The organism is Corynebacterium macginleyi, from assembly GCF_003688935.1.
Classification (GTDB): Bacteria; Actinomycetota; Actinomycetes; order Mycobacteriales; family Mycobacteriaceae; genus Corynebacterium; species Corynebacterium macginleyi.
In genome coordinates this window covers 56,704-109,891 of the sequence record NZ_REGE01000007.1, presented here as the reverse complement: position 1 = coordinate 109,891, position 53,188 = coordinate 56,704, and the positions used below count along the sequence as shown (strand labels likewise).

At 58.3% G+C, this 53,188-nt stretch carries 52 protein-coding genes, 1 tRNA gene, 1 rRNA gene and 1 pseudogene (1 of these 55 cut by a window edge); 29 read left to right on the top strand and 26 right to left on the bottom strand.

Annotation, left to right across the window (positions count from 1 at the left end; all coding sequences use genetic code 11):
- The 4 genes from rrf to D9V82_RS12990 all read left to right on the top strand — a co-directional run bounded on the left by rrf (position 1) and on the right by D9V82_RS12990 (position 2,030).
- Positions 1–118: ribosomal RNA gene (rrf, locus tag D9V82_RS06730) — 5S ribosomal RNA — on the top strand.
- A 237-nt stretch (positions 119–355) separates the two neighbouring features.
- The gene (locus D9V82_RS06725) at positions 356–1,411 is read left to right on the top strand and encodes a hypothetical protein (protein ID WP_239088595.1); all 1,056 of its coding nucleotides are present in this window, start codon (positions 356–358) and stop codon (positions 1,409–1,411) included.
- A gap of 85 nt (positions 1,412–1,496) precedes the next feature.
- A complete protein-coding gene (gene relB / locus D9V82_RS12895; protein ID WP_121911648.1) occupies positions 1,497–1,784 on the top strand; it encodes a type II toxin-antitoxin system RelB family antitoxin in 288 nt (95 codons plus the stop codon).
- Between the two features lie 102 nt (positions 1,785–1,886).
- The gene (locus D9V82_RS12990; protein WP_325168052.1) at positions 1,887–2,030 is read left to right on the top strand and encodes a type II toxin-antitoxin system RelE family toxin; all 144 of its coding nucleotides are present in this window, start codon (positions 1,887–1,889) and stop codon (positions 2,028–2,030) included.
- Positions 2,031–2,089: 59 nt separating this feature from the next.
- Here D9V82_RS12990 and D9V82_RS06710 read toward each other — a convergent pair whose 3' ends face one another.
- From D9V82_RS06710 to D9V82_RS06700, 3 genes are read right to left on the bottom strand one after another with little or no spacing between them, the layout of a single operon-like run.
- On the bottom strand, positions 2,090–2,722 hold the full coding sequence (locus D9V82_RS06710; protein ID WP_121911647.1) for a DUF3239 domain-containing protein: 633 nt from the start codon (positions 2,720–2,722) through the stop codon (positions 2,090–2,092).
- Positions 2,719–4,344 (bottom strand): DNA repair helicase XPB, encoded by a 1,626-nt coding sequence (locus tag D9V82_RS06705; RefSeq protein ID WP_121911646.1) that lies wholly within the window; start codon positions 4,342–4,344, stop codon positions 2,719–2,721. The genes D9V82_RS06710 and D9V82_RS06705 overlap by 4 nt, the downstream gene beginning before the upstream one ends.
- Positions 4,341–6,368, bottom strand: coding sequence for a helicase-associated domain-containing protein (locus D9V82_RS06700; RefSeq protein ID WP_121911645.1), 2,028 nt, complete (start codon positions 6,366–6,368; stop codon positions 4,341–4,343). Before D9V82_RS06700 ends, D9V82_RS06705 begins: the two co-directional genes overlap by 4 nt.
- Positions 6,369–6,433: 65 nt before the next feature.
- Here D9V82_RS06700 and D9V82_RS06695 point away from each other — a divergent pair, with 65 nt between their 5' ends.
- Positions 6,434–6,619: a hypothetical protein gene (locus tag D9V82_RS06695; RefSeq protein WP_005279826.1), complete on the top strand. Its 186-nt coding sequence runs from the start codon at positions 6,434–6,436 to the stop codon at positions 6,617–6,619.
- Between the two features lie 47 nt (positions 6,620–6,666).
- Here the strand turns inward: D9V82_RS06695 and D9V82_RS06690 are convergent, their stop codons facing one another.
- Positions 6,667–7,287, bottom strand: coding sequence for a resuscitation-promoting factor Rpf1 domain-containing protein (locus tag D9V82_RS06690; protein WP_121911644.1), 621 nt, complete (start codon positions 7,285–7,287; stop codon positions 6,667–6,669).
- A gap of 292 nt (positions 7,288–7,579) precedes the next feature.
- On the opposite strand from D9V82_RS06690, the gene D9V82_RS06685 reads away from it, so the two are divergent.
- Positions 7,580–7,960 (top strand): cold-shock protein, encoded by a 381-nt coding sequence (locus D9V82_RS06685; RefSeq protein ID WP_121911643.1) that lies wholly within the window; start codon positions 7,580–7,582, stop codon positions 7,958–7,960.
- Here D9V82_RS06685 and D9V82_RS06680 read toward each other — a convergent pair.
- Both D9V82_RS06680 and D9V82_RS06675 read right to left on the bottom strand, forming a co-directional pair.
- Positions 7,957–8,490, bottom strand: coding sequence for a DUF2771 domain-containing protein (locus tag D9V82_RS06680; RefSeq protein WP_121911642.1), 534 nt, complete (start codon positions 8,488–8,490; stop codon positions 7,957–7,959). The genes D9V82_RS06685 and D9V82_RS06680 overlap by 4 nt on opposite strands.
- Before the next feature lie 6 nt (positions 8,491–8,496).
- Positions 8,497–9,312 carry a glutaminyl-peptide cyclotransferase gene (locus D9V82_RS06675; protein ID WP_121911641.1) on the bottom strand — a complete coding sequence of 272 codons (816 nt, stop codon included), beginning with the start codon at positions 9,310–9,312 and terminating at the stop codon, positions 8,497–8,499.
- A 5-nt stretch (positions 9,313–9,317) separates the two neighbouring features.
- Between D9V82_RS06675 and D9V82_RS06670 the strand changes: the two genes are divergently transcribed.
- The 3 genes from D9V82_RS06670 to D9V82_RS06660 are packed head-to-tail and all read left to right on the top strand — an operon-like array spanning position 9,318 to position 12,258.
- Positions 9,318–9,986 (top strand): DUF3027 domain-containing protein, encoded by a 669-nt coding sequence (locus D9V82_RS06670; RefSeq protein WP_121911640.1) that lies wholly within the window; start codon positions 9,318–9,320, stop codon positions 9,984–9,986.
- Between the two features lie 51 nt (positions 9,987–10,037).
- Complete coding sequence (locus D9V82_RS06665; RefSeq protein WP_121911639.1) at positions 10,038–11,441, top strand: NCS2 family permease; 1,404 nt, start codon at positions 10,038–10,040, stop codon at positions 11,439–11,441.
- Positions 11,442–11,451: 10 nt separating this feature from the next.
- Positions 11,452–12,258: a TrmH family RNA methyltransferase gene (locus D9V82_RS06660; protein ID WP_121911638.1), complete on the top strand. Its 807-nt coding sequence runs from the start codon at positions 11,452–11,454 to the stop codon at positions 12,256–12,258.
- Here the strand turns inward: D9V82_RS06660 and D9V82_RS06655 are convergent.
- From D9V82_RS06655 to serC, 3 genes are all read right to left on the bottom strand, one after another.
- The gene (locus D9V82_RS06655; protein WP_121911637.1) at positions 12,219–13,049 is read right to left on the bottom strand and encodes a DUF6928 family protein; all 831 of its coding nucleotides are present in this window, start codon (positions 13,047–13,049) and stop codon (positions 12,219–12,221) included. The two genes, D9V82_RS06660 and D9V82_RS06655, sit on opposite strands and share 40 nt — an antisense overlap.
- Before the next feature lie 3 nt (positions 13,050–13,052).
- Entirely contained in the window at positions 13,053–13,898 is an 846-nt protein-coding gene (gene sepH / locus D9V82_RS06650) for a septation protein SepH (RefSeq protein ID WP_121911636.1), read from the bottom strand.
- A 106-nt stretch (positions 13,899–14,004) separates the two neighbouring features.
- Positions 14,005–15,123, bottom strand: coding sequence for a phosphoserine transaminase (gene serC / locus D9V82_RS06645; RefSeq protein WP_121911654.1), 1,119 nt, complete (start codon positions 15,121–15,123; stop codon positions 14,005–14,007).
- A 157-nt stretch (positions 15,124–15,280) separates the two neighbouring features.
- Here serC and D9V82_RS06640 point away from each other — a divergent pair, with 157 nt between their 5' ends.
- From D9V82_RS06640 to D9V82_RS06615, 6 genes are all read left to right on the top strand, one after another.
- Positions 15,281–16,573, top strand: coding sequence for a citrate synthase (locus tag D9V82_RS06640; protein ID WP_121911635.1), 1,293 nt, complete (start codon positions 15,281–15,283; stop codon positions 16,571–16,573).
- A gap of 121 nt (positions 16,574–16,694) precedes the next feature.
- Positions 16,695–17,054 (top strand): FKBP-type peptidyl-prolyl cis-trans isomerase, encoded by a 360-nt coding sequence (locus D9V82_RS06635; RefSeq protein WP_121911634.1) that lies wholly within the window; start codon positions 16,695–16,697, stop codon positions 17,052–17,054.
- Between the two features lie 108 nt (positions 17,055–17,162).
- Positions 17,163–18,026, top strand: coding sequence for an aldo/keto reductase (locus D9V82_RS06630; protein ID WP_121911633.1), 864 nt, complete (start codon positions 17,163–17,165; stop codon positions 18,024–18,026).
- Between the two features lie 391 nt (positions 18,027–18,417).
- Positions 18,418–18,765 carry a DUF485 domain-containing protein gene (locus tag D9V82_RS06625; RefSeq protein ID WP_121911632.1) on the top strand — a complete coding sequence of 116 codons (348 nt, stop codon included), beginning with the start codon at positions 18,418–18,420 and terminating at the stop codon, positions 18,763–18,765.
- Entirely contained in the window at positions 18,766–20,409 is a 1,644-nt protein-coding gene (locus D9V82_RS06620; RefSeq protein ID WP_121911631.1) for a solute symporter family protein, read from the top strand.
- Between the two features lie 39 nt (positions 20,410–20,448).
- Positions 20,449–21,426, top strand: a complete 978-nt coding sequence (locus D9V82_RS06615) for a hypothetical protein (protein WP_239088594.1) — start codon at positions 20,449–20,451, stop codon at positions 21,424–21,426.
- A gap of 369 nt (positions 21,427–21,795) precedes the next feature.
- On the opposite strand, the pseudogene D9V82_RS06610 reads toward D9V82_RS06615, so the two are convergent.
- A pseudogene (locus tag D9V82_RS06610) lies at positions 21,796–22,143 on the bottom strand (ATP-binding protein); the annotation flags it as partial.
- A 504-nt stretch (positions 22,144–22,647) separates the two neighbouring features.
- On the opposite strand from D9V82_RS06610, the gene D9V82_RS06605 reads away from it, so the two are divergent.
- The 6 genes from D9V82_RS06605 to D9V82_RS12400 all read left to right on the top strand — a co-directional run bounded on the left by D9V82_RS06605 (position 22,648) and on the right by D9V82_RS12400 (position 27,549).
- Complete coding sequence (locus tag D9V82_RS06605; RefSeq protein ID WP_121911630.1) at positions 22,648–23,970, top strand: ammonium transporter; 1,323 nt, start codon at positions 22,648–22,650, stop codon at positions 23,968–23,970.
- A gap of 27 nt (positions 23,971–23,997) precedes the next feature.
- Complete coding sequence (locus D9V82_RS06600; protein ID WP_121911629.1) at positions 23,998–24,336, top strand: P-II family nitrogen regulator; 339 nt, start codon at positions 23,998–24,000, stop codon at positions 24,334–24,336.
- Positions 24,337–25,989: 1,653 nt separating this feature from the next.
- Complete coding sequence (locus D9V82_RS06590) at positions 25,990–26,436, top strand: DUF2871 domain-containing protein (RefSeq protein WP_121911627.1); 447 nt, start codon at positions 25,990–25,992, stop codon at positions 26,434–26,436.
- Between the two features lie 2 nt (positions 26,437–26,438).
- Complete coding sequence (locus D9V82_RS12410; RefSeq protein WP_204084043.1) at positions 26,439–26,612, top strand: hypothetical protein; 174 nt, start codon at positions 26,439–26,441, stop codon at positions 26,610–26,612.
- 18 nt (positions 26,613–26,630) lie between these two features.
- Complete coding sequence (locus tag D9V82_RS12405; RefSeq protein ID WP_121953182.1) at positions 26,631–27,158, top strand: MFS transporter; 528 nt, start codon at positions 26,631–26,633, stop codon at positions 27,156–27,158.
- 124 nt (positions 27,159–27,282) lie between these two features.
- Positions 27,283–27,549, top strand: a complete 267-nt coding sequence (locus D9V82_RS12400) for a hypothetical protein (RefSeq protein WP_200437111.1) — start codon at positions 27,283–27,285, stop codon at positions 27,547–27,549.
- Positions 27,550–27,838: 289 nt separating this feature from the next.
- On the opposite strand, the gene D9V82_RS06580 is transcribed toward D9V82_RS12400, so the two are convergent.
- The 6 genes from D9V82_RS06580 to D9V82_RS06555 all read right to left on the bottom strand — a co-directional run bounded on the left by D9V82_RS06580 (position 27,839) and on the right by D9V82_RS06555 (position 30,965).
- Entirely contained in the window at positions 27,839–28,168 is a 330-nt protein-coding gene (locus tag D9V82_RS06580; RefSeq protein WP_121911626.1) for a malonyl-CoA-ACP transacylase, read from the bottom strand.
- A gap of 274 nt (positions 28,169–28,442) precedes the next feature.
- Positions 28,443–28,515 (bottom strand) — tRNA-Arg (locus tag D9V82_RS06575).
- 72 nt (positions 28,516–28,587) lie between these two features.
- On the bottom strand, positions 28,588–28,869 hold the full coding sequence (locus D9V82_RS06570; protein WP_121911625.1) for a glutaredoxin domain-containing protein: 282 nt from the start codon (positions 28,867–28,869) through the stop codon (positions 28,588–28,590).
- Positions 28,869–29,399: a dihydrofolate reductase gene (locus D9V82_RS06565; RefSeq protein ID WP_121911624.1), complete on the bottom strand. Its 531-nt coding sequence runs from the start codon at positions 29,397–29,399 to the stop codon at positions 28,869–28,871. The genes D9V82_RS06570 and D9V82_RS06565 overlap by 1 nt, the downstream gene beginning before the upstream one ends.
- On the bottom strand, positions 29,399–30,220 hold the full coding sequence (locus D9V82_RS06560; protein ID WP_121911623.1) for a thymidylate synthase: 822 nt from the start codon (positions 30,218–30,220) through the stop codon (positions 29,399–29,401). The genes D9V82_RS06565 and D9V82_RS06560 overlap by 1 nt, the downstream gene beginning before the upstream one ends.
- Positions 30,207–30,965: a 3'(2'),5'-bisphosphate nucleotidase CysQ gene (locus tag D9V82_RS06555; protein WP_183122506.1), complete on the bottom strand. Its 759-nt coding sequence runs from the start codon at positions 30,963–30,965 to the stop codon at positions 30,207–30,209. Before D9V82_RS06555 ends, D9V82_RS06560 begins: the two co-directional genes overlap by 14 nt.
- Positions 30,966–31,000: 35 nt before the next feature.
- Here D9V82_RS06555 and D9V82_RS06550 point away from each other — a divergent pair, with 35 nt between their 5' ends.
- The gene (locus D9V82_RS06550) at positions 31,001–35,917 is read left to right on the top strand and encodes an Lhr family ATP-dependent helicase (RefSeq protein ID WP_204084042.1); all 4,917 of its coding nucleotides are present in this window, start codon (positions 31,001–31,003) and stop codon (positions 35,915–35,917) included.
- A gap of 69 nt (positions 35,918–35,986) precedes the next feature.
- The gene (locus D9V82_RS06545) at positions 35,987–36,802 is read left to right on the top strand and encodes a DNA-formamidopyrimidine glycosylase family protein (RefSeq protein WP_121911620.1); all 816 of its coding nucleotides are present in this window, start codon (positions 35,987–35,989) and stop codon (positions 36,800–36,802) included.
- A 100-nt stretch (positions 36,803–36,902) separates the two neighbouring features.
- On the opposite strand, the gene pgi is transcribed toward D9V82_RS06545, so the two are convergent.
- The 3 genes from pgi to D9V82_RS06530 form a co-directional block, all read right to left on the bottom strand.
- On the bottom strand, positions 36,903–38,540 hold the full coding sequence (gene pgi, locus D9V82_RS06540) for a glucose-6-phosphate isomerase (protein ID WP_121911619.1): 1,638 nt from the start codon (positions 38,538–38,540) through the stop codon (positions 36,903–36,905).
- A 97-nt stretch (positions 38,541–38,637) separates the two neighbouring features.
- Positions 38,638–39,984 carry a Na+/H+ antiporter family protein gene (locus D9V82_RS06535; protein ID WP_121911618.1) on the bottom strand — a complete coding sequence of 449 codons (1,347 nt, stop codon included), beginning with the start codon at positions 39,982–39,984 and terminating at the stop codon, positions 38,638–38,640.
- Between the two features lie 63 nt (positions 39,985–40,047).
- Positions 40,048–40,371: a chorismate mutase gene (locus tag D9V82_RS06530; protein WP_121911617.1), complete on the bottom strand. Its 324-nt coding sequence runs from the start codon at positions 40,369–40,371 to the stop codon at positions 40,048–40,050.
- 118 nt (positions 40,372–40,489) lie between these two features.
- On the opposite strand from D9V82_RS06530, the gene pcrA reads away from it, so the two are divergent.
- Complete coding sequence (gene pcrA / locus D9V82_RS06525; RefSeq protein WP_121911616.1) at positions 40,490–43,033, top strand: DNA helicase PcrA; 2,544 nt, start codon at positions 40,490–40,492, stop codon at positions 43,031–43,033.
- Here the strand turns inward: pcrA and D9V82_RS06520 are convergent.
- Positions 43,030–43,788: a M23 family metallopeptidase gene (locus D9V82_RS06520; RefSeq protein ID WP_121911615.1), complete on the bottom strand. Its 759-nt coding sequence runs from the start codon at positions 43,786–43,788 to the stop codon at positions 43,030–43,032. The genes pcrA and D9V82_RS06520 overlap by 4 nt on opposite strands.
- A 726-nt stretch (positions 43,789–44,514) precedes the next feature.
- Positions 44,515–45,270 (bottom strand): M23 family metallopeptidase, encoded by a 756-nt coding sequence (locus D9V82_RS06510; RefSeq protein WP_121911613.1) that lies wholly within the window; start codon positions 45,268–45,270, stop codon positions 44,515–44,517.
- 517 nt (positions 45,271–45,787) lie between these two features.
- Between D9V82_RS06510 and D9V82_RS06505 the strand changes: the two genes are divergently transcribed.
- The 5 genes from D9V82_RS06505 to D9V82_RS06490 all read left to right on the top strand — a co-directional run bounded on the left by D9V82_RS06505 (position 45,788) and on the right by D9V82_RS06490 (position 50,534).
- Entirely contained in the window at positions 45,788–47,443 is a 1,656-nt protein-coding gene (locus tag D9V82_RS06505; protein WP_147446191.1) for a cell division protein PerM, read from the top strand.
- Positions 47,444–47,465: 22 nt separating this feature from the next.
- Positions 47,466–48,074 carry a phosphoribosylglycinamide formyltransferase gene (gene purN, locus D9V82_RS06500; RefSeq protein ID WP_200442324.1) on the top strand — a complete coding sequence of 203 codons (609 nt, stop codon included), beginning with the start codon at positions 47,466–47,468 and terminating at the stop codon, positions 48,072–48,074.
- Positions 48,075–48,101: 27 nt separating this feature from the next.
- Positions 48,102–49,634, top strand: a complete 1,533-nt coding sequence (gene purH, locus D9V82_RS06495) for a bifunctional phosphoribosylaminoimidazolecarboxamide formyltransferase/IMP cyclohydrolase (RefSeq protein ID WP_121911610.1) — start codon at positions 48,102–48,104, stop codon at positions 49,632–49,634.
- Between the two features lie 96 nt (positions 49,635–49,730).
- A complete protein-coding gene (locus D9V82_RS12210) occupies positions 49,731–49,892 on the top strand; it encodes a hypothetical protein (RefSeq protein WP_167449744.1) in 162 nt (53 codons plus the stop codon).
- A 33-nt stretch (positions 49,893–49,925) separates the two neighbouring features.
- The gene (locus tag D9V82_RS06490; protein ID WP_239088593.1) at positions 49,926–50,534 is read left to right on the top strand and encodes a hypothetical protein; all 609 of its coding nucleotides are present in this window, start codon (positions 49,926–49,928) and stop codon (positions 50,532–50,534) included.
- Positions 50,535–50,616: 82 nt separating this feature from the next.
- Here the strand turns inward: D9V82_RS06490 and D9V82_RS06485 are convergent, their stop codons facing one another.
- The 5 genes from D9V82_RS06485 to rpmG all read right to left on the bottom strand — a co-directional run.
- Positions 50,617–51,336 (bottom strand): TetR/AcrR family transcriptional regulator, encoded by a 720-nt coding sequence (locus D9V82_RS06485; RefSeq protein ID WP_121911609.1) that lies wholly within the window; start codon positions 51,334–51,336, stop codon positions 50,617–50,619.
- A 112-nt stretch (positions 51,337–51,448) separates the two neighbouring features.
- The gene (locus tag D9V82_RS06480) at positions 51,449–52,231 is read right to left on the bottom strand and encodes a hypothetical protein (RefSeq protein WP_121911608.1); all 783 of its coding nucleotides are present in this window, start codon (positions 52,229–52,231) and stop codon (positions 51,449–51,451) included.
- 324 nt (positions 52,232–52,555) lie between these two features.
- A complete protein-coding gene (gene rpsR / locus D9V82_RS06475) occupies positions 52,556–52,810 on the bottom strand; it encodes a 30S ribosomal protein S18 (protein WP_121911607.1) in 255 nt (84 codons plus the stop codon).
- Positions 52,811–52,825: 15 nt separating this feature from the next.
- Positions 52,826–53,131 (bottom strand): 30S ribosomal protein S14, encoded by a 306-nt coding sequence (rpsN, locus tag D9V82_RS06470; protein ID WP_005279906.1) that lies wholly within the window; start codon positions 53,129–53,131, stop codon positions 52,826–52,828.
- Between the two features lie 3 nt (positions 53,132–53,134).
- A protein-coding gene (gene rpmG, locus D9V82_RS06465; protein ID WP_005279910.1) for a 50S ribosomal protein L33 crosses the window boundary here: on the bottom strand, positions 53,135–53,188 show its 3' portion. The gene runs 111 nt beyond the window's last position; only the last 54 of its 165 coding nucleotides appear in the window; its start codon lies beyond the right edge, outside the window; the stop codon is at positions 53,135–53,137.

Genomic DNA, 53,188 nt, shown 5'->3' with positions numbered 1-53,188 from the left:
GTCGGTGGTAGATAGCTACAGGGAAACGCCCGGTCCCATTCCGAACCCGGAAGCTAAGCCTGTACACGCTGATGGTACTGCAACCGGGAGGTTGTGGGAGAGTAAGTCACCGCCGACACCAAACAAAAACAACAACTTTATAAAACATGTATCAAGAGGGGCAAGGACACCAACGACGGGGTCCTTGCCCCTCTTGTTTGTGATCCCTATTTTTCTATACTTGAACCCCATGAGAACTTTTGCATAGGCAATAACCGGCCTTGTTCGGACCAATGACCCAGATCTGTACAAGGGCGCCCACGGAGTGCATTACAGCGACCGCATATATGAAGCCGCTGAGCTATTAGACCAAGCAATGAAGGATCCCGCACAAATTACCGGCATAGTGCCTCCGGGTCCATGCGATATTTTGGCTGTTGCACTAGATGCAGTAGAAGTGGTGCTCAAGACTATTCCTAGGGCCAATGACTATGCCCATGCCATAAGGGATGCCGCCGAAGTCTTGGCGCGGGTAGTCCCTGTCGCCGCGCAGCAAGCTAGTTATTCCGGTAGCGCCTTGGCTGGCTGGTTTATGCGAATGAACGAGATTCTCCCAGTCGAGGAAATCGACCTTGATCCAGTGTATCTGGCACCTGCTCTTGGTGAAGAGGGGGTGGCTCGCATCCGTTCGTGGAATACGTCCGAGCAAGGTAGTGGATACGTGGGGCGTCGTCTAGCCGTGCTAGAAGGCACTAGTGAGGCCATTCTTCGTACCCATGGTTTGCAGGGAAGTGTTGCAACGCGCTCTGAGGAGATCATTGCCGGTTTTTGTGAAATCGGCCGCTATGACCTTGCCTTTGATTGGGCTGAAAAGGCAATTGACGAGTGCGCCGTAGAGGAAACTCGAAATATAGCCTGGCGTTGGGCTGTGCTTGCTACTGAGCATTTCCCTGAACAATCGGAACGCGTGGCCCGCAGCGTGTTCGACGCATACCCCGAATTGGCGTCCGCTCAGCAACTCTATGCTGCGGGCACCGACAAGGCGAAATCTGCGGCGCATATACAAGCCACGTTGGCGGCTAAGCCGTGGGACTTAGCGATGTTCCAGCACCTGTGCCTTGAAGACACTGAACGTGCCTGGAGCACCGTCGTAAAGGCGGGAATGGAAGAGTCAATGGCGCAACGATTCCTCGATGAGCTCCCGGAGCAGGCTCTTCCTTTCGTTCGCGACGACGTCGCAACTTATCTAGATTCGACTCGGGTTGGTCGCGACATGGGCATCGAGCTGCTGCATACCATGAGGGAAAAGTCGGCGGAACTAGGGGAGCCCTGGGAAGCGGACTTCAACGCATTCTTGACAGACCTGCGCCGTCGCTACGCCAAGCGGCATGTCATCTTAAGGCGACTTGACGAGGTTTCACTTATCGCTTGATTTGGCTACTGCGAAAACGCTCAATTCGTGACTATGAGTGTGCAGGAAGTCAGCAATACAACCTGACCAGAGCACAGCGCGGGCAATGCTCACGGGGTGGTGTACAAATCGCTTTACTTGTTGTAAACATGTTTACGCGGGCGAGTCAGTAATTAGTTTGCGCGTTGACGCGAATCAGAAAGAGCGCCTAGATGCGCTTGCTTCGCGGACTGGGCGGACTGGATCCTTCTATCTTCGCAAGGCCCTAGATTCCTATCTAGATGAACTTGGGTATGTGTATGCGCTTGAAGCCGAAGCCGGAGCAGCCCGACGCGGAGAATTGGATACGATCTCTCTGCAAGCCTTAGAGGACGAGTGTGGCTTAGTCGATTGAGTTCACCCCGCGTGCGGCGAAGTCGTTTCGAAAGCTTGACAAACCCGTACAGAAACAAATCAGGAAGTTTCTTCGTGAGGTAGCAGTGTTAAACGGTCTCGTGTGCGCGGTAAAGGGCTCGTCGCGGACAAGTCTGGATTGTGGCGGTGGAGCGTAGGGGATTATCGGGTGATTGTTTCCATCCTCGATGAAGCTGTGGTCGTCAATGTCATCGATATAGGACACCGACGCAACATCTACTGTTAACCATTTGATTTTGATAAAAGTAAAAGCACCAGAAACTATCTGGTGCTTGAGAGTCCTGCCTAGAGGACGAGCAGGTCATAGCGGGTTGCTTTGACATCGGAAAGCCGCTTGCGGGCGCGCTCTAGGCGCTGCCATTGTTCCTGGGGGATGGATTTGCGGGCGATGGTGACGGTTTCCGCATCGGGAGTTCCCCAGGCAATGGGCATGGGGGAAATCTGCTGCCAATGCTCCTTATCGGAAGTAGAACGCTGGCCGGACACGGCGGCCACCGGAACCTTCGTGCCGACGGTGCGTTGGACGCCAGGAATGGAGGACACCGTGCGCAGGCACGCACCCCAGCGCGGGGGAAGGGAAGGATCCACATTGGTATTGACCAGGGCGAGTAACACCATGTCGCGCTCGTTGACTTCCGCGATGACGGCGGGCGCGAGCGGATAAGAATCATAGAGCGATTGGGCCGTTCCTACCTTGCTTGCGGCGGCAAGGCCGACGAAGGCAACGACAATGCCGAAGAAGATGAGCCCTAAGCCCACGGTGACTCCCCAGGAGAAGCTCCACCATACGGCGGCCCCAGCAATAATCAGGATGAGGCCGAAGAGAAGCCCGGATACGCGAAGGCGGTTGGAATCGCGTAATAATTCGTTATTGGCCTTGGCAAAAGACTCGTTAACGTCGAACTTAAAAACCTTCATTGTCCTAAGTCTACTGCGTCCATGAGCCGGTAGGCATATCCTTGCTCGGCGAGGAAGCGTTGGCGGTGCATGGCGTAATCCGCATCTAGGCTGTCGCGGGCGACCAGTGTATAAAAGAGTGCCGCGGTTTCCTTCGGCCGCAGGAGGCGGCCCAGGCGCTGCGCCTCTTCTTGCCGGGAGCCAAAGGTGCCGGAGACCTGGATGGCCAGTGAGGCTTCGGGTAGGTCGATGGAGAAATTGGCCACTTTGGATACGACGAGGATGGACAGCTCGCCATCGCGGAATTGCTGGAAGAGCTTCTCGCGCCTGGCGGTAGAGGTAGTGCCGTCGATGACGGGGGCATCGAGGTGCGCACCTAATTCGCGTAGTTGGTCCACGTAGCCGCCGATGATAAGCGCTTGTTGGTCGTGGGTGGAGAGGATTTTATCGACTGCGCGGAGCTTGGCGGAGGCTTGGGCGGCGATGCGGTAGCGGTCTCGTGGCTGCGCAGTGGCATACAGCATGCGTTCTTCCGGGTCCATATCTACACGGACCTCGATACATTCCGCGGTGGCGATGTAGCCGGCCATTTCCAGCTCTTTCCACGGCGCATCGTAGCGCTTCGGGCCGATAAGGGAGAAGACATCGCCTTCTCTGCCATCCTCGCGCACGAGGGTGGCGGTCAACCCTAGCCGACGCCGCGATTGCAGGTCCGAGGTCATACGGAACACTGGTGCGGGAAGCAGGTGGACCTCGTCGTAGATAATAAGGCCCCAGTCGCGGGAATCGAAGAGTTCGAGGGCGCGGTACTCACCTTTGGTTTTCCGCGTGACTACTTGGTAGGTGGCGATGGTAATCGGCTTGATTTCTTTCTTCTCGCCGGAGTATTCGCCAATGTCATGTGCGGAAAGCGTGGTGCGGCGCAGGAGTTCGTCGCGCCATTGGCGGCCAGCGACGGTATTGGTGACCAAGATGAGGGTGGTGGATTGCGCCTTAGCCATGGCGGCGGCACCAACGATGGTTTTTCCGGCACCGCAGGGCAACACCACGACGCCGGAACCGCCGGACCAGAAGGCAGCGGTGGCGTATTCCTGGTAATCGCGCAGGTGCCAGCCGTCCTCCTTCAGCGCGATGGGGTGGGATTCGCCGTCGATATAACCGGCGAGGTCTTCGGCGGGCCAACCGGCTTTGAGGAGTTCCTGCTTGAGGCGTCCGCGCTCAGAAGGCGCGACAGCGATGCTGTTGTCATCGATGCGCGCACCAAGCAGCTTTCCTACCCTGCCGCGGGAGAGTTCGGTAAGGATCGCGGGCTCTTCTGATTCGAGGATGAGCCCGTGGGCGGGGTGCGCTTGGAGGCGGACGCGGCCGTAGCGGGACATGGTCTCGGCTACATCGACAAGCAGTGATTGCGGGACGGGGAAACGGGAGTAGGTTTCTAAGACATCGACGACCTGCTCGGCGTCGTGCCCGGCGGCGCGGGCGTTCCAGAGCGCTAGGGAAGTGATGCGGTAGGTATGCACGTGCTCGGGGGCGCGCTCCAGCTCCGCGAATGGCGCGAGGGCGGTGCGCGCAGCGGCGGAATCTCGATGATCGACTTCCAGCAAGACGGTCTTGTCCGACTGCACAATCAGTGGTCCGTTCATGTATCTAGAGTAACGGAGGTGATACGGTGCAGGGGAAACCGGATGGTGGAGCCATCAGAGGCGCGGGCATCGATTTGGCCACCGGCGACGGTAAGTGGGGTTACGGTGCGGGTTGTGGTATTGCCATTTTTATCGGCGTAGCTAATGATGATGGGGCGTGCGTTGCGCGCGGCCGCGTGCACCACATCCAAGTTGGGTAGGCTCGGAGCTTGCCCACTAGTGAGATTGCGCAGGGCACGGGTGATATCCGGTGGTGCGGACTGGGAGCGCGGGCTGGGCGTCGGGAGTGTTGCGGGCTCGGGGGCGATAGACAAGCTGGCGCCGTTCTCGTCCTCGGCGGCGGGGCAGAGGCCGTACTCACGCAGGCGCTCTAGAAGCTCGTTGACGCGCAGCTGGGAAATCGCGACTGTGGGAGCAAGGAGGCGTAGCGGGGCGGCTTTCGTTGCGATGCGCAAGAGGGCTGGGTCCTCGCTGCGCAGGTAGGATAGGGCTGGGCCCGAACGCAGGGTGCCGTGTCGCCCCGCTACGTCCTCGATGTGGAACGCCAGCGTCTGGGGGACATCGCCATGTGCGGCGAAGAAATCGTGGATTTCCGGTCCCGTCATCCCGCGGTCAAGGCCGCGGCGCAGTGAGGCATCGCTGATGCGGTAGACACTGGCCAGGCCGGGCGATTCCAGATCCGCCAGGGATTCCAGGGTGTGGTGGGCACCGGGTTCGAGGGGACCTGGCACGAGCACGGTCATATCCGCCTGGATCAGAAATTTATTGATGGTATCTGGGGTCAGAGTATCGGTTGCATCGAAGCCCTCAATAAGCACGCTCGTGGCTCGCCCGAGCGCGATGGCGCCTATCCATTCGGCCTCGCGGTGTAGCTCATCGATGGTCTCCGGGGAGGTATGCGTGGCAAAAAGGGGAAAGGAAAAATGCAGGTCCGCTTGAAATTCAGCTGCAGAGATTGGCTGTGAGGAGTGGAGGTACACATCGAGGATATGCTGGCGGAACTGAGGCAGGCGGTCGGTGCTAGAAGAGGGTACCCGGCCGGATACCCACGGCGTCCAGGGGGAATTTTCCCACGCTGCGAGAAGTACGCGCCACTGCTTGGCTAGTCCTGCATCAAGCCAATTGTGGGCGAAGTCGGTGGGGGCGAGGAAGTTTCCCTCGTACCCGGACGGTTCGCCACGGTTGATAAGCCGTGCAGATAGGCCAAGCGTAATCAAGCGCCGCAGTTCTGGTTCCGCAATGTCGAGCTGCTTGCTGAGCTGGGTAAGGGGGCGGACGCCAACGGTCTTATCTTTGAGGAGCTCGATCGGGCGGGCACCGAGTGCAGAAATGAGCTGTTGCATGCCGCGGACCACGGATAGGCCCGCGGCGGTGCCAGCGTCATCGGCCTTGCGGTCCGCGGTGGGCTGGCCGCGCCGCGCGGAGGGCTCGGTGGCAATGTACGCGACGGTATGCCCTTGCATCGCGCGGTGAACCTCGCGCGGCAGGCGAACGGTCTGGGAATCGACTCGCTGCAAGAGTTGCTTTGCAATAAGCCGCGAGACCGGGTGCGAGGGATCGGTCTCGCGAGTTGTACCGATGCCGCTGGAGCGCGCCAGGGTGGCAAGGACGTGGCGTTCGTCTTCAGCAAGGGCCTCGATTGTCGCGGGTGATACCTTGAGCTGATTGAGCAGTGACCAGCCCGTGGGGAGCGCAGGCATGACCTCTGGCGGAATTTGCACCGCGCCGAATGCGAGGCCGCGTTCTTTGAGCTCGCGAGTAATGGCGGGGTTGCGGTCTTGAACCTCCGCCAGCTCCCCGCCACGCTTGGCGATGTCCTCCAACACCGCCAGCTGCTGCGCGTTACACTCCGCTAGCGCTCGGGCGATGGAGGTACGCAAGAGCAGGCGTGTGGTCAGCGCCGCGATGGAGGGCGGCAGCGGGGTTAAAACGTCGGGGCGGTGGCGGAGGATGGTGGCCAGTTCTTCTTCTGAAAGGGAATTAAGCCAGGTGCGAAAATGCGGGAGGTGGGAGGACTGAGTCATGATAAATGACAATTTTAGCGCCGGATCGAGTTACGTTTTTGCCTGAGGTTTGAAATAATAAGCCTATGTCGAATGAAAAGAATGGCTTTGTATCCCCGGCCTGGCCGGACAATGAACATCGCGAGCATGCAATTACGGAAATTTCTGCGCCTTTTGCTGGCGCCTCCAGCCCCTACGGCGATGATTTAGTGCTGCCCATGCCGGCAGAGAAGTTGAACTACGTTCACCCTTATACCCGCATTAATCGCTAAAAAATTCCCCTTGCCGCAGACGGCGAGGGGAATTTCTATGCGCTAATTTAGCGGGTGAACTTGTCAACCAGCTGTGCAACCGGGTCGATGAAGTCGCGGTTTGCAGAGTAAAACGCGTTAAAGTCGTGTCGGTTTGCGTGGTAGAAGTCGGTGAACTGCGCCGGCAGCTGTAGGCCGTAAGCGTGAGCGGTGTCCTTGATGAGGTTGTAGACGGCGTCGACGGCGAGCTCATCGGACCTATGTCCTGCTGCCTGCTGTACCGGTTGCGGTGCTTCAGCAGGCGCAGATGGGGCGGTGCGTTGGGTCGGCGCGGAGTTCAGGCCAAGGGATGCCGAGCATGCAGGCCAAGCGCCCCAGCCTTGATTAGCCAAGGTGCGCTCAGCGATGACAATCTGCTGTTCGCGGGTTGCCTGGTTCGCGGTAGGGGCGAATTGACCGCCGCCGTGTGCCTGCCAGGTCTGTGGGCTGAATTGCAGGCCGCCGTGGTAGCCGTTGCCGGTGTTGATGTGCCAGTTTCCGCCGGATTCGCACTGTGCAAGGCGGTCCCAATCGGAGTCAGGGGCTGCAGCAGCAGTCGGCGCCATGATGGCGGCCGCTGCGCCCAAGGCAACGGTGCCTGCGGTGAACTTGGCGGCAAAGCGGTTAGTCTTCGCGGAGTGGCGTCCCATAAAAGTAGTCCTTCCCGTGATGCCCGTTTTGTGGGAGTGTTTTGCGCCGCTAAGAAAGGATGGGCGGGAAACCTTTTTGCGGCGACACTGCGGGCCAGAGTAGCGGTTTATAACGAAATAGTCACGTTCTCGGCACTAAATGGGAAAAAGTTGAGACTAGTGTGGTTTCCTTAACGACATTTCCGCAGTTCAACGCTGTTCTGTGAACTATATCACATAAAGGGTGGAACTTCTGTTCTGCAGAACTTCCAGTTAGAATTATAAATTTACCCAAGAGAAAAGGTGGATACCTATGCCCATTGGCAAAGTGAAGTGGTATGACGCCGAGAAAGGTTTCGGTTTCGTGAGCAACCCCGGCGATGAAGACGTTTACGTCGGCCGGAATGTCCTGCCCAAGGGCGTAGAAGAAATCTTTCCGGGACAGCGCATCGAATTCGATTTCGCGGCAGGGCGCCGCGGACCGCAGGCACTGCGGGTGCGCGTGCTGGATAAGCCGCGCCGCCGCACGCCATCGCGCAAGCCAGAAGCGCTCGGTAGCATGGTCTCTGATGTTATGACCCTGCTGGAATCGCAGGTGCAGCCGGTGCTGAACTCAGGGCGCTACCCTGAGCGTAAGACCGGGCGCCAAGTAGCAGAAATCCTTCGCGCGATTGCGAAGGATTTGGATAGCTAATCCTGCATGGTGGATAGGGACCACACGGTGGCGAGGGGGGTTTCTTCGCCCTCATCATCGGTACCAATCATGAGGGAGGAGACTTCCACCACCATGAGGCGGGGGCGCTCGCCGGTCGATGCCTCGATGGGATCTACCGAACCGGGGATATCTACCTCGCTCGCTTCATTCGCACCGTGCAAGGTTTCGTCATTGGCGGCGGGGTCATCATAAATGGAAAGCACCTTCCATTGGTGGTTCGAGATCTCCTTGGGAATCTCCAAATGTAAGGTGTCATCTTCGCCCACCGTTAGCTGGGGGACATCGCCTTCGGGGCAATCGGTTCCCGGCTCGCACACGAGGTAGGGCGTGACTTCTGTGGTCTTATCCCCTACGGAGGCGGTAATCGCTATCTCGCTGGGCTCTCGTCCTGGCCGCGAGTTGCGCCAGCTCTGGAAGATCACCACGGCGGCGACGATGACTGCTACGCTCACGATGAGCGCGAGGATTTGCAGCAGCGACTTTTTCCTTGCTTCCTTAAGGGTTGCCATGGCTCATTACTTTACTCGAACGCGGTAGAGCTCATTCCAGCGCTTGCCGGTAAGCCAGAATTCATCGGTGCCCTCTATATGGGCGATACCGTTTAAAACATCATCGGGATCGGTGTATTTAGATTTATCGATGGCATCGGTAGAAATCACCGCGGTCACCTCTCCGGAGGACGGATCGATGCGGTAGATATCGTTGCTCTGCCACACATTGGCATAGACATCACCGTCCACGCATTCCAGCTCATTGAGATTGTCCACCGGTAAGCCCTCGAGGGTGACCTCGGTGGTGGAGCGCTGCGCAAAGGTTTCCGGATCCATGTGGCGCAGGGTAGAGGTTCCATCAGACATGACGAGCTCGTCCTGGTGGGCGCATAATCCCCAGCCTTCGCCGGCATAGGTGGCGGTCCCTGTGTGCTGGAAGTCGTTATCATAGCGCAGGGCCTGCCCGCGCTTCCAGGTCAATTGCCAAATGGAATCGTTGTACCGGGTGATGCCCTCCCCAAAAAAGGAATCATCGAGCGCCCGTTCCTGCAGGACTTCGCCGCTTGCAGGGGAGAAGCGAATGAGCCGGGATTCACCCCATTTCCCGGTGCCGAGTAAGAGATTGCCCTTACCGTCTTCTTCTAGACCCTGGGTAAAGGAGTTCTCCGGCAGTGGCGCGGTCTCGAGGACCTCCACGGATAGGTGCTCAGGGGTGGAGGAATCGGGAGAGTTGGGAGTGTTAGAAGAACAGGCGGTCAGCGCGCAGCAGGGCACGGCAATGAGTGTGGCGCGGCGGAGAAACGACATGCACCATATGTACCACTGTTGGCGGGTCATCATGAATAATGAGGGGCGTGAGTAAGCGACAAGCAAATCCGTTGATCGATTCCCGTGCCGTGCGCATTGCTCGTGAAGCATTGGAAGAAGTGGGCGAAGGGGGCATCGGCAAGCATAGGGGCGTAGCTGGCATGGGCCGCAACGTTGCCACCCATCGCTTCGAGGCGGATATGCCAGGCTACCTGGGCTGGGAGTGGCAGGCCGTGATCGCGTGTGCGGAAGGTTCGCGCTACGTCACCGTCAACGAGGTTGCGCTGGTGCCGGGCGGAGAAGCGCTGCAGGCGCCGAAATGGGTGCCGTATGCGGACCGCGTGCTGCCGGGGGATTTGGGCCCGGGGGACCTTATGCCGCCGGCCATCGATGATGAGCGCCTGGATGGAAATGAGCTTTCTGCCAAGGGCTTAGCGGATGCCAAGCAGCGCTGGCAACAAGAGTATGGCCCCACCGCGGAGATGGCAGCCAAGGCGCACCTGCAGTGCCGCACGTGCGCGTTTTATATGCAGTCAATGGATAACTTTGGGATATGCGCCAATGAGTATTCTGCTGATGGCCGGGTGGTACATGCGCGCTACGGTTGTGGTGCGCATTCGCAAACGCGGGTGCGCGAGGAGAAGGTGCCGGCCGTGGCCTTCGACGATGAAAAGCCCATTTACCAAGATTTTGAAATTGCGGATTGAGGAAGCACACTTAGGGCGTAAAAAATACCGCTCTACGTGAAGGGGCACGGCGTGAAAGCCACTCTCGATCGCTATTTCCATATTTCTGAACGTGGTTCCACTATCGGAACTGAGCTACGAGCGGGAACGGTCTCGTTCTTCGCCATGGCGTATATCATTTTGCTCAACCCGCTGATCCTGGGCACGAGCCCGGACGCGGAGGGCTATACCCTAGGCGTGCCGCAGGTTGCCGCAGCCACGGCGCTCGTCGCCGGCGTCATGTCCATCGCCTTCGGTGCGATTGCCAAATACCCCTTTGCCATGGCTGCTGGCCTAGGCATGAATACCTTCGTTGCCATCGGTATGGTCGCCACCAGCGGGCTGACTTGGCAAGAAGCCATGGGCCTGGTGGTTATTGAGGGCCTTATTATCGTCCTGCTCGCCGTGTCTGGTTTCCGCACCGCGGTATTTGATGCCATCCCACAGCCCATGAAGGCTGCTATGGGCGTGGGTATTGGCATGTTCATCGCCATCATCGGTTTTGTAGACGGCGGGTTTGTTACTCGCGTGCCCGATGCCGCACAGACCACCGTGCCGGTGGGGCTGGGGATTAATGGCTCGATTGCCACCTGGCCGGCGGTGGTCTTCGTTATTGGCCTGTTGATTTGTGCTTTCATGGTCATCCGCACAGTGCCAGGCGGGCTATTTATTGCCATTATCCTCAATACGGTGATTGCCTTCGTCGTTCAGGCCTTCACGGGCTCGGAGGACTGGGGTATGGCCGCCCCGGAGGCCCCGGATGCGTTGGGTGGCCTGCCGGATCTTTCCATCGTGGGCGATGTGAATCTGGTCGGCGCCTTTGCCAAGATCGGCGTGATTTCTACGGTGCTGCTCATCTTCACCCTGCTGTTGACTAATTTCTTTGATGCCATGGGCACCATGACCGGGTTGGGCAAGCAGGCCAAGCTCGTGGATGATAACGGCAACCTGCCGGGTATGCAGAAGGCGTTGGTCGTAGAAGGCGCCGGCGCGGTCGCCGGTGGCGTGGGGTCGGTATCTTCTAATACCGTCTTTGCGGATTCCTCTGCGGGCATTGCCGATGGTGCGCGTACCGGTCTGGCCAATATCATGACCGGATTGCTTTTTATCGCCGCCATGTTTTTCACCCCGCTTTATGAAATCGTTCCTATCGAGGCCGCAGCGCCTGTCTTGGTCATCGTCGGTGTCATGATGGCGGCACAGCTCACGGATATCCCATGGACCCGCATGGAAGTGGCCATTCCGGCCTTCCTTACCATCGTGGTCATGCCGTTTACCTATTCCATTGCCAACGGCATTGGCGTGGGTTTTATTACCTTCGCGCTCATGTCTACCTTTGCTGGCAAAGCCAAGCAGGTGCACTGGATTATGTGGCTGCTTGCCGGGCTCTTTGTTATTTATTTTGGCATCGATCCTATTTCGGATGCCATCGGCTAGCCTGGGCTGCATGCATATTTCTGATCCCCGTGACCCTCGTCTGGATGATATTCGCAACCTCAACAAATCCGATAAATCCGGCGAGGGTTTGGTCATTGCAGAAGGCCCTTTGGTGGTCGCCCGCCTGATGGCATCGCGGTTCCCCATGCGCTGCCTGGTGGGCTTTTCTCAGAAGTTGGAAGCCTTCTTTGCTGAGTACGGCGAGCCGGAGTGCCCTGTCTACGAGGTTTCGCGCGAGACCCTCGCCGAGGTCGCCGGGTTTGATATGCACCGCGGGCTGGTAGCCGCCGCGGACCGCGCCCCAGAACCGGAGTTGGGCGAGATTCTTAAGCACAGCCGCACCATCGCCGTACTGGAAGGCGTGGGGGATCATGAAAATATCGGCGCTATTTTCCGCCACGCGGCGGGTATGAATGTGGATGCTGTGCTGCTGGGCTCAGGTGCTGCGGATCCGCTCTATCGTCGCTCGGTGCGTGTATCCATGGGCCATGTGCTGCGCTTGCCCTTCGCCCACTTGGAGGGCGGTTTCACCACGTGGCAGCGTTCCTTGCAGGCGCTTGTCGATGCCTCCTTTACCCTTATTTCCTTAACCCCCAACCCGCAGGCGGTCCACCTGGCAGAGGCCATGCACGGACAGGATAAGGTGGCCATGCTGGTCGGCGCGGAGGGCCCCGGGCTTACTGAGCACGCGATGAAAGCCACCGATATCCGCGCGCGGATACCGATGGCTCCAGGTACCGATTCCCTCAATGTTGCGACCGCGGCTGCTATTTCCTTTTATGAGCGCCAGCGTTCCTTAAGCGATTTGAAAGTTTGACGTCCCCAATTGCCTATTAGTGAGCTGAGGTGCTTGGCGGCAGAAAGGATCTCGTCGCCGGTGGAACCCGGCTCGGCATCATGATCCTCGTAGTCGTCATAATCGTTCAGGCCCAGCTTATTCGCTGACTGGGCGGCGAGTTCGCTGACAGGCTGCTGTGGCTTCGGGGGATCGATTTTGGGTTCTGGGCGACCGTCGATGGCGTAGCCCACGACGTCTAGATCCGGGCCCTCGCGCCCTACGGTGATGCCCAACCAGTGTTCTTGGGCGGCTTCCATGATGCTGTGGGGCCGAAACGGCAGGGAAATGCCGCCCAAGGATTCGTCCTTTTCGCCGGCCCAGAACGGTGCCTCAAAAGGCTCAGGCAGGCCGGTGTCCTCGTAGAGGCGGTCGCGGGTTGCGCACAGGCAGCGCTTGAGCTCACCGCCTTCCCACAGCGCGAAGCCCGCGTAGTCCTTGTCTGCGGTGCTGACGAGGCCGATAACCCGCTGGGCGGGGACTGCGCGTAGCAGGTCTTTTGGCAGCTGGGACAGGAGGACGGAACCGCCCTCGCAGACCGTTTGCACCACGGTAATCCCCGGGTAGCCGCCGATGTAGTATTCATTCGGATCCGTCTGCGCGGACCGATTGAGGGGGAATTGCCCAATCGGGGTGACCGGGAATTTTGGGTTGAGCTGGGCTAGGAACTTGCGGCCGAACCCGCGGTCCGCCTTGGGTTCGGTTTTGAGAACTTCTTCAGCGCCGGGGCGGGAGACATACCACAGCGTGAGAATGGCATGAGAAATGTCCACTGTTTAGTCCTTTGGGCGTTTGGTGCTGGATCGAACGCCCAAGAGAACGTCCTCCCAGTGTGGGGTCACGGCCTTGCGGCGGCGCTTCAATGGCTTCGGTGCGGCGGAAGGATTTTGCAGGAACTCCTCTTCCTCCGTCTCTTCGCTGGAACCGGAAATATCGGTGACGTTGGCGGGCTGATCGCCGTCAATGGCCTCGTCATAGCGGCCGCTGCCCAAAGAGGTCAGTGAGCGTACCGGCTGTACGAAGTCTGGGTCCGTTAGATCAGCCGCGACCGAGTTACGGGCTTCGACCGTAGCGGGGGAGGACATGGACTGTTTGAAAGTCCATTCCGCCTCGTTTTTAGAAAGGCCCGCTTTCCAGGTCACGCGCACCACCCACGGTTCGCCCTGGTGGCGGTAGGCGTCCCACGTGGATTCCGAGAGGGAGTGGCCCCGGGCGGCAAAGGAACTTGCCAGTATTTCCCAGAGGGTGAGCTTGGCCGGGCCGTCTTCGCGCACCGGGTGGGCCTGCTTGGCTAGCTCAGAAATGCGATTGCGCTCCAGCATCACCGGGTAGGCAAAGGGCTCAATGCGCGAGTCATCCACGCACATTTCTTCCGCGAGCTCTGCCGTGGAGGCACCGGCGCGGATGCGGTGTTGAATCTCGGCCGGGCGGATCTGTTTTTCTTCCCTTTCGCGCGAGGTTTTCGGCATTGGCGCTAGCTTCGGTTCCGACTGGTTAGCGGCGGGCGTGAGGGCGGAACGCAGCCCATCGGTAATGGGAAGGGAAAATTCTTCGCCTTCTTCGGTGCGTAGCACCAACGAGTCTTCGCTCGATTTGCTGTCAACGAGAAACAGCTCGCGCATAGTGTGGCGCTCCTTTGCCTATCGACGGAAGGACGGGTTTGTGATGCAGTCAACTATAACGCGAAAAGCCCCCGCGCCATGCGAGGCGCCGGGGCATGTTGGTGACTTAGTTGGCATCTAATACATAGTCGATGCAGTGCGTGAGCTTGGCGATGTCCCCGGGCTCAATAGCCGGGAACATGCCCACGCGCAGCTGGTTGCGGCCCAGCTTGCGGTAGGGCTCGACATCAAGGATGCCGTTGGCGCGCAGGGTGGCGGCAAGTTGTGCGGCATCGACGGATGCGTCGAAATCGATGGTGCCCACGACCAGCGAGCGCGCTGCTGGGTCGCTGACGAATGGGGTGGCCTCCGGCCGGGATTCGGCCCAGTTGTACAGCGTGGAGGATGACTCGGTGGTGCGCTTAACCATGCCGTCGAGCCCACCATTGTCATTCATCCACTTGATCTGGTTATCCAGCATGAGCAGGGTGACAATCGCCGGGGTGTTATAGGTTTGGTTCTTGCGGGAGTTATTCACCGCGGTCTGTAGGTTCAAAAACTCCGGAATGAAGCGATCGGAGTGGTTAATTTTTTCGATGCGCTCCAAGGCAGCCGGGGACATTGCGGCGAGCCAAAGGCCGCCGTCGGAAGCAAAACACTTCTGCGGTGAGAAGTAGTAAACATCCGTTTCCGCGATATTGACGGGAAGACCACCGGCGCCAGAGGTAGCATCAACAACCACGAGCTGCTGATCATTTAGTGGGTGGGGGCGAACGACCTGCGCCATCGCACCGGTCGAGGTTTCATTGTGGGCCCAGGCGGCGACATCGGCATCGGCCGCAAGCTCGTGCGGGTTCGGCGCGGTGCCGGCGGGGGATTCGATCAGTGCAGGGGCCTTGAGCCACGGGGCCTTGGCAGCCGCCCTGGCAAACTTGGTGGAGAATTCACCAAAGCTAAGGTGAGCCGACTGGCTCTCGATGAGGCCGAAGGTAGCTGCGTCCCAGAAGGCTGTGGCGCCGCCCAAGGAAAGAATGATCTCGTATCCTTCTGGAAGAGAGAAGAGATTACTTAAGCCCTCGCGCACGGATCCGACGAGGTTTTTTACCGCTGGTTGGCGGTGTGAGGTGCCTACGATCGCGGGGTTAATGGCTTCGATTTGGGCGGGGCGCACCTTGGAGGGGCCGCAGCCAAAGCGGCCATCGTCAGGTAAAAGATGTGCTGGCAGGGTGATTTCTGGAGTACTCATGCCGCCAGTGTAGAGCAGTTCCGGTTGTGTGGCAGGTATTTTGATTCCCATAAACTTGTTGCCAGAATCACAAAGTTTGCTAGAGTGTGAGTAGGTTAAACGCTCACGCTGTAAGTTGGCGCCTTTTAAGAACTCTTTAATAGGGAAAGGAAAATTCGTGTCTACTGAAGAAAACAAGGTAGTACTCAAGCACGCTGGCAACGAGTACGAGATGGATATCAAGCAGTCTACTGAGGGTGATTCTGGCTTCGATATTTCTAATCTCCGCAAGGAAACCGGGCTAGTTACCTTCGACCCCGGCTACACCTCCACCGGCTCCACCGAGTCGAAGATTACCTTTATCAACGGTGAAGAAGGCATCCTTCGTTACCGTGGGTACGATATTGCTGAATTGGCAAACAAGGCCACTTTCAATGAGGTTTCCTACCTACTGATTAAGGGCCACCTGCCGGATGAGCAGGAACTGGCAGAGTTCAATAAATCCATCCGCCATCACACACTCTTGGATGAGGACTTCAAGGCGCAGTTCAACATCTTCCCGCGTGATGCGCACCCGATGGCCGTGCTTGCTTCCTCTGTGAACATTCTCTCCAGCTACTACCAGGACCAGCTGGATCCACTGGACGAGAAGCAGCTGGACAAGGCCACCGTCCGCCTGCTGGCTAAGGTGCCGATGCTGGCCGCTTACGCGTACCGCGCATCCCGGGGCAAGCCTTATATGTACCCGGATAACAACCTGAACGCCCGCGAAAACTTCCTGCGAATGATGTTCGGTTACCCCACCGAAGAGTACGAGGTTGACCCGGTTGTCTCGAAGGCACTGGACAAGCTGCTTATCCTGCACGCTGACCACGAGCAGAACTGCTCTACCTCCACTGTCCGCATGATTGGTTCCGCACAGGCCAACATGTTTGTTGCTATCGCCGGCGGTATCAACGCCCTGTCCGGCCCGCTGCACGGTGGCGCTAACCAGGCCGTGCTGGAGATGTTAGAGGATATTGAGAAGAACAACGGCGGCGACGCTACCGACTTCATGAACCGTGTGAAGAATAAGGAAAAGGGCGTCCGCCTGATGGGCTTTGGCCACCGCGTGTACAAGAACTATGACCCACGCGCTGCGATTGTCAAGGACACCGCACACGAGATCATCGATCACCTGGGTGGCGACTCGATGCTGGATCTGGCCATGAAACTGGAAGAGATTGCGTTGAGTGATGACTACTTCGTCTCCCGCAAGCTCTACCCCAACGTGGACTTCTACACCGGCCTGATCTACCGCGCCATGGGCTTCCCAACGGACTTCTTCACCGTACTCTTCGCCATCGGCCGCCTGCCGGGCTGGATCGCTCAGTATCGCGAGCAGCTGGAGATGAACACAAAGATTAACCGTCCGCGCCAGATTTACACTGGTGAAACCCTGCGCAAGGTTACCCCCCGCAGCGAGCGCTAAGAGGCGCTTTGGTCGCCCCCAATTCAGCCGAATCGGGCTTGAGCACTATAATTGGTGCAGCTCGGTTCGGTTTTATTGCGACCGCACGAACAAACTAGATTTCCCAAGGAGAATCATCCCCATGGATAAACCTGTTATTGAAGCCCAGTCTGGCCCAGCGCCGACCGACCTCGTCATCGAGGATATTGTCGTCGGCGATGGCGCTGAAGCCCAGCCTGGTGGCGTAGTGGAGGTCCACTACGTTGGTGCCGAATATGAGACCAACCAAGAATTCGATTCCTCATGGGACCGTGGCCAGTCCATCGAGTTTCCGCTGAGCGGTCTCATTGCCGGCTGGCAAGAGGGTATCCCGGGGATGAAGGTCGGTGGTCGCCGTCAACTCATCATTCCGCCGGAAAAGGCCTACGGCCCCGCCGGCGGTGCGCACCCACTGTCTGGCCGCACCCTAGTTTTTATCATCGACCTCATTCGTGCCAATTAATTTGCACCAAAAACGGTGAATCGGCTCTCCTTAAGGGGGAGCCCTTTTCATTTGGTGGGAAAAGTAAGTGCCCGCTAGCGACCGCAAAAGAGACCAAACTGCGGCACAATGGGAACTATGACTGTGCCACAGATTTCCTTTAATGATGACCGTGAGATGCCCCAGCTCGGTCTGGGCACTTACAAGCTCAATGACGATGAATGCATTCGCGTAGTCCGCGAAGCCATTGACCTGGGCTACCGCCACTTTGATACGGCCACGCTGTACAAGAACGAAGAGGCCTTGGGTACTGCGCTGAACCAAGCCATTGACGCGGGTGATGTCTCCCGCGACGACCTGTTTATCACCTCCAAGGTCTGGCACTCCCATCACGGCGCGCAGAAGGCGGAACAGGCCTTCCAGGAATCCATGGCGAAGCTGCAGCTGGATTACTTGGACCTGTACCTCATCCACTGGCCATGGCCACAGGGTGGGCTGTACGTGGAAACCTTTGAATCCATTGCCCGCCTGCAGGGAATGGGGCAGATTGCTTCCATCGGCGTCGCTAATTTCTACGAGGAGGTCCTTGAGGACCTCATTGAGAAAACCGGCATTACCCCGGTGCTCAACCAGGTGGAGCTGCACCCTGGATTCACCCAGCCGGAGCTGCGCGAATTCCACCACAAGCACGGCATCGTGACAGAGGCCTGGTCGCCATTGGCGCGCGGTGTGGTGCTTAATAACCCGGAGATTCAAAAGATTGCGGCCGCGCACGAGGCCACCGAAGGCCAGGTGGTGCTGGCGTACCTGATGACCAAGGGCATTTCCGTTATTCCGAAGTCCGCTCGCAGCGAGCGGCTCAAGGAGAACCTCGCGGCCGCGGAGCTAGAGCTGGGCAAGGAAGAAATCGCAGCGATTGACTCCTTGGAAGGACAAAAAGGCTTCGGCCGCATGTTTAATGACCCCCGCGAATTCCCGGGCGCGGAGGGCTAAAGCACTCTCGGGCAAAGAAGCCACCGGCGACGTCGTCGTCGGTGGCTTTTGCTTTGTGATCCCGTTAGTTGGGGGAGTACATGCTGGTCAAAGCTCTAACCGAGTTGATAAGTCATTTCTTTCGCGCCACCTTTACTCATTAGTTAATGTCTAGTTAACAAAATTTGCGAGCGGGTTACAGCTGGGGTGAAGGGGGTGATTTGTAAAGGGTGTCAGCCCAGTTCAATGGGGTTTATTTGGCGAAGAGGGGGGAGTTTTGTGGGGTGTAGTGGCGATATTTACTGGTTTGCAAAAATTGTTGTGTATCTTACGTTGTAACGCAGGTAGTGATTAACAACACAACTCGCCGCGTTTGTACAGAACCTCTCTCACCCAAGGAGACAAACCTTCTATGAGTGATACCACTGCTCCCGTCGAGCGCCGTGAGCTTACGGCAGCCGCCTATATAGAAATGCGCGATAGCAAAGAGTTTGGCGAGCTGCGCAGTGCTTATCGTAGTTTCACATTTCCCATGACCGTCGCGTTTTTCGCGTGGTACATCGTCTATGTGCTCACCGCCGTGTTTGCGCCTGGTTTTATGGCCATTGAGCTCGGCGATGGTGGCTGGAACGTTGGTCTCGTCTTCGGTCTGGCCCAGTTCCTTACCACGTTCGTCATTACCTGGATTTACGTGAAGTATGCCAATAAGAATATTCAGCCTAAATCGGTTGCTATTCGTGAGAAGTTGGAGGCCAAGTAAATGACTACCACTTACCTTGCACAAGAAACTTCTGCCGGTAACCCGATTCTGAATATCGTAGTCTTCGGCATGTTCCTCGTGGTTACCATGGCCGTAGTGTTGCGCGCCGGCAAGACCACGAAGAAGGCGTCTGACTTCTATACCGGTGGTGGCTCGTTCTCCGGCCGCCAGAATGGCTTGGCTATTTCCGGTGATTACCTCTCTGCGGCGTCCTTTTTAGGTATCGTCGGCGCGGTGGCGCTCAACGGCTACGACGGATTCTTGTATTCCGTCGGCTTCTTTGTCGCCTGGCTCGTGGCCCTGATGCTGGTGGCCGAGCCGATGCGTAACGTGGGCCGCTTTACTATGGCGGACGTTTTGTCCTTCCGCTTAAAGCAAAAGCCGGTGCGCGTGGCCGCATCTATCGCTACCCTTTTTGTGACGCTGTTCTACCTCATTGCCCAGATGGCCGGCGCCGGCTCGCTGGTATCCGTGCTGCTAGATATCCATGACTTCAAGTGGCAGGCAGTCGTCGTTGGCGTCGTCGGCGTGTTGATGATCCTCTACGTCCTAGTCGGTGGCATGAAGGGCACGACCTACGTGCAGATGATTAAGGCCGTTCTGCTGGTGACCGGTGTGATCGTCATGTGCATCTTGGTCTTTATTTCCCTGCGCGGTGGCTTCAACAACATGTTCAGCACCGCGATTGATATGCATGCTTCGTCCGATTACCTCCATGAGAAAGGCTACGAGGCCAAGGAGATCATGGAGCCGGGCCTGAAGTATGGTGGCTCTACTGCCGCTAAGTTGGACTTCATCTCCTTAGCTATGTCTCTCGTGTTGGGCGTTGGTGGCCTGCCACACGTTCTGATGCGCTTCTACACCGTGCCCACCGCCATTGAGGCACGTCGGTCTGTGACCTGGGCCATCGTTATCATCGGTGCCTTCTACCTGATGACCCTGATTTTGGGCTATGGTGCGGCCGCGCTGGTTGGCCCGGACCGCATCCTGAACGCACCGGGTGGTGCGAACGCCGCGGCACCGCTGCTGGCACTGGAAATCGGTGGCTCCATCTTCATGGCCATCATTTCCGCCGTAGCCTTTGCTACCGTGCTAGCCGTCGTGGCGGGCCTGGCAATTACCGCCGCTGCATCCATCGCACACGATATTTACCACGCGGTTATCCGCAGCGGTGAATCCACCGAGGCAGAACAGGTGCGCGTCTCGCAGGCCACCGTAGTGGTGCTAGGCATTGTCTCCATCATCTTGGGTATCTTGGCGATGACCCAGAACGTCGCCTTCTTGGTCTCCCTGGCCTTCGCAGTGGCGGCATCGGCTAACCTGCCGACCATCCTGTACTCGCTGTACTGGCGTCGTTTCAACACTGCGGGTGCCGTGGCCTCCATGTACACCGGTGTGGCCTCCTGCTTGGTCCTCATCTTCTTCTCTCCAGCAGTATCCGGTACTGACAGCGCCATGTTCCCCAACGCGGACTGGGCTATTTTCCCGCTCACCTCGCCGGGTTTGGTTAGCATCCCACTATCCTTTTTCGTTGGCTGGCTTGTGTCCATCGTGACCAAGCCGGATAACTTGGATGAGTTGGCGGCAGAAATGGAAGTCCGGTCCCTGACCGGTGTGGGCGTCGAGGCCCCAGTCGAGCACTAATTGCTCCCAAAGTAGCAATTGGCGGTAATATGGTGCGACGTGTTTAACCCGTCCTCTCTCAGCGCGGCGGCATCAGTAAAGACTGGTGCCGCCCTTGCCGTGTGCATGCTTGCTTGCTCTACGGTTGCAGGGTGTAGCAATAGCGAGCGAGACAGCACCGCTCAAGCCACAAACACCACGATCACCGCGCACAGATCGACGAAGGTGCCTCCACGGATCAATGAATTCCTCAAGGGGGATGAGGACCATTCCATCAGCTATATTCGCCTGCACGATGGCATGTATATGGGCTCCGCAGCGGAACACGATCCCCGTCCGGCGCTTAGCCTCATCAAGCTCTATATCGCTGCCTACGTCATTGAACAGGGCGAGTACGAGGATAAATACGAGGCGCTTGGGATGATCGCTAGCTCTTCTGATAAAAGCGCTGAGGAGTTGTTCAAGAAGTACCCGGATTCTATAGATAAAATTGCCAAGGAATACGATCTGGAATCCACCAAGGCGGGCGAGAACTGGGGGTATTCGGAAACCTCTACCTATGATGTGGTCAGTTTTATCGCCCAGCTCATCAAGCGCGATGAAACCCACCCGGTGCTTGTGGCGATGGCGCACGCGGATCCGGTCTCAGAAGACGGTTACGACCAGAACTATGGCACCGCGAAGCTCTCTAATGTCGTGGGCAGTAAGTGGGGCTGGTCTAATGATAGGTCCATCAATTCCTCGGTGTCCTTTGGCAAGAATTTCGTCGCCGCAGCCTCTATTAATGGCTCTGCCGATGACCTGACGGACTATGTAAAGAGCGAAATCAACGGCGAGAACCTGGGCAAGGCCACTGAGCGGTTCCTCAAATACAAAGACGGCGAGGATGTCCCGCCCATCGAGAAGACCTCGCAAAAGCCGACGTCCAGCGAGGAAAAAACTAGTGAGAAGAAGGACAGCGAGAAGAAGGACAGCGAGAAAAAAGATATGAAGGAAGAAAAAGCCTCGGAGAAGTCCTCCGAGCCCAAGGGCAAGTAGCTCTACTCAACTGGCCTTGGCGATGTCCCGAGAGGCATCACCAATCTCGCGCATTGTCTCATGTCTGAATTAACCGGGTGCAGTGCTGACAGATGAGGTTATCCACGAGTGGCGCGCCCTATCGCCGTCCGGGGAGGGGGAGGCGAGGTCGCATTCTCATCCACGCGGTCGCTTTCTGCACGCACTTGGAAGGACTCCGCACCGGTACCGGTACACCGAATTATCTACGCGGCTTAGGTCAGGCTTGGGGCAACGAAATACTGCTTAGTGATCTCACTTGTTAGGACCACGTATTCAGTAACGCCGTGGTGAGCAAGCAGTAACGCCCGGGTGAGTATTGAGTAACACCCGGGCGTTGATTATGAGCAACTACTTTGCATGGGCCTCTAGGCGCATGCTCGGTCCTTGCAGTGTGATGATCTCAGCGCCAACGACAAGCCGATTCAGGATCGACTCGGCGATGACAGCATCCGGGATGGATTTGTACCACTCATCGGGCAGGAACTGGGAGGTCACGATCGTTGATCCCCGGTGTTGACGCTCAGCAAGAATATTAAGCAGCTGGTGTGCTGTGCCAGCATCAATCCGAGTTGTTAAGAAGTCGTCAAGAACGAGTACGTCTGCCAGGTGTAGGTCTTTAAGAAACTCCATGGGTGCTGTGTCATCATGGCGTAGCACCATCAGCTGGTTGGCTAGGGTGTCTGTGCGGAAGAATCGGGCGGAGTAGTCGGGCCCTGCCGCCGTTGTCTGACGGGCGTTTTGGACTGTGGTATGTGACTAACGCCAAATCGGACAGATTTGAGAGGCGGACCAGCCTTGTAAGGCAAGGTCCATCACGGCGCGGTAATTAGTCACGATCGGACTCCTCTGATTATGCCGCGAGCCCTCTTGTCACGCGGTCAGAAGAATCTTTTCCCCAGAGTGTCACTCGATACTCACCATCCCGTTACTGGACAGTCACCACGGTGTTACTAGATACCCCGCGCAACAGTAAACGCACAGTAAATTTTTCTGAGCCGCTGGGCGCGTGTTCTGGAGGATGGCTTGGCTCAGGACGCTCGCTCGAGTGGGCCGCCTCATCGCGAAACATAGCGGGAAACCATGTCGGGACAAACTCAAGGTAACCCCGCATGGGGGATTAATCTATAGGGCAATAGATATTTATATACCTGTCGGACTACCGTTATGAACCGTAATGAAAGAACCTTGCAAGGAGAAATAATGGATTCGGTAATCGCAGGCAATACGAGCTGGATGCTCATGAGCGCGGCTCTCGTGCTACTCATGACCCCAGCCTTGGCACTTTTTTACGGAGGAATGACAGAGCGCCGCGGCGTACTCAACATGATGCTGATGTCCTTCGGCTCACTAGCGGTGGTCAGCATCATTTATATCCTCTGGGGCTGGTCAATGAGCTACGGCATGGAGTCTTGGGGCGGTATTGTTGCCAATCCCTTCGAGTTCTTTGGGCTTAAGGATTCCGTCTTTGATGCCAATGGTGAGTACCGTCAAGGTGCGGAAGGCTACGCCAATGTCATCGATATCGCCTTCCAGCTCACCTTCGCTGTTATTTCCACCGCGATTATTACTGGTGCGCTGGCCGGCCGTGTGAAGTTCGGTACCTGGATGCTTTTCAGCGGCCTGTGGGCAACGTTTGTCTACTTCCCGCTGGCCCACATGGTCTGGGGAGGCGGCATCCTCGGCGAGGGCGAAAGCAGCGTCACCAGCTGGATCTTCGGCAGCAAAGATGGGGAGGCCCTTGTGGCCCCCATTGACTTTGCCGGTGGTACCGTCGTCCACATTTCCGCCGGTACGGCGGCACTGGTTCTGGCGATTGTCGTGGGCAAGCGCCAAGGCTTCCCGAAGAGCGTCCAGCGTCCCCATAACCTGCCCATGGTTATGCTCGGTGCCGGCCTGCTATGGTTCGGGTGGTTCGGCTTCAACGGCGGTTCCGCCTTCGCTGCCGATGGCCTCGCCGGGCTGGCCTGGGTCAACACTACTGCCGCAACGGCTGCCGCAATCCTGGGCTGGTTACTGGTAGAAAAGCTGCGCGATAATTACTGCACCTCCTTGGGTGCAGCCTCCGGTGTGGTCGCAGGACTTGTCACCATTACCCCGGCGGCAGGTGACCTGAACCCGGTGACCTCGCTGATTATTGGTCTTTTCGGCGGCATGCTGGCTTGTTTGGGCGTGGGACTGAAGTTCCGCTTTGGCTTCGATGACTCCCTCGATGTTGTGGGCGTCCACCTGGTCGCCGGCCTGTGGGGCACCGTGGCCGTAGCCTTCTTTGCCAATGATCGCGGCATTTTTACCGGCGGCGGCGCCGAAGGCTGGAAGCTGCTCATCGTACAGATTCTCATCGCCGCTATCGCCGTAGCTTTCGCCGCAGTCATTACCGCTATTATTGCGGTGATTTTGAAGGCGACCATCGGCTGGCGCGTGAGTGACCAAATTGAAACCGATGGCATTGACTTTGGCGGTCACCGTGAGACCGGTTATGACATTGGTGGGCGGGCCATGCGCGGGACCACCAGCCGCAACTAAAACGTCCAGCGATACCTAGGAGCAACAATGAAACTCGTAACAGCCGTGGTCAAGCCCTTTACGCTTGGCGATATCCAGCAAGCACTACATAAGCTCGGCTCACCCGGCATGACGGTGACCGAAATTGAAGGCTTTGGCCAGCAACGCGGCAACAAAGAAATCTACCGCGGCGCGCAATTCGCCACCTCCTTTGTCCCCAAAGTCAAAATCGAACTCATCGTGGCAGACAACGACGCCGAAGCGATTGTCGATGCCATCGTGGACGCCGCCTGCACCGGCGAAATCGGTGACGGCAAGATCTGGATAGCCCCCGTCGAGGACGTCATCCGCGTCCGCACCGGCGAGCGCGGGGAGAAGGCTATTTAAGCCTCCAACGCACCAACGCCCCAGGCCTCCACAGAAGAGTGGAGGGCTGGGAATTTATGCTGCGGTATGCCAACCTCTGATTCTAGTTGCCGGGTCGATGAGATTCAGTGGTGGCTTGGGGGTTTCATGCACGGCTTTAGCGCGGGAACGTATGCCCGTGCAGTAGAGCTTGACCCAAGAATGCAGCGAGGCACGGTTGATACTGGGCTCTGTCGATGTTGAATTCAGTGAGAGATCTCATAGTTCTCATAGAGGGCCACGGCCTCGCGTGTGAACTGTTCTCAGTACCTGGACATGGTGGTAGGTTACCAATCTTGCCAACTCGACTGGGTTGGATATCAGGTGTCCACCAAATGGGGGTCGGGCACATTTTCATTCAAACGTGGTTACAGGCATATTTTCTGGGATAGTTGTTGCAGTTGCGCTTTGGTTCTTTAGTTCTTCGCGGAAGCCGAGTTTAGAGCTCTTTTATGTCGGCCCACTACGGGCCGTAATCAGAAATAATCGATTCCGAGCAGTACTACTAGCAGGAGCCTGGGAAATTGAAAATGGAGAAGTTTTCTTCCGTCTAGATGGATTTAGAGATGGAACCGGAAATTTCTATATTCCGCGGTATGGAGAAATAACCGTAGGAATTTCCCACTTTGGGCCAGGGCAAACTGCAAACGTCGCGTATAAGCATGTGAAGAATACACAGAAATAAGTAAGCGGATATCCCTAGAAGAAGAAAATGAGACCGACGTTTCGCAAATAGTAGTCTACCCAGAACAATTTCCAGACTGGAGACTTGCCAAGTTAAGTTTTCAAATCAGCAATTCTATGGAGGGTCTTTTGCATGTAAAGTTACTTTTAATTATCAACACGGCAATCAACTTAGAATGTCAGTGGGCTCATTAATCAAGGAGATAAAATTAATGACTTTGGGTAAAGTGAGTGGCGAACTTTTGAGAGGAGACACCACTACACGGGACTTGATCCAGGTCCATAGCCTGAGCTTGCACATGCTTTCTTGATGGCGGCGATGGTAGCCTGAGACCCATGAGAAAGTTGTGGAAGCATTTCCGGCCATTCTGCGTCTCCGCCTTGATAGCCATTGTGCTCGGGCTTCTGTTTAATGACTATCACTGGACACTTGCTTTAGTGGTCACAATTTTGCTCATAGGTGTCGTCCTATCGATGGCGGATTATGCTTCCGAACGGCGTCGGAAGAATGGGGATAAATGATGAATCGGAAATTGTAGTTGTCGTTGGCTACCGGATTCCCCGGCATGGTTTTGCTCATCACAGCGCCGATTTTATTGAACGTGGGAATTGATGCTGCCGATGCTGGGCAGCAATCAGGTAATGCTGTAGTCCTATTGCTTTCAGCGACTATCGGAACCGTGCTAGTGTTCCTCGCGCTGGCCCGTTCCGGTCCTGTATTTGAAAGGAAAAGGTAAAAGCCGAGCGCCAGAAGCGCTAGTTTTCTGAGGCACACTGCTTGCAGGATTGAAGAGGACATGAGGATACGCGTGTTGAATCAACCTACTGGTCGATTCAAGGTTCAACCGCCTCTGCGATTCCAATCCGGACAAGTCGGGGTAAGATATGTATTTAGAGAAATTGGTCCCCTCGGCTATCCAGTCACAGCGGTGACTGGGAAGGAGTAATGACATGAAGGCTTTGTACAGGGCAGCGATTTTCTACCTCGTCTTGGGCTTGGTCGCCGGCTTGTTTTATCGGGAGTTTACGAAGCTACAAGATTTCCCCGAAGGGGAATATACGCAGCTAGGTGTGGCCCACACCCACTTGCTGGCATTGGGCTTTATGCTATTTCTCATCTTTTTGGCGCTGGAAAAGGTCTTTGCACTGTCGCGGCACCGCCAGCTATTCTACTCGTTCTTTTGGCTGTACAACGTGGGCGTGGTGCTCACCGTCGGCATGCAAATTTCACACGGCATATTGACGGTGCTGGGCAAGGAATCCAATGAGATGATTTCTGGCATTGCAGGTTTGGGCCACATCTTTATCACGGTGGGGCTGACGGTCTTTCTCCTGAATTTGGGCCGGGCCGTCAAGGAGCCAGATGACGGCAGCGCCAAAGCTTCGGTAAACGCCTAACTATGAGCGAGCACAGCGCACAAGAAAACGTCACGGCGCTTACTCGTTGCGATTGTATAAGCCTGGCGGTCCTTTCCGTCGGACTGAGCTTCGTTGCCCTTGATAGCACCGTCGTCGGCGTGGCATTGCCGTCGATTATCACTGATCTACAGCTCACTCTGACTCAGGAGCAGTGAGTCAACAGCCTCTGTGCTGTGCTATTAGCTGTGCTGCTGCTGTCGACCGGCAAGATTGCTGATACCTGGGGCCGCAAACGTGCCTTCCTTGCCGGCCTGACAATATTTGTGGCAGGCAGCGTATTGGCGGGATTTTCTACCACTGCAGCCACGTTGATCTCCGCGCGCGGCGTGCAGGCTATTGGTGTCGCGTTCATCATGCCGTCCCCGCTTTCCACGGTTAATGCCGTATTCCGCGGCAAGTACCGCGCAGCAGCTTTTGGCGAGTGGTTTGCGGTAGTTTCCGGCGCGGCAGTGGTCGGACCGCTTGCCGCCGGCGCGCTGACGGAATGGGTGTCCTGGCACTGGATCTTCCTGGTGAACATGCCGGTTGGCATCATCGTTGCTATTGGTGCGGTTCTTACCGTGCGTGAAACCTGCAGCCCAGACAAACTGCCCGGCGTGTACCTCGATGGTGCACAATTGAGGCTATCGCCTTTGCCGCCTTGGTCTTTGCGATTATTGAGGGCCCGACCTGGGCCGGTGGAAGCCGCAATCTTCATTTAGCATCTTCGGCTGGACGTGGTCAGAAAATGCGGCCATTTCACCGGTTCCGGTGGCGCTAGCGATTTCGGCCGTGGGTTACAGGCTGTTGACCCGGTGGGTAGAGCACCGTGAACGGTGTTACCGCTTGGCGTTATTGAAGCTTGAGTTGTCTGCTTTTTCCACGTGTTTGTGGGAAAAATTCGCTACGGGTACGGCAACCCGCCACGTCGCAGCCCGGTTCGGGGCGCCCGGCACCGTGCTCATTGAGCTCGGCTTGGAAGTTGTCGGTGTCCTTAACCTAGTGCTGCTTATTCGGCTGGATACGAATGGCTGGATTATCGCCGTACCGCTGACCCTGTACGGTCTGGGCCTTGGGTTTGCCTCGGTGCAGCTGATCGGCACGGTGCTATAGGGGCTTTGGGATTATTCCCGTCGATGACTACGGGTAAGGCTCCGCAGCGCAGAGCACCGAGTGCTAGGTTCATTCCTTGCTGTGGACGGCGGTGCCTGGTGCGGTCTTGTTCGCTGCGCTAACTCTCACGCTGCCTTACGCGCTTAAGGACGCCGCAATCACCGGTCTTGTTGCCAACGGCATTGTCAAAGCAACCCGTCAATCTTTAGGTTTAACCATCGTGCGGCTGCGTGAACAGGGTCGTAAAGGCCCGTTTGGTGGACGGGTCGGGGCAGTGGAGGCGAACAGTCTAGAGAACTGCAGTGACCTTATAACCCTTCTTGGTGAGCAGCGAGGTCACTGCTTTAAATGTCGCTTTATCGCTGTCTGGGTTGTATTTTTCGGGATCTAGAGCGATATGCGCGTATTCTCCGTCGTAGCGGACGGTCATGAATTTGTAGCCGGCTTTGTCTTCGGCATCATCGATTAGCGCTTGCACATCGGAGGTATCGCGGTCAGGAGTAGCCGCGGCCGCATTTTCTTGATGCTGGGCTATAGGGGAAGCTTCTTTGATTGGGGTGCTGTGGCCGATTAGGCCAGTGCTTGCAGCCAATAGTCCAGCAAGAATAGTGGTAATCATTTGAGTACCTTTCTGTTGGGCGTATGGTTTGGGTGAGTGTGGTACGAAACACTCGCTCACCTGCAAAATTAACGGTTACAACCGTAACTTAATTTTGAATTAGCTCAAAACTGTGCTGACGAAGGACCCGTTTTTCCTGGTTCCTTCCGGCGCAGGAGCCTTAATTGATTACTATACCAAAACTAGTCTTTGCTCGCAGAATCCTGGACCGACCCTTCCTATGGGAAATACTCCAGTGGGTGGATTAGGAACGATGTCTTGAGACTTCATACAGTGCCCCAGAGAAGATTCGAACTTCCGACACCGGCTTTAGGAGAGCCGTGCTCTATCCCCTGAGCTACTGGGGCGGGGATGTTGCTTATGCAACGTGGATCATCATAGCAGTGGGGCGCGAGTGCGCCCCAAATGCCTGCTAGCGTTTAGGCTTGTGCCAGCTCTTCCTGCTTGTTGCGCACGGCCGATGCGGGCGGGTTGGTCTCGTGCGTGCCGTCAGAGTACAAGACGGTGGGGACGATGCGGTTGCCGTCGTTAACGGACTTGATCCACTCATTGATGTCGTCGGTGTTATCGCCTTCTACGTCTACGAGCTCGTACGGGGTTTCGGTGCGGTCCAAGTTCTTGATGAGCTTGGCGCAAAAGGGGCACCAGTCGGCGTAGAAGATGGTGACATCGGCGTTGGTCTCGGGTGCTTGTACAGTCATTAGGCTGCGTCCTTTCTATCGTAGGTTAAAAAGCGGTACTTTATAGGTAGCTCGCTGGCTGGCTGCCGGGGAAGCAATAAATGCCCCGTGTCAGAGGTGCACCAATCCGTGCTGTAAGTCAAGCCGAAAGAATCGGGAATATCCGGGGCAAAGACGGCGTCATCGCCATAGACATCGCCGATATTTACGCCCATGAGTGTGACCTCGATGCGGTCCACTTGGTCCAAAGTAGCGGTGTAGACGTGGCCACCGCCGATAACCCAGGCATCGTTAAGCGCGGGCATCGTCCTGCCTACCGTAGCACCAGTTGACCATGTACCGGGCGTGCGCGAGGAGAGCACGTAATTCTCCCGGCCGGGCAGGGGGCGGAACTTGGGGTTGAGGGACTCCCAGGTCTTGCGGCCCATGATCACCGGCGCGCCCATGGTGACCTCCTTGAAGTGCTTGAGATCCTCCGGCACGTGCCAGGGCATCTGCGCGCCATCGCCGATGATGCCATCTAGGGACTGCGCCCAGATTGCGCCGAGCATTAGACAGACACCTGCGCCTTGATGGCCGGGTGTGGATCGTAACCTTGCACCTCAAAATCGGCGAAGTCATAGGAGAAGAGATCCTTCGCCTTCGTGAGCTTCAGCTGCGGGTACTCGCGTGGCTTACGAGAAAGCTGCTGCTGGACCTGCTCCACGTGGTTGTTGTAAATATGGCAATCGCCGCCGGTCCAAATGAGATCGCCCACCTTAAGACCGGCCTGCTGGGCAAACATGTGGGTCAGCGCCGCATAAGAGGCGATATTGAAGGGCACGCCCAAAAACATGTCCGCCGAGCGCTGGTAGACCTGCAGTGACAGCGTGCCATTGGCCACGTAGAGCTGGAAAAGCAGGTGGCAGGGCATAAGTGCCATCTGGTCGAGCTCCGCTACATTCCACGCGGAGACCAAGTTGCGGCGCGAATCTGGGTTATTCTTCAAGGTGTCGAGCGCCTGCTGGATTTGGTCGATGTGGCTGCCATCCGGGGTGGGCCAGGAGCGCCACTGCACGCCGTAGACCGGACCCAAATCGCCGTTCTCATCGGCCCACTCGTTCCAAATGCGCACATCATTATCCTGCAGGAATTTCACATTAGAATCGCCGCGCAGGAACCACAGCAGCTCGCCGATCACCCCACGAAAGTAGACCTTCTTCGTGGTCAGCAGCGGGAAAGATTCCGCCAGGTTATAGCGCAGCTGTGCGCCGAAAATCGAGCGCGTGCCGGTGCCGGTGCGATCGCCTTTGGCCGTGCCTTCTTCCAGGACGCGGCGCAGGAGATCCTCATAAGGGGTCTCAATCATAGGCACTAGTTTAGAAGCCGCCATTCTCCTCGGCAAAGGCCGCGGCGTGCTCTAAAATCTCGTCTTTTAGCTCGGGGCGGCAGATGAGCAGATCGGGGATAAAGGTGTCCTCGTTATTGAAAGTGATGGGGCTGCCATCGAGGCGGGAGCAGTGCAAACCGGCTGCCATTGCAACGCCTACCGGGGCGGCTTGGTCCCACTCGTATTGGCCGCCGGCGTGGATATAACCGTCATAATCACCTAGCAGCACGTGCATGGCCTTAGCACCGGCGGAGCCGACGCCCTCGGTCTCATACCCCATCTTTTCTGCGATATAGCCTGCCACCTTGGGTGGGCGATTGCGGGAGATAACGAATTTTTTAGACATAGGGCCGGCGACGGCGCGGACATCGGAGGATTTGAAGGTTACGCCGTAGTCCGGCAGGCCTACCGCGGCGTGGACTGGGGTGCCGTCTTCCACGAGCGCGATGTGTACCGCCCAGTCCTGGCGTCCGGTGGCAAATTCTTTGGTGCCGTCCAGCGGGTCGACGATCCACACGCGTTTTTTCTTTAGCCGAGCGAGATCATCGGAGGCTTCCTCAGAGAGCACGCCATCGCCGGGGCGGTGCTGTTCTAGCACGCGGGCGATCCATTCTTGGGCGGCGTCATCGCCGGCATCGCCAAGCGAAAGGCCCCGAAGTAGGCCACCATTGCGCACACCCTTGAGAATCTCGCCGCAGCCTTGGGCGAGCGAATTGGTCAAGCGGGAATCAGAAATCTCGACGGTCATGGTGCCCACATTACAACGGGTACTAGAGTGTGGTCATGCCAGAAAACATCCTCGATCGCTTTAGCCCCCAAGTGGTGCGGTGGTTCCAGGACGTTTTTGCCGCTCCCACCGCGGTACAAGCCCAGGCCTGGGACAAGATTTCCCGCGGCAACCACGCACTGATGGTTGCCCCCACCGGCTCCGGGAAGACGCTCGCTGCGTTTTTATGGGCGCTGAACAACCTGGTGGAACGCGAAGGCCAATTAGCCCTGCCAGTGGGTAACGCTTCCGGAGCTGCCACCGGTGTGCGGGTGCTGTACATCTCGCCGCTGAAGGCGCTGGGCGTGGACGTGGAAAATAACCTGCGGGCCCCGTTGACTGGTATTGCCCGCACCGCGGAAAAGCTGGGGTTGGAGGCGCCGAATATTTCCGTGGGCGTACGCTCAGGCGATACGCCCTCGACAGAGCGCTCCCGGCAGTTACGCAAGCCGCCAGATATCCTTATCACCACCCCGGAATCGGCGTATTTAATGCTGACATCGAAGGCGGCGGGGATTTTGACCACCGTCGATACCGTCATTATCGATGAAATCCATGCGCTGGCCGGCACCAAACGCGGCGCGCACCTTGCCCTGACCCTGGAGCGCCTAGCAGAAATTGCGGGTGACTTTCAGCGCATTGGGCTTTCTGCCACCGTGCGCCCGCTTAAAGCCGTCTCGGATTTCGTAGGTGGCAATCGCCCGGTGGAAATCGTCGCACCGGAGGCCCACAAGAAGAGGGACTTGGACGTGCGCGTGCCAGTAGAGGATATGTCAGACCTGCCCACGCCGGAGGCAGGATCGACCATCGGGGAGCTTACCGTCGACGATGCCATTGGCATTACCGGCGGGCCGGAAGGCAGCGGTGACGGCAAGGAGGAAATCCGCGCGGAGGAAGACACCGCGCTGCTCACCGCGAACTCCATCTGGCCGTTTATTACCCAGGACCTTTATGCGGACATCATGGCTCATCGCTCCACACTGGTCTTTGTGAACTCACGGCGCAGTGCCGAGCGCCTCACTAGCCGCCTCAATGAGCTTTACGCGCAGGAATACGACCCGGATTCGCTCTCGCCTGAAACCCGGCGCGATCCCGCCCAACTGATGGCGCACTCGCATGTTGCGGGCAAGGCACCCGCGGTCATTGCGCGGGCCCACCACGGCTCGGTGTCCAAGGATGAGCGGGCTATCACGGAAACGATGTTGAAGGAAGGCACGCTCAAGGCCGTGGTGGCCACAAGTTCGCTGGAGCTGGGCATTGACATGGGCGCGGTGGATTTGGTGGTGCAGGTGGAATCGCCGCCTTCGGTGGCCTCGGGCCTGCAGCGGGTGGGTCGCGCCGGGCACCATGTGGGTGCGGTCTCGCACGGCGTGTTTTATCCCAAGCACCGTGCGGACCTGGTGCAATCCACGCTGACGGTCGCGCGCATGCGTGGCGGCATGATCGAGAAGATGCATACGCTGCGCAACCCGCTGGATGTGCTGGCGCAGCAGACCGTGGCGGCGGTGGCCGCCGCCGGTGAGGAGGGCTTAAGTGCGGATGACTGGTATGACATAGTCAAGCGCAGCCATCCCTACCGCGAGCTCGCGCGTGAGGTCTATGACTCCGTGATCGATCTGGTCAGCGGCGTCTACCCGTCCACCGATTTCGCGGAGCTTAAACCCCGCGTGGTCTATGACCGCGTATCGGGCGTGATGACCCCGCGCCCGGGCGCGCAACGCGTGGCCGTGACCAGCGGCGGCACCATCCCGGATAGGGGAATGTTCGGCGTCTTCCTCTATGCCGGTGGGGAGGCTGGGAAGGCCCCGCGCCGGGTGGGCGAGCTCGATGAGGAAATGGTCTACGAATCCCGCGTGGGCGATATCTTTACCTTGGGCGCTACCAGCTGGCGCATTGAGGAGATCACCCGCGATCAAGTACTGGTCACGCCCGCACCAGGACATACAGGCCGGCTGCCGTTTTGGAATGGCGATGGTGTGGGCCGCCCCTATGAGCTGGGTCAGGCCCTGGGAGAATACCGCCGCGAGGTGAATACGGACCCAGGCCTTATTGCGGATGCTGATGAGAATGCATGCAGAAATATCCTGTCCTACCTGCGTGAACAACAGGAAGCCACCGGCATTATTCCGGATGAAAAGACGCTGGTGCTCGAGCGCTTTAAGGATGAGCTGGGGGATTGGCGCGTGGTGCTGCATACTCCCTTTGGCCGGCCCGTTAACTCCGCTTGGGCCCTGGCAGTGGGCGCGCGGGTGGGGGAGCGCACCGGCATGGACCCGCAGGCGGTCGCAGGAGATGATGGCATCGTGCTGCGCCTTCCCGAGGGCGAAGCCGATCCGGACGGTACGATTTTTGCCTTCGATGCTGACGATATCGCCGATATAGTGGCTGATCAGGTGGGCAATTCCGCGCTTTTTGCCTCCCGCTTCCGCGAGTGCGCGGCCCGCGCGCTGCTGTTGCCCCGGCGCAACCCCGGCAAGCGCGCCCCGCTGTGGCAGCAGCGCCAGCGCGCCGAGCAGCTTTTGGACGTCGCCCGCACGTACCCGTCCTTTCCTATCATTTTGGAAACGGTGCGCGAGTGCGTGCAAGACGTCTACGATGTACCAGCACTGCAGGAGGTCATGCGCGATCTGGGACACCGCCGGGTGCGCATCGCAGAAGTCACCACGGATCAGCCCTCGCCCTTTGCGTCCTCGCTGCTCTTTAATTACACCGGCGCCTTCATGTACGAGGGCGATTCCCCGCTGGCAGAAAAGCGGGCGGCGGCCTTGGCGCTGGACCCAGCGCTCTTGGCCAAGTTGCTCGGCACGGTGGAGCTGCGTGAGCTCCTAGATCCCACGATCATCGACGAGGTCCATGCTCAGCTGCAGCGCACCGCACCTTCGCGCCGGGCGCGCACCACCGAGGAGGTTGCAGATCTCCTGCGGGTGCTCGGTCCCATCCCGGTGGAGGAGCTGGGCGAGCATACCGACGTTCCCCTCGCCGCACTGGATAGCCTAGGCACGCGGATTATGCGGGTGCGCATCGGCGGGCGCGAGCACCTTGCCCAGTCCCAGGATGCGCCCTTACTGCGCGATGCCCTCGGTGTCCCCATCCCTCCCGGTATCCCCGCCCAAGTAGCCACGCTTGCCGATGCCCTCCCACAGCTCATCAGCCGCTGGGCGCGCACCCGCGGACCGTTCGTGCTCGCGGATTTAACCGCTGCCTTCGATATATCTGTATCCGCAGCGTACACGACCTTGGCCGGGTTGGATTCCATTGTGGAGGGACACTACCGGCAGGGTATAGACGAGCAGGAATTCTGCGCCGCCGAGGTATTAAAGACCATTCGATCGCGTTCGCTCGCTGTCGCGCGCGCGGATACCGAGCCGGTTTCCGGCGCCGCCTTCGCCCGCTTCCTTCCGCACTGGCACGGCATTGCACCTGCCGGGAAGCGGCCCGCGCTGCGCGGTGCCGATGGTGTATTTTCTGCTATCGAACAACTCGCAGGGGTGCGCCTGCCGGCCTCGGCCTGGGAATCCATCATTCTGCCGGCCCGCGTGGGCGATTATTCGCCTCGAATGCTAGATGAATTGACCGCCAATGGCGAGGTGATGATAGTCGGCGCCGGGAAGGCTGGGGCCGCCGACCCGTGGGTGATGTTGCTGCCCGCCGATTACGCCGCGCAGCTCGCCCCCGAAACTGATCCAGAGGGCGTGAGCATGCTGCAGCGAACGATTTTAAGTGTGCTCGAGCGCGGCGGTGGCTTCCTCTTTTCCGATATCGCTGCCGAGGTCCCCGGGACCGCCGAGGAGACCCGCGAAGCTCTTTGGGGGCTGGTGGAGATGGGCCTGGCTAGCCCCGATTCCTTCGCGCCTATCCGCGCGCGCTTATCATCAAGCGGGCCAGGGACCTCCCGCGCTGGCCGTGGTTCTACCGCCCACCGCTCCAAGCGGCGCCCGACGCGCTCGCGGCTGCGCATGGGCCGCACCTCGTTCGCCCAGGCGCACAACGCCACCGGAGGAGCCAGCCAGACCCCACCCGATATGCTCGGCCGCTGGTCGCTAGCAGTGTCCGCCGCCCAAGACGCCACCTCACGGTCCGTGGCGCACGGCGAGGCCTGGCTGGATCGCTATGGCGTGGTCACTCGCGGTTCCGTGGCGGCAGAGGACGTGCTTGGCGGCTTCGCGTTGGCCTATAAGGTGCTTTCCGGCTTTGAGGAATCCGGTAAGGCCATGCGCGGCTATGTCATCGAGGATCTCGGCGCTGCGCAATTTTCCACTCCGGCCATTATCGATCGCCTCCGTGGCCTGGCGGATTCCCCGGATGTCAACGGTTGGCCGTCTGGTACTAGCGATCCAGAGGCTTTCGTGCTGGCGGCCGTGGATCCTGCCAACCCCTACGGTGCGGCGTTGCCCTGGCCGCAGCGCGATGATGCCGATGGCAAGGCCACCGGAGGGCCCGCCCGCTCCGCCGGGGCACTGGTCGTGTTGTGCGATGGCCTGCCCATCGCCCACCTCACCCGCGGCGGCAAGACTTTAACCACGTTCATCGCCTCCTTACCCGACGGAATCGAGACCACCGACGTCTACGCCCGCCTTCTTTCTGCACTCGGAGAACTCATCGCCGGCGGGCACATGGCGCCGGTGGTAATTGAAAAGTGCAATGGCAACCCCATCCACCACACCCCGGCGGCTAGCATCCTGCGCTCCCTTGGAGCAGGCATTACCCCCAAGGGTGTGCGCATCGCCGGACGCACTGCGCCGCCGCCAGCCCCGCACGTCCCGCGCTTTGGAGCGCGGGACAGCGTGCCGGATGACTCGCGCGACGGGATGCGCGGTGTCCTCCGCGGCGGCCGGCGTGCCTCCGAGGCAATTGAGGAACTCAGCTTCGACGATCCGCCCCCGCCACCTAGCAATTCCGGTGGCTTCCGCCCGCGCGGCGGCTACCGTCGCTAGCTCCACACGCCCGCTGGTGTATTTTGGTGGGGCTAGAGCGTGCGAAACTCGCGGAAGGAGGTCAACCCCATGCCCGAAGGCGATTCCGTCCTACAACTTTCGCGCCGCCTGCAATTTATGACTGGGCGCGAGGTTACCGGTTGTTCCGTGCGCGTGCCGCAGCACGCCACCGTTGACCTCACCGGCACCATTTGTGAGCGCGTATGGCCGTACGGGAAGCACCTTTTCATGCAATTCGATCAGATCATCGTGCACACCCACTTAAAGATGGAGGGTACCTGGGCTATTCACTATGCCGGCGAGCGCTGGCGCAAGCCCGGCCATAGTGCCCGTATCGTGGTGCAACTGGCTCATTCACCGCGCGATATTGAACTCGTGGGCCACTGGCTCGGCTTTGTCGATATCTTTCACGCGGATCAGTACTACGGCCGCATCGCGCACCTTGGCCCGGATATCTTGGACCCCGACTGGGATCGCGAGGAGGCGGCGCGCCGTGTACGCGCGCGACCGCAACGCAGCATTGGCACGGCGCTTTTGGACCAGACAGTCGTGGCGGGCATTGGCAATGAATACCGCGCCGAAGTATGCTTCCTCGCCGGTATTCACCCGGCCACCCCGGTGGCAGAGGTGGACGTGGAACACGTATTGGACATCAGCAGGCGCATTATGTGGGCCAACCGGAACTCGCCCATCCGCGTGACCACCGGGGTGCGCCGTGCTGGGGAAACCACCTATGTCTTTGGGCGCAACCGTAAGCGTTGCCGCCGCTGTGGCACAATGATTCAGAAAGATTCCCTGGGCGGCGTTGACCGCGGTGGGGACGAAGGCGAATTAGAGCGCATCATCTGGTTCTGCCCGCACTGCCAGCCCAAGGTGAAGCAGTAAACTTCTTACCCCCTTTACCCTCGGGCCCGGCGCATTGTCCGGGTCCAGCCCAGGCGCGGCTGCCCTGGGCGGGGCCGCGCTGGGCGTGGCCAGGCTGAAACTAACGGTTGGCGCGGTACCAGCCGATGAGTTTATCGGTGGACTGATCACCGGAATCTACCTGTTGGCTGCCGGAGACGGCAGGTGCCAAGTCATTGGCCTGCTGCTTGCCCAGTTCCACGCCCCATTGGTCGAAGGAATTGATATCCCAGATGATGCCCTGGGTAAAGACGATGTGCTCATAGAGTGCGATGAGTGCGCCCAGGGTGGAGGGGGTAAGCTCCGCGGCCATAATCGTGGTGGTGGGGCGGTTACCCGGCATCACTTTGTGCGGAACGAGGTCTTCCCCGACGCCTTCGGCGGCGATTTCTTCGGCCGTCTTACCAAAAGCCAGCACCTTGGTTTGGGCGAAGAAATTGCCCATGAGCAGGTCATGCATCGAGCCAGTGCCGTCCGCAGTGGGGAAGTCCTCCGTGGGACGGGAAAAGCCGATGAAGTCCGCAGGGATAAGGCGGGTGCCCTGGTGCATGAGCTGGTAGAAAGCGTGCTGGCCGTTGGTGCCCGGCTCACCCCAGTAAATTTCACCGGTATGTCCAGTGGTTACCGCAGTGCCATCGCGGCGCACCGACTTGCCGTTGGATTCCATCGTCAGCTGTTGCAGGTAGGCCGGGAAGCGGCCGAGATCCTGCGAATAGGGCAGGACGGCGTGGGTCTGGGCGTCGAAGAAATTCGTGTACCAGATACCCAGCAGGCCCATGAGTACGGGTACATTGCGCTCTAGCGGGGTGGTGCGAAAGTGCTCATCCATGCTGTGGAAGCCTTCCAGAAAACGCATGAAATCCATCGGACCAATGGTGCACATTAAAGACAGGCCGATAGCGGAATCGAGAGAGTAACGCCCGCCCACCCAATTCCAGAACGGGAACATTGCCTCCGTATCGATGCCGAATTTCTCCACCTGCTCCGCATTGGTAGATACGGCCACGAAATGCTTGGATACGGCGGATTCATCGCCATCGAATTGATCAATCAGCCAGCGGCGGGCTACATGCGCATTGGTCAGTGTTTCCTGCGTGCTAAAGGTCTTGGAAGAAACGATAAAGAGGGTGGAACCGGCATCGAGCCCGTCCAAGGTAGCGGCCATATCTGCCGGGTCCACATTGGAGACAAACTCGGCAGAGATGCCGGCCACTTCATAGGAACGCAGGGCCTGTGCGGCCATGGCCGGGCCGAGATCGGACCCGCCGATGCCGATATTGACCACTTTTTTGATGGTGTGGCCGCTATGCCCCAACCAGGAGCCGGAGCGTAAGGCCGTGGCGAAATCGCGCATGCGGCCTAGAACCTCGTGGACATCGGCGGCGACATCTTGGCCATCGACATGCAGATCATCTTCCACCGGCAGGCGCAGGGCGGTGTGTAGCACGGCGCGATCCTCAGTGTTATTGAGGTGCTCGCCTGCAAACATGGCATCGCGGCGGCCTTCCACATCGGCGGCGCGGGCTACCTCGACCAGGTGGTGGAGGACGTCTTCATCGATGAGGTTTTTGGATAAATCCACGTGCAAGCCAGCGGCGTCGAAAGTGTAGTTCTCAGCGCGGTTGGCGTCTGCGGCGAAAAGATCGCGCAGGCGCATATTGTGCTTATCTTCATAAACTTTGACCAGGTCTTTCCACTGGGAAGATGCGGTGATATCCATGGCAATTGGCCTTTCTGGCGACGAGCGCATTGGCAATGTGTACCCCTCCCACCGTAGTCGAGGATGAGTGCCAACGGCAGTATGAAAAGTGCGGCAGTTAGAGGATGAGCGCGCCTGCCCAGCCGGCGATAAGTAGCGGGATATTGAAGTGGATGAAGGTGGGGATGACGGAATCACGGATGTGATCGTGTTGGCCATCGGCGCCGAGGCCAGCGGTGGGGCCGAGGGTGGAATCAGAGGCGGGGGAACCGGCATCGCCCAGCGCGCCCGCCGTACCAATTAGCGCCACCGTGGCCGCCGGGCTAAAGCCGAGGGAAGAGCACAGGGGAACATAGATAACGGCGATGATGGGCAGGGTCGAAAAGGAGGAACCGATGCCCATGGTAACTACCAGGCCGACTAAGAGCATAGCACCAGCAGAGAGGGACTTATTGGTGCCAAAGAGGTTGGCGGTGGCATCAACAAGCGGGCCAACTTCCCCCGTCGCCGTCATGACCGAGGCAAAGCCCTGCGCGGTGATCATGATAAAGCCGATGAGCGCCATCATTTTCATGCCATTGGTAAATACGTCATCGGCGTGCTTCCAATCCACCGCGCCGGAAATGAGCAAGATGCCTAGGCCGGTCAGGGCGCCGACGAGCAGACCATCGGATTCGAAATCGAGCGCCTGCATGATGATTTGGACGGCGAAGGTGGCGACAATCGCCAGGATACAAACCCCGACCTTATACCTTGAGGGTTTTTCCTGGTGTTCTGCGGCGGCAAGGGGCCGCTCATCGTACTCGCGCGGGGCCCGGTAGCTAATAAAGACGGCGATGAGCAGGCCGGTGAGCATGCCCAGAGCAGGGATAGCCATGACCTGCATAATTTTGATATTGGAGGTATCCAGGCCGGCCTGTTCGATATTAAAGAGCAGGATATCGTTTAAGTAGATGGATCCGAAACCCACCGGAATAAACATGTAGGTGGTGATAAGGCCGAAAGTCAAGCACGTAGTGATGAGGCGGCGATCCAGCTTGAGCTTATTCATCACCGCCAACAGCGGCGGAATGAGCAGCGGGATGAAGGCAATGTGGACGGGGATGAGGTTCTGGCTCATCACGGCCATGGCGATAAGGCCACTAACGAGCATCCACTTGGTGGTGGCCGCAGCCTTGGGATCTAATTCGCCGCTGCCGCCGAGCTTAGTGATGAGAAAGTTGGCCAGGATCTGCGGTAGCCCGGCCGAGGCAACACCCATCGCGAAGGCGCCCAACAGGGCATAACTTAAGGCAATCTTGGCGCCGCCGCCGAGCCCGTCTTGGAAGGCGAGCATCGTGGCATCGAGGCCCATGCCGGAAAGAAGGCCACCGACGATTGCGCCGATGAAAAGCGCCACCACCACATGCACGCGCAACAGGGCTAGCGCGAGCATGATAATAACGGCGATGAGTACTGCGTTCATGCCCCGAAAGCGTACTGCATACTATGGGCTAGCCCGTAATTAATCCGGGTCTTAAAGGGTGTTTTACCCCAAGCGGCCGCGCCCCATGCGCAGCAGGGCAGAGGCAATGGTGGGGCCTTCCTCGCCGAGCTCCGCGCGGAACTCATTAAGGATGGCGATTTCGCGGTTATGCACCAAGCGCGTGCCACCGGAGCTTATACGGGTGCGGCCCACCGCGCGGGACACCTCGGTGCGGCGCTTGACGGCATCCAAGATGATTCGGTCAAGGCGATTGATTTCCTCGCGATACCGTTGGATTTCCGCATCAGATAAGGGATCGTCCGTGCCGGTGGGCGTGCGGATATCCAAGTCGTTATCAACCAAGGAATCATTATCTTCAGCGGTCATGGTCCCTTATTGTGCCACTGTGCCGTGCCATCGTGCTACTTGGTCAGGGTTTTAGAAAGCGCTGTGCACGCTATACATACGGGCCATGTCCGGGAGAGCTAGTAGGTTGGTAGACATTATGACGAATGATTCACCATTTAGCCCTTTTTCCACTCCGCGCGAACCTGCACCCGAAGCCATCTCTAGCGGCGGCTTTGCCCCTAGCCAGTTCGAACCGCACAACCCTTTGGCCAGCACGCCCAGGCCCGCGGAATCCGATCCTTTAACCCAAGGTTTGAACCCGCAGCAATTAGCGGCGGTCACCCATACCGGCAGGCCTTTGCTCATTGTTGCCGGTGCGGGTTCTGGTAAGACCGCGGTGCTGACCCGCCGCATCGCGTACCTCATGCGCCACCGCGGGGTAAACCCATGGGAAATTCTCGCCATTACCTTTACCAATAAAGCCGCCGCGGAGATGAAAGAGCGCGTGGGCTTACTGGTGGGACCGGTGGCCGAGCGAATGTGGGTGTCTACTTTCCACTCCATCTGTGTGCGCATTTTGCGCCAGAACGCGCAGCTTGTACCAGGACTTAACACCAACTTCACCATTTATGATGGCGACGATGCCCGCCGCCTTCTATCCATGATTGCCAAAGATATGCAGCTGGATCTGAAGAAATACACCCCGCGCGTGCTGGCGAACCAGATCTCTAACCACAAAAACGAACTCGTGTTCCCGGCCGAGGCGGCCGATAAGGCACAGCAGATTAAGAACCCTTTCGACATCACCGTGGCGGAGGTCTATGCCGAATACCAGCGCCGTCTGCGCGCGGCCAATGCGGTGGACTTCGATGATCTCATCGGGGAAGTCGTGCGCATATTCACCGAGTACCGGCAGGTGGTGGAGTTTTATCGCCGGCGGTTTAAGCACGTGTTAATTGATGAGTACCAGGACACCAACCATGCCCAGTACGCGCTGGCAGCAGCACTCGTGGGCAAGGGCGAGCTTAGCCCCGATGCGCCAGAGCTGTGCGTGGTGGGTGACTCCGATCAATCCATTTATGCCTTCCGCGGCGCCACCATCCGCAATATCGAGGAATTTGAGCGCGATTACCCGCAGGCGCACACCATCTTGTTGGAGCAAAACTATCGCTCCACGCAGACCATTTTGAACGCGGCCAATGCAGTGATTGCTAAAAATGAGAACCGTCGGGAGAAAAACCTGTGGACCGCGCACGGCGATGGTGAATCCATCGTGGGGTATGTGGCGGATAACGAACACGATGAGGCCCGTTTCATCGCCGCGGAGATTGACGCGCTGGCGGATAAGGGCCACAGTTATTGCGATATCGCCGTGATGTATCGGACCAATAATGCCTCCCGCGCGTTGGAGGATATCTTCATTCGTTCCGGCATCCCCTACAAGGTTGTCGGCGGAACGCGCTTTTATGAGCGCCGCGAAATCCGCGATATAGTGGCTTACCTGCGTATTATCGACAACCCTAACGATACGGTGAGCCTGCGCCGTATCATTAACGTCCCCAAGCGCGCCATCGGCGATAAAGCCCAGGGACTAATTGCCCTGCACGCGGAAAACCAGGGGATAAGCTTTGGTAAGGCGCTTGCTGATGTTACCCGCGGCGAGGTTCCTGGCCTCGGCACCCGCGCCGTTAATGCGGTCACTAAGTTCAACGACATGATGGATGGTATCCGCGCACACATTCCAGATATGCGTGATGAGGTGACCGGCCAGCCTGATTTGGGCGACTTAATCACCGCTATCCTGGATGCCACCGGCTATAAGTCGGAGTTAGAAAACTCCAACGATCCGCAGGACGGCGCACGCCTCGATAACCTCAATGAGCTGGTGTCTGTCGCCCGCGAATTTACCTCGGAAGCCGCTAACCAGTTAGCCGCCGCCGGTGCGGATGCCATCGATTCCCATGACCTTTTAGAAGAAGGCGAAGCCGCGCCGGGCTCGCTGCAGGCCTTTTTAGAAAAGGTCTCTTTGGTTGCGGATGCGGATCAGATTCCGAATTCTGAGAGCGGGGTAGTAACCATGATGACCTTGCATACCGCCAAAGGCTTGGAGTTTCCCGTCGTCTTCGTTGCCGGTTGGGAGGACGGTCAATTCCCGCACATGCGCTCGCTAGGTGACCCGAAAGAGTTAAGCGAGGAGCGCCGCTTGGCGTATGTAGGCATCACCCGTGCCCGCGAGAAACTGTACCTCACGCGCGCCATTTTGCGCTCAGCGTGGGGCAATCCGGTGACCAACCCCGCCAGTCGCTTCCTCGCCGAGATCCCAGAGGATCTCATCGACTGGCGGCGAGAGGATTCCGATAGTGACCTCACCGGTTCGTGGGGTGCCGATGACTATCAATATGGCCGGAGCTACCGCCGCGGTACTAGCGGTGGCTATGCCGGCGCTGGGGGTGCCGGGTTTGGCCAGCGCGCTACGTCTTCCCCTTCGCAACGCACTCGCCAGCCGGCAGCTAATTCCATGCCGAAGAATAACAACCTCAACCTTGCGGTAGGAGACCGCGTCAACCACGCTAAGTACGGGCTCGGAACCGTGATTGAAATGGCCGGTTCTGGGCCCCGGGCCACGGTGACCGTGGACTTTGGGTCCTCCGGCAAGGTGCGGCTGATGCTCATTGGCGGTGTGCCGATGGAAAAGCTTTAGACCGTAATCCCGCGCTCGTTGAACCAGCCTACTGGGTCGACGGCCGCGCCACCGTCGGGGTGGATTTCGAAGTGCAGGTGCGGGCCGGTGGAGTGGCCCTCATTACCAATGTCGGCGATACGGTCGCCCGCGGAAACCTGGTCGCCTATGCTGACACGCAGCGAGTTGGCGGACATGTGGCCGTAGACGGAGATGCTGCCATCGACGTGCTGGATGCGAATCCAGTTGCCAAAGCCTTGTGCCGGACCGGAGTTGATAACAATTCCGTCCATGACCGAATAAATCGGGGTTCCGATTGAGTTAGCGACGTCGATACCGTTGTGCATCGTGCCCCAGCGCATACCGAAGCCCGAGGTTAGTGTGCCGGAAGTGGGAAATATCACCGTATTGCCCGCGGCGTCTTTACCGCGCTTGGGGGTTAGACCGGAGCGGTTCCCTTCGGGCGCAAAGGCTTCCTGTAGGCCTGGAACCGAGGCGGGGTCCAAGACGATCTTGACCCCGCCTAGGTCATTTTTGCTAAGTTCCGGGACGGAATCGCCGTTGAGTACACCAACGGCGGTATGTGCCAGGCCGACGGCGGCGTCGATAACGCCAGCGTTATCAACATTGGTGGCTTGCGGCTCAGAGGAGCCATTCGAAACGTCCACGCTGGCCACTGGATCAGCAGCAAAAGCGGAGGTGCCGGTAGCAAAAACGGTGCCAAGCGTGATGACGCTTAGCGCTACATTCCTGCGTGCGCGGTTCATGCGCTTCATAAGTTTAAGTCCTTTTCGTGGCTGTGCATGGTCTCGAGGCGCGCAAACCTCACTGGGTTTGCCGTCCTTCAACTGCTTTCTGCGACACGCCCGAGAATGTAAATACCCCATATAGCGCTCGCTTATAGCAACGAGTCAAAATTTAGCCTGCCCATACGTGCTGCGCAATCTTTAAAAATGCTGGTAGGGACAACATTTATTCGAAAAGTTTCGAACATGCCAGCTTGTTGCGCGTGTTACTAAAGTGGCCAAAGTTGCATATTTAAAGTACTGGTTTAAGCTCTGGGGGTAACTGGCGGGGGTGGATGGAAGGGGTAACTGTCGTCAGCGCGAAAAACTGCCATTTACCTGCGACAAGGTTGGATGCTGGACTTAACTGGCAGACCGTTGAGTGATAGTGAGCCGCGTTTGGCGGCTCGACGGTGCAGAGGCATTACCCGCGATGATTCCCGGGGCAGCGCCTAGGGGGAACCCGCGGTTCTCCGGTTCTAAGGTTCTCCTGCTCTGCGGGCTTGCTAGGGGGATTAGTAGTCGTGGCGCATGTATCTGGGGCCTCCAGGGGCCGCTGCGGGCTTTGCAGGCGGATGGTGTGCCCTTTCTGGCAAGAATGGGTCGCCCCCTTACGGCTGGGGTGTCCCTGATGTCCGTGGCGGCGGTGGGAGATAGGCATGAAAAAAGCGTCGCAGGGTATGTCTGCGGCGCTTTAACAAGAAGTAAAGAATGATTTTAGAGCTGAATGCCTCGCTCAGCTAGCCATGCCTGTGGGTCTACAGCGTCACCGGAGTTCGGGTGAACCTCGAAATGGAGGTGGGAGCCGGTGGAGAAACCCATGGAGCCCATGCCGGCGATCTTTTGACCGGCGAGCACCCGCTCACCCACGGAAACGTCGAGGGTCTGCATGTGGCCGTATAGGGTCATGGTGCCGTCATCGTGAAGGATGCGGATCCACTGGCCGTAGCCGGAGGCTGGGCCAGAATCGATAACGATGCCGTCCATGACACTAAAAATGGGGGTGCCGATGGCGTTGGCGATGTCCACGCCGGAGTGGAAAGATCCCCAACGTGGTCCGAAGCCAGAGGTGAAGGCGCCTAGGGCAGGGCTAACAACGGAGGGTGCGCGGGCGGCAAGATCCTCGGCAGCCCGGTCGGTTGAAGCTTGGATGGACTTGCTCAGCTGGTCAACCAGATTGGTGACCGGCTTTGCCACTGCTACGTTGAGGACCTGCGGTGCAGCATCGGAAGATCCGGCTGGTGCGTTGTTGACCTCGGAAGTATCAGCGGCAAGTTTGTAACCAACGGACTGCGTCTTGGTGGTAGTAGACGCAATGTTGTCGGACTCAACGTTGGCGGCAGTTGCGCCGCCAACGCCGGCGGTGGACACGGCACCGGCGGCAACGGTCAGGACAGCGATACGACCTTTGGTAGTCTGCGAGGTGACAATCTTGCGATGACGGCCGGCGTCACGCTGAACTTTGCTTCGCATTGAATCTTCTTTCGTGTCTTTCACAATCTTCACCTAAGAGCGCTATAACTTCTCAAGGCTATTTACGAGATTGTGACCTTCTTGTTACCAACGAGATGTAACAATAGTGTCTCAAAAAGGTAACAGCAAGTCAAAAGTGAATTTTTTCTTGCGCTGTCTCAGGCTAGGGCTATATGCAGGCAATTTATGGAAGATTTTAGATATAGTGCGATAGAAATCTCTTAAATTCAGGCCTCGTTGGAGTCTTTATACTGCAATAGTGTGCCTTGAATGTTGGTTACAGAAGCGCTATGGATCGTGATCAGTGTGACTGTTGAGAGCTAAGAGGAAAGATTTTATTCCTTATATATATGTTCACATTAGTTACTGCAGAAGTCCACGGTGATTTTGGAGGTACCTCGTCGCGCCACCCGGATACCGCGCGCAAAAGGTGGCAAAGTGGACGCCGATGAACAAAAACACCAGCCCTCATTCTAGGTCAACGCCCCGCCCGCGTAGCCAGGCGCGGGGCCGGACGGTGCAGACAGAGCGCGCCCAGCGTGCACCCCACGCCACTGCGACGCAGAGACCGGATAATCCAGCAGAACGCGTCGCTCGCAAAGTCGGGTCGAGGGCGACGGCCCGTCGCACCCCGGCTCCGCTGACTAAGTTCGGCCGAATCCGCCAATTATTGATGTCGGCGGCCCTGCCGAATATCATTGTCGTCCTCATTATTGTGGCGCTTGCATTTGGCGCACTCTTGCTTTTCGGCTCGCCCCTAGCGTGGTTGCCTACCGTCGTGGCAAAAGCGTGGATGGTCTTTAACCTCGCGCCGGTATCTGCGGCCGGGGTAGAACTATCGTTTCTTCCTGCCCTGCCCGCCCTCGTCCTCGCCGCGGTGGTAGCGGTGCGCGTGCGCGCCGCGGTAAAACACAAAGTCAGTGTTAAAGACCTAGCCATACTTGTAGCCTGTGTGGTGGGCGTCCCTGTGGTGTTGACCTGCATTGCCTGGGTAATGCTGTGGGATGCGGGCAAGGTCTACGACGTATCCCCGCCCAACCTGGTTGCCGCCTTGGCCCGGGTCATTGTCGTGCATCTATGTGCGATGGCGGCGGGCATGGGGATTCGCCTGTGGCGCGCTTTGGCTAAGCGGTATGGTGCCCCGCCGTTGCTTGTTGATGCCACCCTTATCGCCCTGCGCTATCTCGCCTACCTCGCCCTCGCTGCGGCGGTGGTCTTTGTGCTCGTATTCATCGTCAACTTCTCGCGCCAGGGGGAAATGATAGACGAGTATCCCTCCATCTCTGGGTTGGGTATTTCTACCCTCATCTTGTTGAGCATTCTCTATATTCCTAATGCCATCGTCAGCACCGGGGCAGTACTAGTGGGATCGGAGTTTACCGCAGGGGAGGCACAGGTAAGCCTCTTTAGTACCCATCTTGTTCCGCTGCCGCCGTTGCCCATTACCGGCGGTATTCCGGCCTCCTCTCCTGGGTGGGCGGTCGTGCTCCTAGGTTTTGCCTACATCGCGGCGACCTTGTCGTTGTATAAGAAGCGCCCGTCAGTTCAGAAGATACTCGCAGCCACGGTGGTTACCGCGCTCATCATGTTCTTCGCGTGCTACCTTACTAGCGGCACACTGGGCTACTACGGCCACACAGGCCCACATCTGTGGAGCGCTGCCGGCCTTGCTGCGCTGTGGATCGCCGTCGCAGGGCTGGCCGTCGCTGCAGCCTTTGCACTCTTGAACTGGCGGGACGCCCGCGCTGCAGAGGCTGGGGCAGAATCTGCGGAGGCGGAGGACGCCGAAGAGGATTCAGACAGCGCTGAAGACTCTGCCGAGAACACCGCTGCCGAGGGCCCCAGTGGCGTAGAACAGTCCGAGGAGGATCAATCTGACACGGACGAGGCCGAGGCCGACGCCGACGATGTTGATCCCCACTTGGGTGAGGAAAAATCGGGCGACGAAGATGCTGCCGCACCCCCCGATGATGCTGCAACACACACCATGGACAACGCAGGTGCCGCTGAGAGCGACATCATTGATGCAGAAGTCGTTGAGGACACTTACCCCGAGATCTTCGAGGGCGAGCTTGTGGAGGATTCCAACGAGCAGGATACTAACGCAGCGGAAAGCGGCGAAGCAGCGCAATCGGACTTGGCAGATTCTACTGAAAGCGGTGAAAGGGACTAGGCTATAGCGCGTGACTTCACCGATGCCACCACGTGCTACTGCTGCTACTGATCGCCTACGAGTCGTCGTGCTTGTCTCAGGGACGGGCTCGCTCCTGCAAGCCATCTTGGATGGTCAGGATGAGCACTATCGGGTGGTGAAGGTGGTAGCGGATAAGCCGTGCCGAGGTATTGCGCGCGCCCGAGAACACGACATCGATACCGAGATCGTGAAAATGGGCGCGGATCGTGGTGAATGGAATATATGTCTGGCTGATGCAGTAGGTACTGCGCAGCCAGACATTGTCGTTTCTGCAGGCTTCATGAAGATTTTGGGGGAGGGGTTCCTCCGCAGCTTCATAGGCCGCACCATCAATACCCACCCGGCGTTATTGCCCGCGTTCAAAGGCGCGCACGGGGTGCGCGACGCACTGGAATATGGCGTGAAGATCACAGGCTCTACCGTCCATTACGTGGACGCGGGCGTGGATACCGGTTCGATCATTGCGCAGCGGCCGGTAGCCGTGCTGGCTGACGATGATGAGGGCAGTCTCCACGAACGCATTAAAAAGGTAGAGCGCGAACTCATCGTCGATGTGCTGCGCGCGGCGCAGACCCGCGGCGAGGAGCTTTTTATTCAACTCGCAGACTAAGACTTTTCGAAAGGCTTAATCCTCCTCATGAGCGAAGACCGCAAGCAGGTAAAGCGCGCACTCATTAGCGTGTATGACAAGACGGGGCTGGAGGATCTGGCCCGCGCACTCGATCAGGCAGGCGTAGAGATTGTCTCTACGGGCTCCACCGCAAAAAAGATTGCAGACCTGGGAATTGAGGTCACACCGGTAGAAAAGCTCACCGGCTTCCCCGAGTGCCTGGAAGGCCGCGTCAAGACGCTCCACCCGCGCGTGCACGCCGGCATCCTGGCAGATACCCGCAAGGAAAACCACCTGGTGCAGCTCAACGAGCTTGAGGTTGATCCTTTCCAGCTCGTCGTGGTCAACCTGTACCCCTTCCAGGACACGGTAGCCTCCGGTGCGGACTTCGATGGATGCGTGGAGCAGATCGACATCGGAGGACCTTCCATGGTACGTGCGGCCGCCAAGAACCACCCGTCCGTGGCCGTGGTGGTGGATCCGGCGCGCTACGGCGAGGTTACCCAGGCTGTTGCTGAGGGTGGATTTAGCCTTGACCAGCGCCGCGGGCTCGCCCGCGATGCCTTCCTCCACACCGCAGATTATGATGCAGCGGTCTCCGCGTGGTTCGTTGATCAGCTCAGCGATAGGGAGGTGACCACATCGCTGCGCTATGGCGAGAACTCCCACCAATCCGCTACCGTGACTCGGATTGGCACCAAGGGCCTGGCCAATGCCAAGCAACTCAACGGCAAGGAGATGAGCTACAACAACTACCAGGACGCCGATGCTGCGTGGCGCGCGGCCTGGGATCATGAGCGCCCATGTGTCGCGATTATCAAGCACACCAACCCGTGCGGCATCGCCGTATCTGATGTGTCCATCGCTGCGGCCCACCGCGCGGCGCATGCCTGTGATCCGATGTCCGCATTTGGCGGCGTCGTTGCCGTTAACCGTGAGGTGAGCGTGGAGATGGCTGAGCAGGTCAAGGGGATTTTCACCGAGGTCATCGTCGCGCCCGCCTATGAGGATAAGGCGCTAGAGATCCTGCAAAGCAAGAAGAACCTGCGTGTCCTTTTGGCCGAACCAGAGGAACCGGGCGAAGAGCCCAAGTACATCTCCGGCGGTTTACTACTCCAAGAGCCGGATACCTACCAGGCCGAGGGTGATAAGCCCGAGAACTGGACCCTGGCAGCGGGCGAGGCCCTGAGTGACGAGGACCTGGCCCAGCTCGAGTTCGCCTGGCGCGCGGTGCGCGCGGTCAAGTCCAATGCGATTCTGCTGGCCAAAGATAACGCCACCGTCGGCGTGGGCATGGGCCAAGTCAACCGCGTGGATTCCGCCAAGCTTGCGGTCGAGCGTGCCAATACGCTTGCTGATGACACCAACCGCACCCTCGGCTCCTTCGCCGCGTCAGACGCCTTCTTCCCCTTTGCCGATGGCTTGCAGGTGCTTCTCGATGCCGGCGTGAAGGCCGTTGTACAGCCCGGCGGTTCTATTCGCGATGAAGAAGTTATTGAAGCAGCTAAGGCCGCTGGTATAACGATGTATCTCACTGGAACACGCCACTTTGCTCACTAGCGATAGCTCCTGAAGCCCAAAGCTATGGCTTGCGCGATCTAAAGGGGGGTCGCCTTAAAAAGTGGCTGGGCCCCAGATACCGCGGGCGGCTATGATGTGCCGCAGTTGGGTCTTGCCACCTTCGGTGGCCGCGAGGTGGCGGTAGCACTCACTGTCGCGGCCCCCGGTGGGACCTACGCCTCCGCCCAACCACTACTTTCGGGCATGCCGGTCGATCTTTCCAAGGCAGACGGTGCTTGGCCCACCTCAGCTTGTTAACCCCCATCCCCGGCTTGTGAGAAAGGACTTATCATGCCGCATCTTCACCTAACTCCACGGTTGCGTTGGGGGTTGAACCTCGGCGCGGTAGCGACCGCCGGCATTGTATTAAGCGCTTGCAACACCGGCACGGATGGGGATCAGCCTGACGTTCCTGGGGATGGCGCAATGACCAGCGTCGAAAGCACGAAGGATGCTACCGCAGAAGAAACTTCGACGACCAAGTCCCCGGATACCCAAGAAAAAGAACCACCCGTGGTTACGGTGACCGAAACCGAACGGCAACCGGCACAGCCTCCAAAAACGACTAGTGGAGGCCGGGACTTTATCGCCGGCCTAGGCGAACACGGCTGGACCAGTGGTCATACCTACGCCGATTGCCTCGGTTCTGAACGCGTGGTCTTCGCCGGTACTGGGCCCGATGGAAGGGCCATTATTTGTCAAGACCAGGCAGGCACGCTGATATACCGCTCGACAATTTTCGGCGGCGAATTTACCGGCTCAATCATCGGGCGAGACGGCGGTAATTACTACGTTGATGCCTCGCCCTCGATCATTGTTGTAACACCCAGCGGTATTAGCGTGCGTGAGGGCGGCGGCCTGGCGGCCACGGCGGACTTTAGCGATTCCTGGCAACGCTGACCACTTGGAAGTGGTCAGCGTGGCCACAAGGAAGTGGTCAGCGTGGCCACAAGGAAGTGGTCAGCGTGGCCACTGTAAGAGGTTAGTCAGACTTTTTCTTCTTGCGGTCTGCTGCCGCTGCCGCAGCTGCGGAGATCGAGTCATTGCGGTTTTTCAGCAGCTCAAGCGTCATGGCTTCCGCGTTCTCGGGGACCGTGGCGCCGAGGACTGCGAGGGCGGCATCGGCAAGCATGGCGGCGGTCTTCGGAACCGACTGGGCGGCCGCATAAGGTGGCGTGCCGTTATTAGGGCGCATCTCAATGACGGACAGCGCGATATGGAAGGGCAATTCTATGCGTGGATCCGCATCGCCTACAATGGCGGCGGCCGTGGTGCGGAAGTGGCTCTGCAGCCGCTCGCGAGAACTGTGGTACTCCGAAAAATCCGGCGAGTTAGCTACCGGCAACTGGTACAAACGGCCGACGTTCCAACCGCTGGTGAGCAAAAGGCGTGATTCCGCAGCGACCAGCGACCACAGGCGCTGCTCGGGCTCAGCATCGGAATCCACCAGCTCCTCCGCTAGGTTTAGGGAAGGCTCTATGGTGGAATTAAGCAGCGCGAGGAAAATCTCGGTCTTGGACGGAAAATGGTAGTACAACGATGCTTGGCGGATGCCGACCGCATCTGCTATCTGGTGGGTCGACGTAGTGGCAAAGCCCTGGGTAGTGAATAATTCTGAGGAGGCGTCCAAAATTTCTTCCCGGGCGCTATTGCCTCTGCGGCGGGGGCTATGTTTACGCGGCCGACCGACATTTCCTGACATGCGGTGGGACGCCTCCTTTCTCGTAGCAGACAATGCTTTTACTCAATAACTCTACAGCCCTACGGCCCATCGGCACGGAGTGCAGGCGTGGACATAGAACTTTATCGCGATTTTAGTTCGCGCCATCTTGATCGCGTTGGGAGATGGACTCGAAGGTGGCAGACACCATGCGGCAGGCCGTGCCGTAGGCCGTGCGCTGCAGCGGCGGTAGATCCTGCAAGGTGGACTCGTGCCCGTGCACATTGTCGAACCAGCGCAGCATTTCCACCGAATACCCCGTGCGCCAAGCAAGGTCCAAGGTTTCTGCGGCCTCTGCGGTGAGCATTCCGCGCTCGTGGCCAATGGCCAGGCGATCGACCGTAGGGCGCGGACCCGGCGCGGCCCAGCGCGCAATGGCGGCGATGGGGGATAACAGCATGGCCTTAATATCCACGGCGGCGTTACGATCAGGCAAGCTGCCAACGCGTTGGAGTAGCGGTGGACGCTGCGCCAATGCCTCTTCCAATAAAGCTTGCTCTCCGCTGCGGCCCAGAGGTAAGCCGGCATCGACTCGTGCTGCCATAGACTCGGCAGCTTGGTGCACCTCTAGTCCCACATCGTTAAAGACCGACTCTAAGTCACTGTCTTCTCCCATCCATTCAATGGGCATGCTAGGAAGCTGATCCCCGCGCGCAGCCGCACCGGTTAACCGGACATTCGCGTCCACACCTGGCGCGCGAACTATATCCGTGAGTAGCCGCGAAAACCAGCTGGCTAATTCAATTTCATCGTCCTGGTGTGCTACAGCATTGCGCATAACGTCTTGTGCCTCCGCCAATAAACCGCGGGCGGTTGCCCGGGACTGGCAATGGGGAGCAAGCTCGGAAAGATCGAGAAGGGATTGGTGCAGGGCCATACAGTCGCTGCCTTTCACTCAGTGCAAAGCGGTGCGCATTTAAATCGTGCGGCGCAGGATTGCTTTAAATGTAACACTTATGCGATAACGCAGTAGTGTCCGGGGGATTGTGCAGCCGGTACGCCGCGACAGGGTGCTGTGGGGAGGCGAACTTGGGCGGGTACCGTTGCGTTAAGACGTGGATCCTGTGATGGAGCACGAAATAAGACCTCAAAAATGCCTTTCGCCGCCTCACCTCGAAAGGTAGGCGGCGAAAGTTCATGGTTCTTTTACCGTGTCACACTTGCCAGCGGCAAAAGTGCGCTGTTGATACCCAGCTACTGTTTAGCGGGTGGTGAACGGCAGGAGAGCCATTTCTCGTGCATTCTTGACTGCGGTAGCAACCTGACGCTGCTGCTGCGGGGTCAAGCCGGTGACGCGGCGGGAACGGATCTTATGACGATCGGAGATGAATAGGCGCAGAGTTTTGGTGTCCTTGTAGTCCACCTTCTCAATGCCCTCAGCCTTCAACGGGTTCTTCTTCGGGCGACGGCTCTGCTCCATACGGAACTTCTTTTGGTTATTGCGCTTTTTAGCCATTGTGCAATTACCCCTTTACCAGCTGGACTTGCGAACGCCCGGCAGCTCACCACGGTGAGCCATGCCGCGCATACGGACACGGGACAGGCCGAACTTGCGGAGGTAACCGCGGGGGCGGCCATCGGCTGCGTCGCGGTTACGAACGCGGGCTGGGGAAGCGTCACGAGGCTGGCGGTTCAGCTCGAACTGTGCCTCCAAACGCTCCTCATCCGGGGTGTTCGGGTTCTTGATAATCTTCTTGAGCTCAGCGCGACGCTCCGCGTAGCGGGCGACGATTTCCTTGCGCTGCTCGTTCTTAGCGATCTTGGACTTCTTAGCCATGAATTATCGCTCCTCGCGGAATTCGACGTGCTTGCGGGCGATCGGATCGAACTTCTT

Coding starts and splice junctions, on each gene's coding strand:
- D9V82_RS06725 (WP_239088595.1), top strand. CDS start 356: ATGAAGGATCCCGCACAAATTACCGGCATAGTGCCTCCGGGTCCATGC.
- relB (WP_121911648.1), top strand. CDS start 1,497: ATGCTCACGGGGTGGTGTACAAATCGCTTTACTTGTTGTAAACATGTT.
- D9V82_RS06710 (WP_121911647.1), bottom strand. CDS start 2,722: ATGAAGGTTTTTAAGTTCGACGTTAACGAGTCTTTTGCCAAGGCCAAT.
- D9V82_RS06705 (WP_121911646.1), bottom strand. CDS start 4,344: ATGAACGGACCACTGATTGTGCAGTCGGACAAGACCGTCTTGCTGGAA.
- D9V82_RS06700 (WP_121911645.1), bottom strand. CDS start 6,368: ATGACTCAGTCCTCCCACCTCCCGCATTTTCGCACCTGGCTTAATTCC.
- D9V82_RS06695 (WP_005279826.1), top strand. CDS start 6,434: ATGTCGAATGAAAAGAATGGCTTTGTATCCCCGGCCTGGCCGGACAAT.
- D9V82_RS06690 (WP_121911644.1), bottom strand. CDS start 7,287: ATGGGACGCCACTCCGCGAAGACTAACCGCTTTGCCGCCAAGTTCACC.
- D9V82_RS06685 (WP_121911643.1), top strand. CDS start 7,580: ATGCCCATTGGCAAAGTGAAGTGGTATGACGCCGAGAAAGGTTTCGGT.
- D9V82_RS06680 (WP_121911642.1), bottom strand. CDS start 8,490: ATGGCAACCCTTAAGGAAGCAAGGAAAAAGTCGCTGCTGCAAATCCTC.
- D9V82_RS06675 (WP_121911641.1), bottom strand. CDS start 9,312: ATGATGACCCGCCAACAGTGGTACATATGGTGCATGTCGTTTCTCCGC.
- D9V82_RS06670 (WP_121911640.1), top strand. CDS start 9,318: ATGAGGGGCGTGAGTAAGCGACAAGCAAATCCGTTGATCGATTCCCGT.
- D9V82_RS06660 (WP_121911638.1), top strand. CDS start 11,452: ATGCATATTTCTGATCCCCGTGACCCTCGTCTGGATGATATTCGCAAC.
- sepH (WP_121911636.1), bottom strand. CDS start 13,898: ATGCGCGAGCTGTTTCTCGTTGACAGCAAATCGAGCGAAGACTCGTTG.
- serC (WP_121911654.1), bottom strand. CDS start 15,123: ATGAGTACTCCAGAAATCACCCTGCCAGCACATCTTTTACCTGACGAT.
- D9V82_RS06635 (WP_121911634.1), top strand. CDS start 16,695: ATGGATAAACCTGTTATTGAAGCCCAGTCTGGCCCAGCGCCGACCGAC.
- D9V82_RS06630 (WP_121911633.1), top strand. CDS start 17,163: ATGGGAACTATGACTGTGCCACAGATTTCCTTTAATGATGACCGTGAG.
- D9V82_RS06625 (WP_121911632.1), top strand. CDS start 18,418: ATGAGTGATACCACTGCTCCCGTCGAGCGCCGTGAGCTTACGGCAGCC.
- D9V82_RS06620 (WP_121911631.1), top strand. CDS start 18,766: ATGACTACCACTTACCTTGCACAAGAAACTTCTGCCGGTAACCCGATT.
- D9V82_RS06605 (WP_121911630.1), top strand. CDS start 22,648: ATGGATTCGGTAATCGCAGGCAATACGAGCTGGATGCTCATGAGCGCG.
- D9V82_RS06600 (WP_121911629.1), top strand. CDS start 23,998: ATGAAACTCGTAACAGCCGTGGTCAAGCCCTTTACGCTTGGCGATATC.
- D9V82_RS06590 (WP_121911627.1), top strand. CDS start 25,990: ATGAAGGCTTTGTACAGGGCAGCGATTTTCTACCTCGTCTTGGGCTTG.
- D9V82_RS12410 (WP_204084043.1), top strand. CDS start 26,439: ATGAGCGAGCACAGCGCACAAGAAAACGTCACGGCGCTTACTCGTTGC.
- D9V82_RS06580 (WP_121911626.1), bottom strand. CDS start 28,168: ATGATTACCACTATTCTTGCTGGACTATTGGCTGCAAGCACTGGCCTA.
- D9V82_RS06570 (WP_121911625.1), bottom strand. CDS start 28,869: ATGACTGTACAAGCACCCGAGACCAACGCCGATGTCACCATCTTCTAC.
- D9V82_RS06565 (WP_121911624.1), bottom strand. CDS start 29,399: ATGCTCGGCGCAATCTGGGCGCAGTCCCTAGATGGCATCATCGGCGAT.
- D9V82_RS06560 (WP_121911623.1), bottom strand. CDS start 30,220: ATGGCGGCTTCTAAACTAGTGCCTATGATTGAGACCCCTTATGAGGAT.
- D9V82_RS06555 (WP_183122506.1), bottom strand. CDS start 30,965: ATGACCGTCGAGATTTCTGATTCCCGCTTGACCAATTCGCTCGCCCAA.
- D9V82_RS06550 (WP_204084042.1), top strand. CDS start 31,001: ATGCCAGAAAACATCCTCGATCGCTTTAGCCCCCAAGTGGTGCGGTGG.
- D9V82_RS06545 (WP_121911620.1), top strand. CDS start 35,987: ATGCCCGAAGGCGATTCCGTCCTACAACTTTCGCGCCGCCTGCAATTT.
- pgi (WP_121911619.1), bottom strand. CDS start 38,540: ATGGATATCACCGCATCTTCCCAGTGGAAAGACCTGGTCAAAGTTTAT.
- D9V82_RS06535 (WP_121911618.1), bottom strand. CDS start 39,984: ATGAACGCAGTACTCATCGCCGTTATTATCATGCTCGCGCTAGCCCTG.
- D9V82_RS06530 (WP_121911617.1), bottom strand. CDS start 40,371: ATGACCGCTGAAGATAATGATTCCTTGGTTGATAACGACTTGGATATC.
- pcrA (WP_121911616.1), top strand. CDS start 40,490: ATGACGAATGATTCACCATTTAGCCCTTTTTCCACTCCGCGCGAACCT.
- D9V82_RS06520 (WP_121911615.1), bottom strand. CDS start 43,788: ATGAAGCGCATGAACCGCGCACGCAGGAATGTAGCGCTAAGCGTCATC.
- D9V82_RS06510 (WP_121911613.1), bottom strand. CDS start 45,270: ATGCGAAGCAAAGTTCAGCGTGACGCCGGCCGTCATCGCAAGATTGTC.
- purN (WP_200442324.1), top strand. CDS start 47,466: ATGCCACCACGTGCTACTGCTGCTACTGATCGCCTACGAGTCGTCGTG.
- purH (WP_121911610.1), top strand. CDS start 48,102: ATGAGCGAAGACCGCAAGCAGGTAAAGCGCGCACTCATTAGCGTGTAT.
- D9V82_RS06490 (WP_239088593.1), top strand. CDS start 49,926: ATGCCGCATCTTCACCTAACTCCACGGTTGCGTTGGGGGTTGAACCTC.
- D9V82_RS06485 (WP_121911609.1), bottom strand. CDS start 51,336: ATGTCAGGAAATGTCGGTCGGCCGCGTAAACATAGCCCCCGCCGCAGA.
- D9V82_RS06480 (WP_121911608.1), bottom strand. CDS start 52,231: ATGGCCCTGCACCAATCCCTTCTCGATCTTTCCGAGCTTGCTCCCCAT.
- rpsR (WP_121911607.1), bottom strand. CDS start 52,810: ATGGCTAAAAAGCGCAATAACCAAAAGAAGTTCCGTATGGAGCAGAGC.
- rpsN (WP_005279906.1), bottom strand. CDS start 53,131: ATGGCTAAGAAGTCCAAGATCGCTAAGAACGAGCAGCGCAAGGAAATC.